The 45,673-nt window shown below is 65.3% G+C and carries 48 protein-coding genes and 2 tRNA genes; 23 read left to right on the top strand and 27 right to left on the bottom strand.

The features are described from left to right. From lepB to rpoZ, 5 genes are all read right to left on the bottom strand, one after another. Positions 1–574, bottom strand: a 574-nt coding sequence (lepB, locus tag IOC69_RS06080; protein WP_290542647.1) for a signal peptidase I, incomplete at its 3' end; no start/stop codon positions are given. 447 nt (positions 575–1,021) lie between these two features. Next, positions 1,022–1,420 carry a holo-ACP synthase gene (acpS, locus tag IOC69_RS06075; RefSeq protein ID WP_290542646.1) on the bottom strand — a complete coding sequence of 133 codons (399 nt, stop codon included), beginning with the start codon at positions 1,418–1,420 and terminating at the stop codon, positions 1,022–1,024. Then, positions 1,417–2,001 carry an orotate phosphoribosyltransferase gene (pyrE, locus tag IOC69_RS06070; RefSeq protein ID WP_290542645.1) on the bottom strand — a complete coding sequence of 195 codons (585 nt, stop codon included), beginning with the start codon at positions 1,999–2,001 and terminating at the stop codon, positions 1,417–1,419. The genes acpS and pyrE overlap by 4 nt, the downstream gene beginning before the upstream one ends. A 6-nt stretch (positions 2,002–2,007) precedes the next feature. Continuing rightward, positions 2,008–4,176, bottom strand: coding sequence for a bifunctional (p)ppGpp synthetase/guanosine-3',5'-bis(diphosphate) 3'-pyrophosphohydrolase (locus IOC69_RS06065; RefSeq protein WP_290542644.1), 2,169 nt, complete (start codon positions 4,174–4,176; stop codon positions 2,008–2,010). A 132-nt stretch (positions 4,177–4,308) separates the two neighbouring features. Continuing rightward, on the bottom strand, positions 4,309–4,719 hold the full coding sequence (rpoZ, locus tag IOC69_RS06060; RefSeq protein ID WP_290542643.1) for a DNA-directed RNA polymerase subunit omega: 411 nt from the start codon (positions 4,717–4,719) through the stop codon (positions 4,309–4,311). A gap of 244 nt (positions 4,720–4,963) precedes the next feature. Here rpoZ and IOC69_RS06055 point away from each other — a divergent pair. Both IOC69_RS06055 and IOC69_RS06050 read left to right on the top strand, forming a co-directional pair. Continuing rightward, positions 4,964–5,049: transfer RNA gene (locus IOC69_RS06055), tRNA-Leu, on the top strand. Between the two features lie 196 nt (positions 5,050–5,245). After that, positions 5,246–5,833 (top strand): hypothetical protein, encoded by a 588-nt coding sequence (locus IOC69_RS06050; RefSeq protein ID WP_290542642.1) that lies wholly within the window; start codon positions 5,246–5,248, stop codon positions 5,831–5,833. Positions 5,834–5,886: 53 nt separating this feature from the next. Here IOC69_RS06050 and IOC69_RS06045 read toward each other — a convergent pair. Beyond that, positions 5,887–5,971: transfer RNA gene (locus tag IOC69_RS06045), tRNA-Leu, on the bottom strand. A gap of 203 nt (positions 5,972–6,174) precedes the next feature. Between IOC69_RS06045 and IOC69_RS06040 the strand changes: the two genes are divergently transcribed. After that, positions 6,175–6,807, top strand: coding sequence for a transglutaminase-like cysteine peptidase (locus IOC69_RS06040; protein ID WP_290542641.1), 633 nt, complete (start codon positions 6,175–6,177; stop codon positions 6,805–6,807). A 251-nt stretch (positions 6,808–7,058) separates the two neighbouring features. Here the strand turns inward: IOC69_RS06040 and IOC69_RS06035 are convergent, their stop codons facing one another. From IOC69_RS06035 to cysE, 3 genes are read right to left on the bottom strand one after another with little or no spacing between them, the layout of a single operon-like run. Continuing rightward, positions 7,059–7,586, bottom strand: coding sequence for a gamma carbonic anhydrase family protein (locus IOC69_RS06035; protein WP_290542640.1), 528 nt, complete (start codon positions 7,584–7,586; stop codon positions 7,059–7,061). Between the two features lie 2 nt (positions 7,587–7,588). Continuing rightward, the gene (locus IOC69_RS06030; protein WP_290542639.1) at positions 7,589–7,801 is read right to left on the bottom strand and encodes a DUF3126 family protein; all 213 of its coding nucleotides are present in this window, start codon (positions 7,799–7,801) and stop codon (positions 7,589–7,591) included. A 39-nt stretch (positions 7,802–7,840) separates the two neighbouring features. Beyond that, positions 7,841–8,668, bottom strand: coding sequence for a serine O-acetyltransferase (gene cysE, locus IOC69_RS06025; protein ID WP_290542638.1), 828 nt, complete (start codon positions 8,666–8,668; stop codon positions 7,841–7,843). Between the two features lie 273 nt (positions 8,669–8,941). Between cysE and mgtA the strand changes: the two genes are divergently transcribed. Next, positions 8,942–11,509 (top strand): magnesium-translocating P-type ATPase, encoded by a 2,568-nt coding sequence (gene mgtA / locus IOC69_RS06020; RefSeq protein ID WP_290542637.1) that lies wholly within the window; start codon positions 8,942–8,944, stop codon positions 11,507–11,509. Positions 11,510–11,619: 110 nt separating this feature from the next. Here mgtA and IOC69_RS06015 read toward each other — a convergent pair whose 3' ends face one another. Then, positions 11,620–12,363, bottom strand: coding sequence for an alpha/beta fold hydrolase (locus IOC69_RS06015; protein ID WP_290542636.1), 744 nt, complete (start codon positions 12,361–12,363; stop codon positions 11,620–11,622). A 52-nt stretch (positions 12,364–12,415) separates the two neighbouring features. Here IOC69_RS06015 and IOC69_RS06010 point away from each other — a divergent pair, with 52 nt between their 5' ends. From IOC69_RS06010 to IOC69_RS06000, 3 genes are read left to right on the top strand one after another with little or no spacing between them, the layout of a single operon-like run. Further along, positions 12,416–12,661, top strand: a complete 246-nt coding sequence (locus IOC69_RS06010; protein ID WP_290542648.1) for a zinc-finger domain-containing protein — start codon at positions 12,416–12,418, stop codon at positions 12,659–12,661. Then, positions 12,633–13,139 (top strand): GNAT family N-acetyltransferase, encoded by a 507-nt coding sequence (locus tag IOC69_RS06005; protein ID WP_290542635.1) that lies wholly within the window; start codon positions 12,633–12,635, stop codon positions 13,137–13,139. The genes IOC69_RS06010 and IOC69_RS06005 overlap by 29 nt, the downstream gene beginning before the upstream one ends. Then, a complete protein-coding gene (locus IOC69_RS06000) occupies positions 13,139–14,347 on the top strand; it encodes a crosslink repair DNA glycosylase YcaQ family protein (protein ID WP_290542634.1) in 1,209 nt (402 codons plus the stop codon). Before IOC69_RS06005 ends, IOC69_RS06000 begins: the two co-directional genes overlap by 1 nt. A 175-nt stretch (positions 14,348–14,522) precedes the next feature. Here the strand turns inward: IOC69_RS06000 and IOC69_RS05995 are convergent, their stop codons facing one another. Genes IOC69_RS05995 through IOC69_RS05985 form a run of 3 tightly spaced genes read right to left on the bottom strand, consistent with a single transcriptional unit; the run spans position 14,523 to position 16,983 of the window. Further along, complete coding sequence (locus tag IOC69_RS05995; RefSeq protein ID WP_290542633.1) at positions 14,523–15,812, bottom strand: aminotransferase class III-fold pyridoxal phosphate-dependent enzyme; 1,290 nt, start codon at positions 15,810–15,812, stop codon at positions 14,523–14,525. A gap of 1 nt (position 15,813) precedes the next feature. Beyond that, positions 15,814–16,326: a xanthine phosphoribosyltransferase gene (gene gpt, locus IOC69_RS05990; protein WP_290542632.1), complete on the bottom strand. Its 513-nt coding sequence runs from the start codon at positions 16,324–16,326 to the stop codon at positions 15,814–15,816. A 45-nt stretch (positions 16,327–16,371) separates the two neighbouring features. Further along, a complete protein-coding gene (locus tag IOC69_RS05985) occupies positions 16,372–16,983 on the bottom strand; it encodes a molybdopterin-binding protein (RefSeq protein ID WP_290542631.1) in 612 nt (203 codons plus the stop codon). A gap of 195 nt (positions 16,984–17,178) precedes the next feature. On the opposite strand from IOC69_RS05985, the gene map reads away from it, so the two are divergent. Continuing rightward, positions 17,179–17,997, top strand: a complete 819-nt coding sequence (gene map / locus IOC69_RS05980; protein ID WP_290542630.1) for a type I methionyl aminopeptidase — start codon at positions 17,179–17,181, stop codon at positions 17,995–17,997. Positions 17,998–18,002: 5 nt separating this feature from the next. Next, on the top strand, positions 18,003–18,707 hold the full coding sequence (gene radC / locus IOC69_RS05975; protein WP_290542629.1) for a DNA repair protein RadC: 705 nt from the start codon (positions 18,003–18,005) through the stop codon (positions 18,705–18,707). A gap of 44 nt (positions 18,708–18,751) precedes the next feature. Here the strand turns inward: radC and IOC69_RS05970 are convergent, their stop codons facing one another. The 8 genes from IOC69_RS05970 to IOC69_RS05935 all read right to left on the bottom strand — a co-directional run bounded on the left by IOC69_RS05970 (position 18,752) and on the right by IOC69_RS05935 (position 27,379). Further along, positions 18,752–20,356 carry a molybdopterin-binding/glycosyltransferase family 2 protein gene (locus tag IOC69_RS05970; protein WP_290542628.1) on the bottom strand — a complete coding sequence of 535 codons (1,605 nt, stop codon included), beginning with the start codon at positions 20,354–20,356 and terminating at the stop codon, positions 18,752–18,754. A gap of 3 nt (positions 20,357–20,359) precedes the next feature. Next, positions 20,360–21,028, bottom strand: coding sequence for an XdhC family protein (locus tag IOC69_RS05965; RefSeq protein ID WP_290542627.1), 669 nt, complete (start codon positions 21,026–21,028; stop codon positions 20,360–20,362). Continuing rightward, positions 21,025–21,348 carry an XdhC family protein gene (locus IOC69_RS05960; RefSeq protein ID WP_290542626.1) on the bottom strand — a complete coding sequence of 108 codons (324 nt, stop codon included), beginning with the start codon at positions 21,346–21,348 and terminating at the stop codon, positions 21,025–21,027. Before IOC69_RS05960 ends, IOC69_RS05965 begins: the two co-directional genes overlap by 4 nt. Continuing rightward, positions 21,300–22,658 carry a VWA domain-containing protein gene (locus IOC69_RS05955; protein WP_290542625.1) on the bottom strand — a complete coding sequence of 453 codons (1,359 nt, stop codon included), beginning with the start codon at positions 22,656–22,658 and terminating at the stop codon, positions 21,300–21,302. Before IOC69_RS05955 ends, IOC69_RS05960 begins: the two co-directional genes overlap by 49 nt. Before the next feature lie 5 nt (positions 22,659–22,663). After that, positions 22,664–23,587: a MoxR family ATPase gene (locus IOC69_RS05950; protein WP_290542624.1), complete on the bottom strand. Its 924-nt coding sequence runs from the start codon at positions 23,585–23,587 to the stop codon at positions 22,664–22,666. Positions 23,588–23,721: 134 nt separating this feature from the next. Next, positions 23,722–24,510 (bottom strand): xanthine dehydrogenase family protein subunit M, encoded by a 789-nt coding sequence (locus IOC69_RS05945; RefSeq protein ID WP_290542623.1) that lies wholly within the window; start codon positions 24,508–24,510, stop codon positions 23,722–23,724. A gap of 18 nt (positions 24,511–24,528) precedes the next feature. After that, the gene (locus IOC69_RS05940; protein ID WP_290542622.1) at positions 24,529–26,895 is read right to left on the bottom strand and encodes a xanthine dehydrogenase family protein molybdopterin-binding subunit; all 2,367 of its coding nucleotides are present in this window, start codon (positions 26,893–26,895) and stop codon (positions 24,529–24,531) included. 19 nt (positions 26,896–26,914) lie between these two features. Beyond that, positions 26,915–27,379, bottom strand: a complete 465-nt coding sequence (locus IOC69_RS05935) for a (2Fe-2S)-binding protein (RefSeq protein WP_290542621.1) — start codon at positions 27,377–27,379, stop codon at positions 26,915–26,917. 256 nt (positions 27,380–27,635) lie between these two features. Here IOC69_RS05935 and IOC69_RS05930 point away from each other — a divergent pair, with 256 nt between their 5' ends. Beyond that, positions 27,636–28,061 (top strand): DUF4864 domain-containing protein, encoded by a 426-nt coding sequence (locus IOC69_RS05930; protein WP_290542620.1) that lies wholly within the window; start codon positions 27,636–27,638, stop codon positions 28,059–28,061. A 191-nt stretch (positions 28,062–28,252) separates the two neighbouring features. Here the strand turns inward: IOC69_RS05930 and IOC69_RS05925 are convergent, their stop codons facing one another. The 3 genes from IOC69_RS05925 to hmgA form a co-directional block, all read right to left on the bottom strand. After that, positions 28,253–28,468, bottom strand: a complete 216-nt coding sequence (locus IOC69_RS05925; RefSeq protein WP_290542619.1) for a hypothetical protein — start codon at positions 28,466–28,468, stop codon at positions 28,253–28,255. Positions 28,469–28,542: 74 nt separating this feature from the next. Further along, positions 28,543–29,574, bottom strand: coding sequence for a fumarylacetoacetate hydrolase family protein (locus IOC69_RS05920; protein ID WP_290542618.1), 1,032 nt, complete (start codon positions 29,572–29,574; stop codon positions 28,543–28,545). Then, entirely contained in the window at positions 29,571–30,881 is a 1,311-nt protein-coding gene (gene hmgA / locus IOC69_RS05915) for a homogentisate 1,2-dioxygenase (protein ID WP_290542617.1), read from the bottom strand. The genes IOC69_RS05920 and hmgA overlap by 4 nt, the downstream gene beginning before the upstream one ends. Positions 30,882–30,987: 106 nt before the next feature. Between hmgA and IOC69_RS05910 the strand changes: the two genes are divergently transcribed. Further along, positions 30,988–31,413: a MarR family transcriptional regulator gene (locus IOC69_RS05910; RefSeq protein ID WP_290542616.1), complete on the top strand. Its 426-nt coding sequence runs from the start codon at positions 30,988–30,990 to the stop codon at positions 31,411–31,413. 78 nt (positions 31,414–31,491) lie between these two features. Here the strand turns inward: IOC69_RS05910 and hppD are convergent, their stop codons facing one another. Further along, complete coding sequence (hppD, locus tag IOC69_RS05905; protein WP_290542615.1) at positions 31,492–32,589, bottom strand: 4-hydroxyphenylpyruvate dioxygenase; 1,098 nt, start codon at positions 32,587–32,589, stop codon at positions 31,492–31,494. 134 nt (positions 32,590–32,723) lie between these two features. On the opposite strand from hppD, the gene IOC69_RS05900 reads away from it, so the two are divergent. Continuing rightward, positions 32,724–33,182 (top strand): Lrp/AsnC family transcriptional regulator, encoded by a 459-nt coding sequence (locus IOC69_RS05900; protein ID WP_290542614.1) that lies wholly within the window; start codon positions 32,724–32,726, stop codon positions 33,180–33,182. A gap of 52 nt (positions 33,183–33,234) precedes the next feature. Here the strand turns inward: IOC69_RS05900 and IOC69_RS05895 are convergent, their stop codons facing one another. Together IOC69_RS05895 and IOC69_RS05890 are read right to left on the bottom strand one after the other, a co-directional pair. After that, positions 33,235–33,978 carry an SDR family NAD(P)-dependent oxidoreductase gene (locus tag IOC69_RS05895; RefSeq protein ID WP_290542613.1) on the bottom strand — a complete coding sequence of 248 codons (744 nt, stop codon included), beginning with the start codon at positions 33,976–33,978 and terminating at the stop codon, positions 33,235–33,237. After that, the gene (locus tag IOC69_RS05890) at positions 33,975–34,736 is read right to left on the bottom strand and encodes a GntR family transcriptional regulator (protein WP_290542612.1); all 762 of its coding nucleotides are present in this window, start codon (positions 34,734–34,736) and stop codon (positions 33,975–33,977) included. The genes IOC69_RS05895 and IOC69_RS05890 overlap by 4 nt, the downstream gene beginning before the upstream one ends. A 138-nt stretch (positions 34,737–34,874) precedes the next feature. On the opposite strand from IOC69_RS05890, the gene IOC69_RS05885 reads away from it, so the two are divergent. The 11 genes from IOC69_RS05885 to IOC69_RS05835 all read left to right on the top strand — a co-directional run bounded on the left by IOC69_RS05885 (position 34,875) and on the right by IOC69_RS05835 (position 45,432). Beyond that, on the top strand, positions 34,875–35,237 hold the full coding sequence (locus IOC69_RS05885) for an EthD domain-containing protein (RefSeq protein ID WP_290542611.1): 363 nt from the start codon (positions 34,875–34,877) through the stop codon (positions 35,235–35,237). Then, positions 35,234–37,012, top strand: coding sequence for an FAD-binding protein (locus tag IOC69_RS05880; RefSeq protein ID WP_290542610.1), 1,779 nt, complete (start codon positions 35,234–35,236; stop codon positions 37,010–37,012). The genes IOC69_RS05885 and IOC69_RS05880 overlap by 4 nt, the downstream gene beginning before the upstream one ends. A gap of 55 nt (positions 37,013–37,067) precedes the next feature. Further along, a complete protein-coding gene (locus IOC69_RS05875) occupies positions 37,068–37,886 on the top strand; it encodes an ABC transporter substrate-binding protein (RefSeq protein ID WP_290542609.1) in 819 nt (272 codons plus the stop codon). Between the two features lie 73 nt (positions 37,887–37,959). Next, positions 37,960–39,057: an amino acid ABC transporter permease gene (locus tag IOC69_RS05870; RefSeq protein WP_290542608.1), complete on the top strand. Its 1,098-nt coding sequence runs from the start codon at positions 37,960–37,962 to the stop codon at positions 39,055–39,057. Between the two features lies 1 nt (position 39,058). Then, entirely contained in the window at positions 39,059–39,793 is a 735-nt protein-coding gene (locus tag IOC69_RS05865; protein WP_290542607.1) for an amino acid ABC transporter ATP-binding protein, read from the top strand. 8 nt (positions 39,794–39,801) lie between these two features. Next, a complete protein-coding gene (locus IOC69_RS05860; protein ID WP_290542606.1) occupies positions 39,802–41,493 on the top strand; it encodes an FAD-dependent oxidoreductase in 1,692 nt (563 codons plus the stop codon). Beyond that, the gene (locus IOC69_RS05855) at positions 41,490–42,200 is read left to right on the top strand and encodes an SDR family NAD(P)-dependent oxidoreductase (RefSeq protein WP_290542605.1); all 711 of its coding nucleotides are present in this window, start codon (positions 41,490–41,492) and stop codon (positions 42,198–42,200) included. Before IOC69_RS05860 ends, IOC69_RS05855 begins: the two co-directional genes overlap by 4 nt. A gap of 12 nt (positions 42,201–42,212) precedes the next feature. Next, positions 42,213–42,569, top strand: coding sequence for an EthD domain-containing protein (locus IOC69_RS05850; RefSeq protein ID WP_290542604.1), 357 nt, complete (start codon positions 42,213–42,215; stop codon positions 42,567–42,569). Next, positions 42,566–43,309, top strand: a complete 744-nt coding sequence (locus IOC69_RS05845; RefSeq protein ID WP_290542603.1) for an SDR family oxidoreductase — start codon at positions 42,566–42,568, stop codon at positions 43,307–43,309. The genes IOC69_RS05850 and IOC69_RS05845 overlap by 4 nt, the downstream gene beginning before the upstream one ends. Before the next feature lie 181 nt (positions 43,310–43,490). Further along, positions 43,491–44,498, top strand: a complete 1,008-nt coding sequence (moaA, locus tag IOC69_RS05840) for a GTP 3',8-cyclase MoaA (protein ID WP_290542602.1) — start codon at positions 43,491–43,493, stop codon at positions 44,496–44,498. A gap of 400 nt (positions 44,499–44,898) precedes the next feature. Next, positions 44,899–45,432, top strand: a complete 534-nt coding sequence (locus tag IOC69_RS05835) for an isoprenylcysteine carboxylmethyltransferase family protein (protein WP_290542601.1) — start codon at positions 44,899–44,901, stop codon at positions 45,430–45,432. The last annotated feature ends 241 nt before the right edge of the window (positions 45,433–45,673 follow it).

The following is a 45,673-nucleotide window of genomic DNA, read 5'->3' as shown; positions in this document are numbered from 1 at the left end:
TCTTCCGATCTTCCGCGTCGAGCACGCGGTACTGGACGCCGTTCGGCAGGGTTTCAAGGAACTGCGGCACGGCGGTTCGGAGACCCCGCTCCGAGAAATCCGCGAAATCCTCTATGCGCTCTTTCTTGACCGCCTGGCCGTTGATAAAGAGCACGCCATCGCGCATCTGGATACGGTCGCCCGGCAGGCCGATCACCCGCTTGATATAGTCGATGCTGATGTCGGACGGCAGCTTGAATACGGCGACGTCGCCGCGCTTCGGGGTATCCGGCCACACGATGCGGCCGGGGAAGTCCAGGTTGCAGCACGACACGATCTCGTTGCCGAAGATGCCGAGGGAGAAATTGAAGGAATATCTCCCGTAACCGTAGGAAAGCTTCGACACAAACAGATAATCCCCCACTTTCAGCGTTGGGTACATGGACGCCGAGGGGATGTTGAAGGGCTGAAAGAGGAAGGTCCGGACCACGAAGGCGATGAGCAGCGCCTGGATGATGACCTTGACGGTTTCCCACAAACCGTCCTCTGACTTGCGCCGCGTGTCCTGTGCCGCCGCCATCTGGGGGTCTTTCATATGCAATTTGCCTGGAGCAGGTTTCGGTTCAGTGGAAACGAAACCTGCTCTATCTGTTTATTTAGCCGCATTTTCGACAGTCAACCGGTGTCCACTTGACCTGAAAATGCTTTGTCTGGCCGCATTTTCGACGGTCAACCGGTGTCCACTTGACCTGAAAATGCTTTAACCATCGAATGCCAAGCCTTCCAGACCCCGGCTATAAACCGTTTCCCGGAGAAGATGCAACGCAGCCGCACTCAAGCAGGTCTACTGTTGCCAAATAGTGACAGTAAGAGGGGGGTGAGCTTCAACTCCAGCCCGATCCAGCCCGCTCCAGCGCACTCCCGCCGCCGGGCGGGCGAAGGACAATGTCACGGTTTGGGCGCCGGATCCTGTTGAAAGCGGGTTCCGGCGGATTGCCGGGATCACGGGCGCATGGGTTGGGACGGCGGTCCTTCGGCGCTGTTAACCCGGCAGCGCCTCGATCATCACGAAGGCATGGGCATAGGGGAAGTCGTCGGTGATCGTGAGGTGGATGCGCACCGTGTGGCCGGGCGGCGTCAGCGAATCGAGCTGGGCCTTCGCCCCGCCCGTCAACACCATGGTGGGCTTGCCGGAGGGCTCGTTCACCACGCCCATGTCCTTCCAGAACACGCCCTTCCGGAAGCCCGTGCCCAGCGCCTTGGAGCAGGCCTCCTTGGCGGCGAAGCGCTTGGCGTAGGAGGCCGCGCGCTGGGCGCGTTTTTCGGATTTCCGGATTTCGACTTCCGTGAAGATGCGGTCGATGAAGCGCGGGCCGAAACGGGCGAGCGTTTCCTCGATCCGGCGGATATCGATCACGTCATTGCCGAGACCCAAGATCATTTGAGGCCGCGGCTCCCGGGCTTGACGGCGGGGATGGCGGCGAGTTCGGCGGGCAGCCGGTCCGCCGGATAGGCCGGTATGTCGAGCCGGGTCAGCGCCGCCAGCGGCACGCCGATGGCGGCCTTGCCGCCGGAGCGGTCGATGAGGCAGGCGGCGGCCACCGTGATGCCGCCCTCTTGCGTGATGCCCGCGATGCACTCGCGCGACGAGAGGCCGGTGGTGACGATGTCCTCCACCATGACGACGCGCGCCCCCTTCGCGATGCTGAAGCCGCGGCGCAGCATGAGCTTGCCGTCCACACGCTCGAAGAAGACCGCCGGCGCGCCGAGCTGGCGGCCCATCTCGTAACCCACCACGACGCCGCCCATGGCGGGCGAGGCGACAAGGTCGATGTGGCCCGGCGCCATGGCGCGCAGCTGTTCGGCCAGCGCCGCACAGAGCCTTGCGGCGCGCCGCGCGTCCATCAGCACGCGGGCGCATTGCAGGTAGCGGCCGGAGTGGAGGCCGGAGGAGAGGATGAAGTGCCCCTCCAGCAGCGCGCCGGCCGCGCGGAATTCGTCCAGAACCTCGTCCTGCGTCATTCGCCCCTATCCCGTCTTGCGGCTCACGTCGCTCACCGCGGGCTTGCCGCGCAATGACGTCATGATTTCGTTCAAATGCCTGAGGTCATGCACCTCAATCGTGATGTCGACGTCGTAGAAATCCCTGGCGCCCTCGCGCGCCACCATCTGAAGGGCATCGATGTTGCCGCCGAGGTCGCTGATCGACTGCGTCATCTGGGCGAGCGAGCCGACCTCGTTGAGGATGGTGACGGTGAGACGCGCCGGGAAACGCTGTTCCTCCGCGCCCGTGTCCCAGGCGAGGTCGACCCAGCGCTCCGGCTGGTTGTCGAACTGCTCCAGCGCCCTGGCGAAGATCGGGTAAATGGTGATGCCCTCGCCCGGCATGAGGATGCCGACGATGCGTTCGCCCGGCACCGCGCCCGTCTCGGGCGAAATCCTGAGCGCCGTGGTGCGGGCAACACCGCGCACCGGAACGGAGAGGTCGGGATCGGTCTTTTTCGCGGGCGGCCTGCGGCGCAGCTCCCTGAGCTTCGTGTCGTCGATGGTGTGGCCCATGGCCTTCAGCATGTCGATGGCGGAGAGCTCGCCGCGGCCGATGGCGGCCAACGCATCGTCGACATTCCTGAGGCCCACGCGGGCGATGGCGGCGGCCATCTCCTTCGGCACATAGGTCTTGCCGATTTTGGCCAGCATCTTCTGCACGATCTCATGGCCCAGCCCCGCGAACTGCTTGCGCGCCGCGGCGCGCGTGGCCCGCCGGATGGCGGCGCGCGCCTTGCCGGTGACGGCGAGACCCTCCCAGGCGGCGGGCGGCGTCTGGGCCTCCGAGCGGATGATCTCCACCTCGTCGCCGTTCCGCAGTTCGGTGACGAGCGGGGCGTGGCTGCCGTTCACCTTGGCGCCCACACAGCTGTCGCCGACCGACGTGTGAACGGCATAGGCGAAGTCGATGGGGGTCGCCCCCCTGGGCAGCGCGATGAGCTTGCCCTTGGGGGTGAAGCAGAAGACCTGGTCGTGGAACAGCTCGAGCTTGGTGTGCTCGAGGAATTCGCGCGGGGACTCGCCCTCCTGCAGCATCTCGACCAGGTGGCGCAGCCAGCGATAGGCGTTGCTCTCGGCGGCGGGCGCGCGGAAGCCGTCGAGCGCCTCCTTGGCGTCCGGCGCGTCCTTGTAGATGGCGTGGGCCGCAACGCCGCGCTCCGCGATCTCGTGCATCAGGCGCGTGCGGATCTGCATTTCGACGCGCATGTGGTGGGGGCCGATGACGGTCGTATGGATCGAGCGGTAGTCGTTCTGCTTCGGCGTCGAGATGTAGTCCTTGAAGCGGCCGGGCACGGCCCTGTAAGTGCGGTGGATGATGCCCAGCGCGCGGTAACACTGGTCCACCGTGCCGACGATCACGCGGAATCCGAAGATGTCGGAGAGCTGGCCCAGTGACAGAAGCTTGCGCTCCATCTTGCGGAAGATCGAGTAAGGCCGCTTCTCGCGGCCATGGACCTCGGCCTTGATGCCGTTTTCCACCAGCTTCTGGGTGAGTTCCTGTTCGATCGATTTCAGGATGCCGCCGGATTCGGCGTGGAGCTTGGCGAGGCGGTCGATGACGATCTTGCAGGCTTCGGGGTTCAGCACCTTGAAGGCGATGTCCTCAAGCTCGTCGCGCACCGCCTGCATGCCCATGCGGCCGGCGAGCGGGGCATAGATGTCCATCGTCTCCTGGGCGATCCGCAGGCGCTTCTCGGGTTTCACATGCTCCAGCGTGCGCATGTTGTGCAGCCGGTCGGCGAGTTTCACCAGCAGCACGCGCACGTCGCGCGACATGGCGAGCAGGAGCTTCCGCAGGTTCTCCGCCTGGGCGGCTTCCCTGGTGACGAGGTCAAGCTTGGCGATCTTGGTCAGGCCATCGACCAGCGAGGCAATCTCGGGGCCGAATTTTTCCTCGATTTCCGCTTGCGTCGCCTCGGTGTCCTCCACCGTATCGTGCAGCAGCGCCGCGGCGATGGTGGCCGAGTCGAGCTTCATCTCGGTGAGGATGGCCGCCACTTCCAGCGGGTGGTTGAAATAGGCTTCCCCCGAGGCCCGCGTCTGGTTGCCGTGGGCTCTCATCGCATAGACATAGGCGCGGTTGAGGAGGTCCTCGTCCGCATCCGGGTCATACCTGGTGACCCGCTCCACAAGCTCGTACTGGCGCATCATGATGGCGTGATCATAACGCGGTTTGACCGTTTGGCGAGTGCGGTATGGCGGCCATGCCGCTTTCGCGCACCGCGCATGAAGAAGGCCGGACCCCGGGGCCCGGCCTCTCAAATCCCGAAAATGCAAGAAATCTCAGTAGCCGTTGCGCTGGCTGCCGGGGCTTTCGGCCGGGGGCATGCCCTCAAGGCCGCGCAGCAGGTCTTCCTCGGTCATGCGCTCCATTTCGGGCGCATCCTCGTCGGCGGCGTCGTTGACCATGCTCATGTCGCCCGACTGCTGGATGAGCGGCACCTCGGTCTCTTCCGGCTCGTCCACTTCCACATGCTTCTGCATGGAGTGGATGTATTCCTCGCGCAGGTCCTCCGGCACGATGGTCTCATCCGCGATCTCGCGCAGGGCCACAACGGGGTTCTTGTCGTTGTCACGGTCAACGGTGATGGGGGAGCCCTGCGAAATCAGGCGGGCGCGATGGGCGGCCAGCAACACGAGTTCGAAGCGGTTGGAGAGCTTGTCGATGCAGTCTTCAACGGTGACGCGCGCCATGGGGCTCGTGCACTCCTTGTGAATGAACGGGGATTCGGGCCTCATAAGCGGGTTTTGCGGCCAAATCAAGCCCGCGCCTGACAGTGTGGAAGGAACCGCACCAATCGCGCTTGGGTTGCAGGCACGTGCCCCATTCCGTGGCCTTGAGGCGCCAGAGCTGCCGGATGAAAATCAGCGGCAGTTCAGTCTCCACCCGCGCCGGTGGCGCACTGAGGCCGTCCGGTGTAGACACCGGGCCCAACAGGCGGGCGTGGCGGAACGGTAGACGCAGCGGACTTAAAATCCGCTTTCCGTATGGAAGTGTGGGTTCGACTCCCACCGCCCGCACCAGGCTTCGCCCTTACGGGCTGCGCCTGGCGCGGCCAGGAGCGGGGCGCCGGGTCCGCCCTCTTCCTGGCGTTGCCAAAATGTGGCGGCGGCTGACAGATTCTCTCCTTATCGGGACCATGCTGGAGCCCTTTTTCCGGTGTTCCTTCATCTGCAATCGAGCAGGGAGCTGGAGCGGATGAGACTTGTGGATATTGTGATGCTCATGGGCGCTCATTGCGTGAGCCCGGTTGAGCAGGGCGCGATGATGACGCAAGCCACCAAGGTGCAGTGCGCCGTGATGATCGAGAAGGATACCGACCGCGGCACGCTGGTGGTGACGCCGCCGGACGCGGCGAGCGAGCCGCAGGTGGCGGCCGCCATGACGCGCTTCGCCCCCGCCGCCGGCCCTGCCGGCCCGCAGGACAGCGGCCCCACCAGGATCGTTCCGGCCTCGGCACCGGCCGGCGCGCCGGCGAGCGAAATCAAGCTGCCGCCGGCCGGGGCCCGGCCGGCGGCGCTGACGGCGCTTCCGGCCGACCAGCCGGATGGCGCAATGTCGCCACCCCCGGACACAAAGGCTGCGCCGGTTGCGGACACGACGGTTGCGACACTTGTGCCACCGCCGCCGAAGCGGCCGGCGGCGGCGGCCGGCACGCCGAAGCGGAACGTGCAGCCCGCCGCGGCCCGCAAGCCGGTTCAGTGCAAGAGCGGCACGGTTTCCAGATGGACCAGAACGGCTGACGGAAAGAGACTGTACCGCTGCGTGACGCCCGGCGGCGACAGCGCGTTGAGCCAGATTTACTGATCGCCGCAACATTGGGCGGAAGCAGTTCGGCCGTCGTTTCTGATGGGGAACGATGGTGCGGCCAAGAGGACTCGAACCTCCACGGTGTTACCCGCTAGCACCTCAAGCTAGTGCGTCTACCAATTCCGCCATGGCCGCACGCCACATCGTTTATGGCGCGCTGTCTAACAGGGCGGTCCCCATTAATCAACCCCTTTCGGGGCGCCTGCGCACAGCCCCGCATGGTGAATGCTTTGCTACTCCGGAGCGCTGCATTTGCGTGCCCGCCTGAACGCGATGTCAAAGGCTTGGCGTCTAGTTTCGCCATCATGAGCAGAGCGATGGGGAGCATGATGAGGAGGATGACCGGAGCGGTGCCGTTTGCCCTGCTGCTGGCCCTCACGGCGCCAGCCGGTGCGGCCACGGACAGCCCCGCAACGCGCGGCGACAGCGCCCAGGGCGCGGCGCCGACCTTTGGCCATACCCTGCCGCCCGTGGGCTTCGTGCGCTTCTGCGGCCGCCGGCCCGAAGCCTGCGCGGCGCGGCCGGCGGGCGCGGTGCGCCCCGTTCTCACCGCCCGGCAGTGGGAACTGGTGACCCGCGTCAACGACAATGTGAATGCCGTCGTGACGCCCGCCAGCGACGAGCAGATCTATGGCGAGCCCGAGCACTGGGACTATCCGGTCCGGCACGGCGACTGCGAGGACTATGCCCTGCTCAAGCAGCGCTACCTCGAGGCGCTGGGCCTGCCACGCTCGGCCCTGTTGCTGACCGTGGTGCTCGACGACAAGCAGGAGGGCCACGCCGTCCTGACCCTCGCCACCTCCGAAGGCGATTTCATCCTCGATAACCGGCGCGACGGCGTGCGGCGCTGGCAGGACAGCGACTACACGCTTCTGAAGCGCCAGTCGCAGGCCGACCCGCGCGAATGGGTGGCGCTGGCGCCAGACCCGTCGATGCGCGGCGGCACGGTGGCGGTGCGCGCCGCCCGGTAGAACACCAATCGAATACGCGCCCGGTCTTCGTCCCCACCCATTCCCAGACCGGGGCCGCGGGAGCCGGCACAGCCACACCCTGTGCCGGCTCCACCCATTTCCATCCTGCCCGACCGGCGGAGCAGCATGGATGAGACGCCGTGGGCGGAGCCCAGAGCAGAGTCCGGTTCAGTGGAACCGAAACCTGCTCTGTCGCTTTGTTTGATCACATTTCCGAGGGTCAACCGGTGGACACTTGACCTGAAAATGCTTTAACCGGCCTTGAGCTCCTTTGCGAAGCGCTGCCAGTTGTTCACATAGGTCTCGGCCGAGCGCCTGAGCCTGGCGATGGCGTCCTCGTTGAGTTGGCCCGCGATCTTGCCGGGCTGGCCCATGACAAGCGAATTGTCGGGGATATCCTTGCCCTCGGTGATCAGGGCATTGGCGCCGATGAGACAGTTGCGGCCGATCCTGGCGCGGTTGAGGATAACGGCGCCCATGCCGACAAGCGTGTTGTCGCCGATGGAGCAGCCATGCAGGATCGCCTTGTGGCCGATGGTGCAGCCCTTGCCAACCACCAGCGGCAGGCCGGGGTCGGTGTGCATCACCGCGCCATCCTGAACGTTGGAGTTCTCGCCGATTGCGATGAGCTCATTGTCGCCGCGGATCACCGCGCCGAACCATACGGAGGCGAAGCGCTCCAGCTTCACCTTGCCGATGACGGAGGCCGAGGGCGCAATCCAGTAGCTGCCCTCTTCCGGCAGGATCGGCGCGATGGCGCCCAGCGCATAGGCCGTCACGGTCAGTCCTCGAGATCGAAGTCGAGGATCGCCATGGAGAAATTATAGGAGAGCTCGCCATCCTCCTCGTCGCGGAAGATGACGCCGACGAACTCATCGCCGATGTAAACCTCCGCCGAATCGTCCTTCTGCGGGCGCTTCCTGACGCTGATCGCCGGCAGTTGGAACTTGGCGCGCAGGAATTTCGTCAGCTTGGCAATTTCATCGGGTTTCAAGGGCGGCCTCACAGCAAAGGAGAAGCCGCCCGAATAGCCCTATTCCGGCTGTGCCGCAACCTGCTCCACATTATGGTTCATGGCGCGGGCGGGCTCGGTGCAGCCGGCATAGCCGACGACCCTGGCGGGCACCCCCGCCACCGTGGTGTTGGCCGGCACGTCATGCAGCACCACCGAGCAGGCCGCGACGCGCGAGCAATGCCCGATCTCGATGTTGCCGAGGATTTTGGCGCCGGCGCCGACGAGAACGCCGTAGCGGATCTTGGGGTGGCGGTCGCCCGCCTCCTTGCCGGTGCCGCCCAGCGTGACGCCCTGCATGATCGAGACATTGTCCTCGATGAGGCAGGTTTCGCCGATGACGATGTCGTGGCCGTGATCGACCATGATGCCCTTGCCGATGCGCGCCGCGGGGTGAATGTCGATGGAGGTCAACACCGACAGGCGGCTTTGCAGGTAATAGGCGAAGTCCTTGCGGCCGAGGCTCCACAGCGCATGCGCCATGCGGTGCGTCTGCACGGCCTGGCAGCCCTTGAAGTAGAGCAAGGGATCGATATAGCGGTGGCAGGCCGGATCGCGGTCGAAGGTGGCGATGATGTCGGCGCGCGCCGCATGGCCGATTTCGGGCTGGGCCCCGATGGCGTCACGGAACGCGTGGACGATCAGGTCCGCTCCGATATCGGCATTGCCAAGCCGCTGGGCAAGGCGGTGGGCCAGCGCCTCCTCGAATGTATCGTGGTTGAGCACCAGCGAGAAGATGAAGCCGCCGAGGGCCGGTTCCTTGCGGGCGATCTCCTCGGCCTCGTCACGGATGCGGCTCCAGACGGGGTCGAACTTCTCCACGGACTGGGTCTTGGCGGCCTGACGCATCTTCCGAACTCCTCAACTCAAGGAATGACCATAGCGCAGCGGCAGGCATATGGGTATCCTTTGAACGCAGTGTGAAGGGGCGGGCGTTTGAAGGGGCGGGTCTTGCTCAACCGCCTCGGGCGGCGCACCAGAGCATGATCCGCAAAAGTGGAACAGCTTTTGCGACAAGACCATGCTCAAGCTTTTGATCTGGCGCATGTTCCGTCCAGGCGAATCCGCCTAAACGGAACATGCGCCACGAATGAAAGGCCACGCCGTCGGCGTGAACTGCCAATGAGCGACAGCCCCACCCTTATCCAGCAGGCCTATCTGCCTGCCGCAGCGCTGCTTGAGCAGTTGGGATGCTCGCCAGACGGCCTCAGCGCGGCTGAGGCCGCCGGACGGCTCGCCGCATATGGCCCCAACCGCATTGCCCAGCAAGCGCAGTCCGGCATGCTACAGGAACTCTATGGGCGGCTGAAGAACCCGCTCAACGGCCTGCTGCTGGTGCTGGCCGGGGTGTCCTGGGCGAGCGGTGACCGGCGCGCCGCCATCGTCATATTCGTCATGGTCGTGCTCAGCGTTGGGCTCGCCTTCCTGCAGGAGCACCGGTCCGGCAAGGCTGCGGAAAAGCTGCGCGCCATGTTCCGCACCCGCGCGGCGGTGCTGCGCCGTGGCGGCGGCTGGACGGAGACCGGCATCGAAGACCTCGTTCCGGGCGATATCGTGAAGCTGGCGGCAGGCGACCTGATCCCCGCCGACCTGCGCATCCTCAGCGCCAGGACCTTGCATGTGAACCAGTCGGCGCTGACGGGCGAATCCTTGCCCGTCGACAAGTCCGACGCCGTGCCGGACAGCGCCGCGCGGGAGCCCCTGGCGCTCTCCAACATCTGCTTCATGGGATCGAGCGTGATCAGCGGGGCTGCCACCGGCCTGGTTCTGCGCACGGGACGGAACACATTCTTCGGCGGCATTGCCGACCGGACCACCGCCAACCCGCCGCAGCAGACGAGCTTTGACCGCGGCATTGCGGGCTTCACCCGCCTGATGATCGCCTTCATCGCGGTGATGGTGCCGCTGGTCTTCCTCATCAACGGCCTCACCAAGGGCAGTTGGATCGAGGCGCTGCTCTTCGCGCTGGCCGTGGCGGTGGGGCTGACGCCGGAGATGCTGCCGATGATCGTGACGGTGAACCTCGCCAAGGGCGCCATGGCCATGGCGCAAAAGCGCGCCATCGTAAAGCGCCTGAGTTCAATCCAGAATTTTGGCGCCATGGATGTGCTGTGCACCGACAAGACCGGCACCCTCACCCAGAACAAGGTGATCCTGCAGTATCACCTCGACTTCGAGGGCGAGGAGAACGACCGCGTTCTCGAATATGCTTATCTCAACAGCTACCACCAGTCGGGCCTGCAGAATCTGATGGACGAGGCGATCCTTTCGCACGCGCGCAGGCCTGAGCATGTGGGCCATATCGCCGCCTTCACCAAGGTGGACGAAATCCCCTTCGACTTCGAACGCCGCCGCATGTCCGTCATCCTCAGCACGCCTGAAGGGGGGCTGCTGATGATCACCAAGGGCGCGGTGGAGGAAGTGCTGGCGGTGTGCGACAGCTACCGCATCGGTGAGGAGACGGGAAAGCTCGACCCGCGCCACCTTGCGGACGCCCGGCGCGAAATGGCGAAGCTCAACAGCGAGGGTTTCCGCGTGCTGGCCATCGCCTGCAGGCAACTGACCGCTCCGCTGCCCGTCTATGACGAGACGGCGGAAACCGGCCTGACCCTGCTGGGCTATGCCGCCTTCCTCGATCCGCCGAAGGACACCGCGGCCGATGCCATCGCGCAGCTCAAGGCTTCGGGTGTCGCGGTCAAGATCCTCACCGGCGACAATGACCTCGTCACCCGTGCGGTGTGCAAGCAGGTGGGGGTTGATGCCGACGACATCCTGCTGGGGCGCGACATTGCAGCTCTGTCACCGGAAGCGCTCGGCGCAGCGGTGGAGAAATGCGCGGTCTTCGCCAAGCTGGCCCCCGAGCAGAAATCCGCCGTCATCGACGCTCTGCGCAGCCGCGGGCATGTGGTGGGCTTCCTCGGCGACGGCATCAATGACGGCCCGGCGCTCAAGTCAGCGGACGTCGGCATCTCGGTCGACACCGCCGTCGACATCGCCAAGGAGTCGGCCGACATCATTCTGCTGGAGAAGAGCCTCACCGTGCTGTGCGACGGCGCGATTGAGGGCCGCAAGGTGTTCGGCAACATCGTCAAATATATCAAGATGGGGGCCAGTTCGAACTTCGGCAACATGTTCAGCGTGCTCGGCGCAAGCCTGTTCCTGCCCTTCCTGCCCATGCTGCCGATTCAGGTTCTGGCCAATAACCTGCTCTATGATATCTCGCAGACGGCGATCCCCAGCGACAACATCGACCCCGAATACCTGAAGGCGCCGCGGCGCTGGGACCTGAGCAACCTAACGCGCTTCGTGCTGATGATCGGGCCGATCAGCTCGATCTTCGACTATGCCACGTTCTTCGTCATGCTGTGGGTGTTCAACGCGTGGAACGCGCCGGGGCTTTTCCAGGCGGGCTGGTTCGTCGAATCGATCGTCACCCAGACGCTGATCATCCACATCATCCGCACCGCGAAGATCCCCTTTTTCGAGAGCCGGGCCAGCGCGCAGCTGAGCCTCGCCACTTTGGCCATCACCTGCACCGGCGCGGCGATCCCCTATACAGCACTCGGCCGCACGCTGGGCTTCCTGCCGCTGCCGGCGCTTTACTGGCCGATCCTGATCGGGCTTGGACTGGGCTATGCGGTGCTGACCCAGTTGGTGAAGAGCTGGTTCGTGCGCCGCTACGGGATGTAGGCCTGGCGCATGATCCGCAAAAGTGGAACCGCCTTTGCGACACGATCATGCTCAAGCTTTTGATCTGGCGCATGCTGCGGCCAGGCGGTTCCGCCGGAACGGACCATGCGCTACGCCAGAAAGGCCAGCACCGCTTCCTTGAAGCCGCGGTCGCCCACCGCGTTCATGTGGTTGCGGTTGGGGAGTGTCACACCCTTCGCGCCGGGGATGGCCCTGACCAGCGTCCCGACGTCGCCTGCCACATCGTCATCAGCGCCGGCCACAACCAGCACGGGCACGCGGATTACCGCCAGTTCCTCGATTGCGATCTTGTCGCGCGCGGAGCGGATGCAGGCGGCGAGCGCCCTGAGGTCGCTCCCCGTCTGCTCGGCAAAGATGCGGAAGGCCCTCGCGCGGGTGTCCGAAACGCTGTTGCGCGAGGGGGCTTCCAGCGCCAGCGCAATGGCCTCCGCCCCGCCCACCCCGGTGATCATGCGGGACGCGAGCCCGGCGAAGACGGCGCGCCGCACGCGCTGTGGGTGGGCGATGGTGAGGAAGGCCGAGACGCGCGCGCCCATCGAATAGCCCATCACGTCCGCCTGCGCGATGCCCAGATGGTCGAGCAGGCGGCGCGCGTCTTCCGCCATCTGCGCGGCGGTATAGAGCGCGCTGTCGTAGAGCTTCCCGCTCTCCCCATGGCCGCGGTGATCGAAGCTGATGACGCGGCGGCCGGCCTCGGTGAGCGTCCGCACCCAGGAGGTGTCCCGCCAGTTGACGCGGGCATTGGAGGCAAAGCCGTGGACGAGGAGGATGGGCGGGCCTGCGCCGGCCTCATCGTAGACGATCTCCACACCGCCCGAATTGAATTTGTGCATCCCCGCGAACATATGCTAACCGGCCCTCGAAACAAGCATGTCGAGGATCATGATGGCTGCGGGCGCCACCCCACATTTCCAGAACGAGCAGGGCCTCGCCGTCATCGAGATCGGGGCCAGGGAATTCATGTGCATCGGGGCGCTGCCGCCCTTCGACCATCCGCATGTGTTCATCGACATGGGCGCTGAGTCCGAGGCCATCTGCCCCTATTGCTCAACCCTCTACAGGCACAACCCGCGGCTCGCGCCAACCGGGTCGCTTCCCCCCAATGCCCACTGGCGCGACCAGGCTGCGTGAGCGGCTGACCATCCGCGATTACCGCGACGGGGACGAAGCGGCCGTCCTCGCCGTGTTGCGTGATCTGCAGGCCCACGAACTCCAGATTTACGACCGCGCCCGCCCGCCGGAAACGATGGGAAACTGGTACATCGACCTTCTGAAGCAGGCGGCGGCGGATGGTCGGGGCCGCATCCTCGTGGCCGAGGGGGAGGACGGCGTGCTGGGTTATGCCGCGATGCTCACCCGCGTCTCCGCCGAGCATGAACGCGACGAGATCCCCTATACCTATGCCTATGTCGACGATCTGGGGGTGCGGGCCGCCGCCCGCAGCCGTGGAGTGGGTGCCGCCCTGCTCGACGCCTGCGAGACAATTGCGCGCGAGGCCGGGCAGGGCTGGATCAGGCTCGGCGTATTGGCCGGCAATCAACGCGCCCGCAGCTTCTACGGGCGGCAGGGTTATGGCGAAATGCTGCTGACGCTGGAAAAGAAACTCTGATGCCGCAGAGCCTTTCGCTTGCGCAGGCCCGCCGCGTGGCGCTCGCCGCGCAGGGCTTTTCCGTCCCCGACCGCACGAAAAAGGTGACATGGGCCCTTATGGCCCCGATGATCAGGCGGCTGAACCTGCTACAGATCGACAGCGTCAACGTCGTTGCCCGCTCGCATTACCTGCCGCTCTATTCCCGCCTCGGCGCCTATGCGCGGGCGACCCTTGACGAGCGCGCCTTCGGTCAGAAGAAGCGCGCCCTGTTCGAATGCTGGGCGCATGAGGCGAGCCTGCTGCCCATGGAGCTTCACCCCCTCATGCGCTGGCGCATGGCGAGGGCCCGGGCAGGCCAGGGCGCCTACAAATCGATGGACCAGTTCGGGCGGGAAGAACGCAGCTACCTGAAACAGGTGCTGGACTTCGTCACCCGCCATGGCCCCACCTCCGCCAGCGAGGTACCGGGCGGCGGCAAGGCGGAGGGCGGCTGGTGGGGCTGGTCGAAGGGCAAGCTGGCGCTCGAGACGCTGTTCGACCAGGGCCTCGTCACCACCGCAACGCGCGACGGCTTCGAGCGGCTCTATGACATCCCTGAGCGGGTGATCCCGCCTGGCGTGCTGGCTCTGCCTTCTCCCCCCGAGGCGGATGCGATCCGCCAGCTTGTCGACCTTTCCGCCCAGGCGCTGGGTGTGGCCACCGTGACCGACCTCCGCGACTATTTCCGCCTGCCCATTCCGGAAACCAGGCGGGCCATCGCCGAACTGGTGGAAGACGGCGGGCTGCTGCCCGTGACGGTCGAAGGCTGGAAGCCTCAAGCCTACCTCCACCGCGCTGCCAGACTGCCGCGCAAGGCCGGCGGCACCGCCCTGCTCTCGCCCTTCGACCCCGTGGTCTGGGAACGCTCACGGGCCGAACGGCTCTTCAAGTTCCGCTATAGGATAGAGATCTATACGCCCGCACAGAAAAGACAATTCGGATATTATGTCCTGCCCTTCCTGCACCGGGACCGGATCGTTGGGCGGGTCTGCCTCAAGGCCGACCGGCAGGCTGGCGTGCTCCGCGCCAATGCCAGCCACCATGAGGCCGATGCCGACCCGGCGGAGACGGCGGCGGCACTGGCGGGGGAACTGCGGCTGATGGCGGGCTGGCTGGGGCTTGGCGATGTTGCGGCAGGCGCCAGCGGAAACCTTGCCCGCGCATTGCGCCGGGACCTGAAGCTCTGAACCTCACCCCCGGGCGTCCTTTCCGAACGCGGCGAAAAGGATGCGCGGATCACGTCCGCGCAAGGTGAAATCAAGTTCAGAGAAGTTTCGGTTCAGTGGAATCGAAACCTGCTCTGTCTCTTTGTCTGGCCTCATTTTCGACGGTCAACCGGCGTCCACCTGACCGGAAAACGCTCTAAACCAACAGGTCCCGCCGCCGGTTCACGTAATCCTCCACCGCCCCCACGAGGCGGGCGCAATCGGCATCCGTCACCATCAGCGACAGGGCCATGAAACCGCGCTCGGCGATGTAGAAGCCTTGTTCGAGCAGGTCGAGGAAGAGGAGCTGGCGCAGCCGCTTGTCGGTATGCTCGATGTCATGCGGGGACCGGATGTCGCCCGCCGCCGGGTGAATGGCGATCATCGAGCCCTGCCCCGTGGCCTTCATCTTCACCTGATAGGACAGGAAGAGGTCGTTGAGCATCTCCCGCAGCCGGTCGCCGCGGGCATTGAGCTCTTCGCAGGCCTCGGGCGTGTAGACATCCGCCATCGCCACGTGGCCGACATTCATGGTGAGCGTGTTGTTGTTGAAGGTGCCGGCATGGGGCAGCGCGGCGGGACTTGCGGGATCGAACAGCGCCATGATGTCCGCCCTGCCCCCAAACGCGCCGAAGCTCATGCCGCCGCCCACATATTTGCCGAGCGTCTTGAGGTCCGGCTCGATGCCGAGTTTGGCGGAGAGGCCGCCGGGGTGGAGGCGCGAGGTCATCACCTCGTCGAAGATCAGCACAATGCCGCGCATGTGCGTTTCCCCGCGCAGCATGGCGAGGAAGTCCCTGCCGGCCGGGATGCAGCCACCGCCGCCAAGCATGGGTTCGAGGATCACGGCGGCAAGGTCACCGGCGTTCCCGGCGATACGCCCAAGCGTCGTCCCGGCGTCGTTGAATTCGCCCATCACGCAGTCGAAGGGCGCATTCACCGGCGATGCGCCGTGAGAGAAATAGAGCGTGCCGCCGTGATAGCCGCCGGACATGGGCATGATCTTGCTCCTGCCCGTGAAGCAGCGCGCCGCGGCGAGCGCCATCATGTTGGCCTCCGTGCCGGAATTGGTGAAGCGCACGAGGTCCATGTTGAAACGCCGCGTCACCAGCTGGGCGAGCTTCACCTCCCCCTCGTGATGCGCGCCATAGTTCAGGCCCTTGTCAAGGGCCGCGCGCGCCGCGTCCAGAATGCGCGGATGCGAGTGGCCATAGATGCCGGCCGAATACTCGCCGAGGAGGTCGAGATAGCTGTGGCCGTCGATGTCGGTGATGGTGGACCCCGAAGCCCGCTCCACCCGCAGCGGAAAGGGCGCGGTGAACAGCACGGTGCGGGTGTTGCCGCCGGGCATCACCTGCGCCGCGCGCTCATGCATCGCCCTGGTCTTCGGGCGTTTGGCCGCAAAGGCCGCCTTTGCCTCCTCCAGCGCGGCTTCGACCTCCGCCATGTCAAGCCGTCGCCTTGTCGCCAATGGGGGGAGCGAAGGTGAGGTGCATGTCCCAGGGCAGATAGATCCAGGTATCCTGACTCACTTCGGTGATGAAGGTGTCGACCAGCGGCCGGCCCGCGGGTTTGGCATAGACGGTGGCGAAATGCGCGTTGGGCAGCATCCCGCGGACGACGCGCGCGGTGGCCCCGGTGTCGGCGAGGTCGTCGACGATCAGCACGCCCTTGCCGCCGTCCTTCCCGGCGATCGCATCCGAGATCGGCTTCAGCACCTGGATCTCGCCCTGCCTGTCATATTCATAGGAGGCGACAGAGACCGACTCGATCGCCCTTATGCCAAGCTCCCGCGCCACCACCGCCGCGGGCACGAGGCCGCCGCGCGTCACGGCCACCACGGCATGGAAGGGGCCAGCCGCCGACAGCCGCCACGCCAGCGCCCGCGCATCGCGGTGGAACTGGTCCCACGACACGGGGAAACTCTTCTGCCACTTCTCGTCCATCGGCCCTGCCCTCATGCGTTGTTCCGGTTTATGCGCCTTGCAGCCGGGCGGCGCAACGCCTCACGCCCAGCCGCGCGCCTTGCCTTCCGCCGTCAGCGCCTGGGCCATGCGGCAGACCGCCTGATAGGCCTCCTCAAGGGCCTGCAAATCGCGCGAGCGCAGCACCAGATTGGTGGCGAAACCGTCAGGCGCCTGGAACGGGTAGGAGCCGATCACCACATTGGGGTAGAGCCGCTGGATCTGGCCCAGAGGCTGCGCCGCATCGCCCTCGCCGCCGCGGAACTCGACATTGCGCGACTGCATGGGAATGCCGCGGGTCAGCCGGGTGGCCACATCCTCCATCATGGCATTCATGATCTTCGGGACACCGGCCATCACGAAGACGTTCCCCATCTGGAAGCCGGGGGCCCTGGCCACGGCGTCCGCCGTGATGTCGTCATGGGTGGGGCCGATCCCCCCGGTTGTGAACACATAGCTGTAGCGGGTCCGCAGCGCATTCAGCGCCGCCACGATCTCCTCCTCAACGTCCGGGACGAGGCGGGCCTCCTTGAGGTCAATGCCCAGTGCCGTCATATAATCCGCGATGAAGCCGAGGTTCTTGTCCTTGGTGCGGCCGGAGAGGATTTCGTCGCCGATCAGGAGGACGGCGGCAGTGGGTGGTGCGCTGGTCATTCATTGCCCCTGTTCAGTCCTGCAGTGCCAGCGGGAGGCACGGCCTGTCAATCGGGCAGGCTTCAGCCTGGCGGAAGGTCCGCAAGCTGATTATGTCACGTCCGTTGGCGAAATGCGGCTGTTGCGGCGGCCCCCGATCCTGTAAACTGCCTAAAAAATGACTGTTCATGCCCGCCGGGGCCGGATTTATCGCGAATGACCCACGCCGCAGACGAAGCCCCCTCCCACCCCACCAGCATCAAGCTCCACGGCCCCGCGGATTTCGAGGCCATGCGCAAGGCCGGGCGGCTGACGGCGGAGGCGCTTGACCTGCTGGCGCCGCTGGTGAAGCCCGGCGTCACCACCGAAGAGCTGGACCGGGTGATCGTGGAATTCGCGAGGGACCATAATGCCATTCCCGCCCCCTACAATTACCGGGGCTATCCCAAATCGATCTGCACCTCGATCAACCATGTGGTCTGCCACGGCATCCCCAATGACAAGCCGCTGCGCGAGGGCGATATCGTCAACATCGACGTGACCCTGATCGTCGACGGCTGGCATGGCGATTCCTCGCGCATGTACACGGTGGGCGAGGTGAACCGCAAGGCCGAGCGCCTGGTCGAGGTCACCTATGAGAGCCTGATGCGCGGCATCGCCATGGTGAAGCCCGGCGCCCATCTGGGCGACATCGGCCATGCCATCCAGAGCTATGCCGAGGCTGAGCGCTGCTCGGTGGTGCGCGATTTCTGCGGCCATGGCCTGGGCCGCAGCTTCCACGACCACCCCAACGTTCTGCATTATGGCCGCATGGGCGAAGGCGTGGAGCTGAAGCCCGGCATGTTCTTCACGATCGAGCCGATGATCAATCTGGGCCGCCCGCATGTAAAGATCCTCGGCGACGGCTGGACGGCGGTGACGCGGGACCGCTCGCTGTCCGCTCAGTTCGAGCACACGGTGGCCGTCACCGGGACGGGGGTGGAGATATTCACCCTCTCGCCCAAGGGCCTCGACCACCCGCCCTATAAGGTCTGAGCCCCGTGTCCGGCTTCGAGGACGCCGGCAACAAACCGCCGCCTCACTTCCTGGGGCATCGCGAGCGGCTGAAGGAACGCTTCCGCGAATCCGGGCCGGACGCCCTGCCCGATTACGAGCTGCTCGAGATGGTGCTGTTCCGCGCCATCAAGCGCGGCGACACGAAGCCCATCGCCAAGCAGCTGCTGGCGCGCTTCGGCACCTTCGCTGAGGTGCTGAGTGCCGGGCCCGAACGGCTGATGGAGGTGCGCGGCGTGGGCGAGGCGGTGGCGACCGAGATCAAGATCGTCCATGCCGCCGCCATGCGGCTCCTGCGCGGGGAAGTGCTGAACCGCCCGGTGCTCAACACCTGGAACGCCATTCTCGACTATGTGCGCGCCGCCATGGCCTTCAGCGACAACGAACAGTTCCGCATTCTCTTCCTCGACAAGAAGAACCAGCTGGTGGCCGATGAAGTGCAGCAGGAGGGCACGGTGGACCATACGCCCGTCTATACCCGCGAGGTGATCAAACGCGCGCTGGAGCTTGCCGCATCGGCCATCGTGCTGGTGCACAACCACCCCTCGGGCGACCCGGCGCCGTCACTGGCCGATATCGAGATGACGAAGAAGATCGTGGACGCCGGGCAGAGACTGGGGCTCGTGGTGCATGACCATGTGATCGTCGGGCGGAAGGGGCATTTCAGTTTCCGGTCGAACGGGTTGATCTGAGCCCCCGGTTCTCTGCCCGCGGAGGGGGAGAAGGCGAAAACCGCCTATCTTTCCCGCAGCCGTTCCAGCGCCTCCGGCGTATCGGCATCCAGCAGCACGGCATCGTCCGGCATCGCAACGTCCACGATCTCGTCGCCCAGCTGACCGAACAGCGCCCGCGCGCCGCTGTCGCCCGTCATCCCCGTCAGCGCCCCGAAGTGCTGCCGTCCCCACAGCACCGGATTTCCGCGCTCGCCCCTGAACACCGGAACGCAGACCGAGCGGTGTTCCACCGGGTTATAGGCCGCGATCAGCCGCCGCACCGCTTCGGGAGAAACCAGCGGCATGTCGCCCAGCGCAATAACCGCAACATCCGTATCCGGCGGCAGGGCCCCGACACCGGCGCGAAGCGAGGTGGACATGCCCTGGGCGAAATGCGGATTATGGACGAGGCTCACCGGCAGGCCCTCCAAAGCCTTGCCGATCTCAGCCGCGTCGCGGCCCGTCACCACCACCGTCACATCCGCCGCCTGCCGCATCGCGGCAACAGTGCGGCGGATCATCGGCTGGCCGTTGAGGTTGGCAAGCAGCTTGTTCGACCCCATGCGGGAGGACTGCCCCGCGGCCAGCACCACGGCGGCGACAAGCGGGGCGCGCTGCGGCTTCGGCTTGCCCTCGCGCGGGCTGGGGCGCGTGGAGATTTCGGCCAGAAGGCCCCCTGCCCCCATGTCCATGATGTCTTCCGGCGTGACCTTCACACCGGCCATGACGCGGGCCAGCACCCAGTCGAAGCCGTTGAGCTTGGGCGAGCGCGCGCAGGAGGGAACGCCGATCACCGGCACATCGCCCAGCGCGCCGAACATCATCAGGTTGCCGGGGTCCACCGGCATGCCGAGATGCAGAACCCGGCCCCCTGCCCTGGTCACGGCAACCGGGATCACGTCGCCACGGTCGGTGATGGCGGAGGCGCCGAAGACGAGGATGGGGTCGCAAGCCATGGCCTGCATCCCGGCGATCGCCGCCGTCACGGGGGCGATCTCATGCGCCACCACCTGCACCGCGGCCAGCGTGCCCCCCAGGGCGGCAATGCGCTCCCGCATCGCCTCCTCGGACTTCGCGACGATCGAAGGCTTGGTCTGCGGCAGCCGGGTGATGACCAGCCCCGCCCGCCTGTCGCGGAAGGCCGCCACCCGCACCAGCGGCGCCGACCCGATGATGGCCAGCGCCTTGTCCAGCACATCGCGCGGCACGGCGAAGGGGATGACCTTCACGGTCGCCACCATCTCGCGCTCCCCGACGATGGCGAAGGGCGGCACGGTGGCCAGCGTCAGGCTCTCATGCAGGCGGTTCAGCGCCCGCACGCGGCCCTCGTCGATAAGGGCGAGGCCGTGGACCGTGGCATGGAGATTGGCGCGGCCGGTGAAGGGAGCCTGCGCTTTCGTGCCCTCCGCGCCGATGCGCTGCGCCACCGCGGCGGCGGCCTCATCCTCCGGCACGTCATCGGCGTCGAGCTTCGCGGCAAAGACCGCCGGGACACCGGAGGCCCTCAGCAGCGCGATGTCGTCCGCCGTCAGCGTGCGGCCCTTCTTGAACATGCCGCCGTCATGCTTCACCGAATGCGCCAGGATGGCGCCCCCGGCCTCGTCAAGCGGCAGTTCGCCGAACTGCATGGATCAGCCGCCCAGCCGCAGGCAACGGGTGACCTCGCCCATGATCGACACGGCGATCTCCGGCGCGCCCCTGGCCCCGATGCTGAGGCCGATGGGCCCATGGATGCGCGCGATCTGACCGTCGCCGAAGCCCGCATCCTTCAGCCGCTGGGCGCGCGAGGCCTGCGTCTTCCTGGAGCCCAGCGCGCCAATATAGAACACCTCCGACTCAAGCGCCGCGTGGAGCGCCGGGTCGTCGATCTTCGGATCATGGGTGAGCGCGATCAGGGCGGTGCGCGGGTCAAGGCCCAACCGCGGGATCACCTCGTCCGGCCATTCGGCATGAAGTGCGATGCCGGGGAAGCGCGCGCCGGTTGCGAAGGCCCCGCGCGGGTCGATGACCGTCACGTCGTAACCCAGCTGCCGGGCGATCGGGATGACGCTCTGCGCGATGTGGACCGCGCCGATGATGACGAGCCTGAGCGGCGGATTGTGAATGTTGATGAAATGCCCCTCATGGCTGCCCGGCTGGTCGAAGCGGAAGGCCTCATCCAGCTTCTGCGCCAACGGGTCGGCCGCCGCTGCGCCGCGCGGCACGATGCGCTGCTCGCCCGTGCCGAGGTTGGTGATCAGCGCCACTGCCTGGCGGTTGGCGCGGGCGGCCAGCAGCTGTTCGAGGAGGTCGCGCTTCAAGCGATGGGCTCCACATAGACGCCGATGCGGCCGCCGCAGGCGAGGCCCACCTTCCAGGCCGTCTCGTCCGCCACGCCGAACTGCAGCAGACTGGGCTTGCCGGACGCGATGATGTCGATGGCCTCGGTCACCACCGCGCCCTCCACGCAGCCGCCGGAGACGGAGCCGAAGAAATTGCCCTCCGCGTCGATCACCAGCTGGCTGCCGATGGGCTGCGGAGCCGAGCCCCAGGTCTCGACGACGGTTGCGAGCGCCACCCTGCGGCCCTGTTTCAGCCAGTCAGCGGCCTGTTCGAGGATGGTGTGATCGGATGCGGCCATGACCGGGCTCCTTCGGTTTGTGCCGTCATCCCGGCGAAAGCCGGCGTGACGGAAGGTGGGGGTGAGACCTGCTGAAGCCACTTCTTCGGATCATGCTCCGGCCCCGGCGCCCCGGCAAGGGCGGCTGACAGGTCGCGCAGGCTGTCCAGCGAATGCACCGGGCGGAACTCATCGACATAGGGCATCATGGCGCGCACCCCGCCGGCCAGGGCCTGGAAACCGTCGAAGCGCAGCAGCGGATTGAGCCAGGTGATGCGCCTGGACTGCCGCCTGAGGCGCTGCATCTCATGCTCCAGCACATGCACATCCTCGCGGTCGAGGCCATCGGTCATGATCAGAACATGCGCCCCTTGCGTCAGCACGCGGCGGGCCCAGTGATAGTTGAAGTCCCTGAGCGTGGCGCCGATGCGCGTGCCGCCGGACCAGTCCCTCACGGCGCCGGAGACCCTGGCCATCGCCTCGTCGACGTCGCGCCGCTTCAGCGCGCGCGTGACGTTGGTGAGCCTTGTGCCGAAGAGGAAGACATGCACCCGGTCCCGGTCATTGCCGAGCGCGTGGAGGAAGTGGAGGAACATGCGCGAATAGTTGGAGCATGAGCCGGAAATGTCGCACAGCACGACAAGCGGCGGCTCATGCCACTGCTTCTCGCGCCGTGCGAGGCCGATGAATTGGCCACCCGCCCGCATCGAAGCCCTGAGCGTGCGGCGCATGTCGATGGCAGCACCCCCTGGCGCGCGCTGCCACCGCCTTGTCATGATCAAGGTGCGGTGCATGCGCAGCCTGGCGATGGCCTGCTTCGCCTGCGCCTGCTCCGCCACCGTCATCTGCTCGAAGTCCTTGCGGCGCAGAAATTCATCGGCCGAGGCCGTGAAGCTGGCGTCGAGCTCCAGCTCGTCCTTCCTCTGGCGCTGCTGGCCCTGGGTTTGCTGCTGGTCGAACATCGCCTCGGCGAGGCGGCGGAAACCGGCTTTCTTCGCCTCCTCCGGCGTGTTGCGGGCGATTTGGTGGAAGAACAGCTGCATCAGCTGCTCCAGCATCTTGGGCTTCTTCCAGAACACGTGGAAGGCCTGGTCGAACACCTCGTTCTGATCGCGCCGCTTCACGAAGACGGCATGCAGCGTCCAGTAGAAGTCATCGCGCGTGCGCAGCGAGCCCGACATTGCGGCATCGAGCGCATCGATCACCGCACCCGGCCCGGCGGGGATACCCGCCTCGCGCAGCACCCGGGCGAAATGCATGATGTTCTCCGCCAGGCGGCCCGACAGCGGGCGCCGGTTCTGGTTGGCGGGGGTTGAGAACGGGTTCTGCATGGCCCTTATGTATGCGACATGGTCCGGATTTCATCCTTGATCTGGTCGAGGATGCGCTTGGCCTCGCTGCCCTGCATGCGGCTGATGTCGTCCTGGTACTTCAAGAGCACGCCCAGCGTGTCGTTCACCATCTGCGGGTCGAGCGAAAGCGAGTCGAGTTCGTGCAGGGCCGTCACCCAGTCCAGCGTCTCGGCCACCCCTGGTGCCTTGTAAAGATCGCCGCCGCGCAGCGACTGGACGAAGAGCACGACCTCCCGGGCCAGCGCGTCCGGCGCCCTGGGGCGGCGGGCCTTGACGATCTCAAGCTCGCGCCCCGCATCCGGGTAGCCCACCCAGTGATAGAGGCAGCGCCGCTTCAGCGCGTCATGGACTTCGCGGGTGCGGTTGGAGGTGATGATGACGATGGGCGGTTCTTCCGCCTTGATGGTGCCGAGCTCGGGGATCGTCACCTGGAAATCCGAGAGCACTTCGAGCAGGAAGGCCTCGAAGGCCTCATCCGTGCGGTCCAGCTCGTCGATGAGCAGCACCGGGGCCTGGCCCGCGGGCGCTTCGAGCGCCTGCAACAGCGCGCGCCTGATGAGGAACTTGTCCGCGAAGATATCGTTGCCCAATCGCTCCCGGTCGAGCTCGCCCGCCGCTTCGGCCAGGCGGATCTCGATCATCTGGGCGGAATAGTTCCATTCATAGACGGCCGAGTTGACGTCGAGGCCCTCATAGCACTGCAGGCGGATGAGCTTGCGGCCCAGCGCTTCGGCCAGCACCTTGGCGATCTCGGTCTTGCCGACGCCCGCCTCGCCCTCAAGAAACAAGGGCCGGCCCATCCTGAGGGAGAGGAAAACGACCGTCGCGAGGCCGCGCCCCGCGATGTAGCCCGTCGAACCGAGGAGCTTCACGGTCTCGTCGATGCTGGTGGGCACTGTTTTTGTCATGCTTCACTTTCCTCTCGGGGTCCTACCCCCTGACCGTCATCCCGGCTTTCGCCGGGATGACGGCATTGGGGGTGGCGCGAAACTGAAAAAGGCCCGCGACCAATGCGCGGGCCTTTTTCACGCAATCGTCAGGCCTACTTCGCCGCGTCGACGGCGCGCTTCGCCATGACCGTGATCAGGTGCGCGCGGTATTCGGCGGAGGCGTGCAGGTCGTTGTTGAGGTCCTTGGCGGGCACCGGGGTGCCGGTCAGCGAGGCGGAATCGAAGCCCTTGCCAAGTGCGGCTTCCAGCGCGGAGGCGCGGAACACGCCCGCACCCGCGCCAGTCACCGCCACGCGCGGGCCGTCAGCGGTGTCCGCCACGAAGACGCCGACCATGGCATAGCGCGAGGCCGGGTTGGGGAACTTGGCATAACCCGCCTTCCTCGGGATCGGGAACTCAACCGCCGTGATCACCTCACCGTCTTCCAGCGCGGTCGAGAACATGCCGGTGAAGAAGTCCTCGGCCCTGATCTTGCGGGCATTGGTGTGGATCGTGGCGCCGAGACCGAGGCAGGCGGAGGGATAGTCCGCCGCCGGATCATTGTTGGTGACCGAACCGCCGATCGTGCCCTTGTTGCGCACATGCGGGTCGCCGATGCCGCCGGCAAGCGCCGCCAGCGCCGGGATCGCCTTCCTGACCTCGGCGCTGTGGGCCACCTCGGCGTGCGTGGTACCCGCCTTGATGACCACGGTGGCGCCGACCGATATGCCGCTGTTCTTCAGCGCACCGAGGTCGATGATGTCGGAGGGCGACGCGAGGCCCTGCTTCATCGTGGGGATCAGCGTCATGCCGCCCGACATATATTTGGCGTCGGGCCTGGCCGTGGCTGCCTTGACCGCATCGTCAACCGAGGCGGGGCGATGGTAATTGAAGTTTTCCATGTGTCTGGTCCTCCCGCCTTATTCCGCGGCCTTCTTGAGGTGCCGCATCTGCTTCCACACCACGTGCGGCGTTGCCGGCATAGGCACGTCCACCACGCCCAGCGCGTCCGTCACCGCGTTCATCACGGCCGCCGGAGAGGCGATGGCGCCGGCCTCGCCGCAACCCTTCATGCCGAGCGGGTTCGACGGGCACGGCGTGCAGGTGAAGCCCAGCTTGTAGGACGGAACGTCCGCCGCGCGCGGCATCTGGTAATCCATGTAGGAGCCGGTCAGCAGCTGGCCCGACTCCTTGTCATAGACAGCCCCTTCGGCCAGCGCCTGGCCGATGCCCTGGGTAATTCCGCCATGCACCTGGCCTTCGACGATCATCGGGTTGATGACATTGCCGAAGTCGTCGACCGCGGTATAGTTCACGACCGTGGTCACTCCGGTGTCGCCGTCGATCTCGATTTCGGCGATGTGCACGCCGGCCGGGAAGACGAAGTTCGACGGGTCATGGAAGGCGGACTCCTTCAGGCCCGGCTCGATCTGGGCCGAGTTGAACTTGTGCGCCACATAGGCCGACAGCGCCACTTCGCCGAAGGCCATCTTCTTGTCCGTGCCCTTCACCGTGAAGGCGCCGTTCCTGAACTCGACGTCGTCGGGCGAAGACTCCATCACGGCCGCGGCGATGCGCTTGGCCTTGGCCTCGATCTTGTCGAGGGCCTTGGCCACCGCCGTCATGCCGACAGCACCCGAGCGCGAGCCATAGGTGCCCATGCCGAACTGCACCTTGTCGGTGTCGCCATGGACGATCGACACATTGTTGATGTCGATGCCGAGGCGGTCCGACACGAGCTGCGCGAAGGTCGTCTCGTGGCCCTGGCCATGGCTGTGGGAACCGGTGAGGATCTCCACCGTGCCGACCGGGTTGACGCGCACTTCCGCAGACTCCCACAGGCCCACACCGGCGCCCAGCGAACCCACCGCCGCGGACGGTGCGATGCCGCAGGCTTCGATATAGGCCGAGTAGCCCAGGCCCCGGAAGTTGCCCCTGGCGGCCGAGGCCGCCTTGCGCGCCGCGAAGCCCTTCACGTCGGCAATCTCCAGCGCCTTGTCGAGGGTGGCCGCATAATCGCCCGCGTCATAGCACATGATGACCGGCGTCTGGTGCGGGAACTGGGTGACGAAGTTCTTCCGGCGGAATTCGGCCGGGTCCATCTTCAGTTCGCGCGCCGCGGTTTCGACGATGCGCTCCACCACGTAAGTGGCTTCCGGACGGCCGGCGCCGCGATAGGCGTCAACCGGCGCGGTGTTGGTGTAAAGCGCGTCCACCTCGGCATAAATATTGGGGATGTTGTACTGGCCAGACAGCAGCGTGGCGTAAAGATAGGTCGGCACGCAGGACGAGAAGGTGGAGAGATACGCTCCCATCGCCGCCTTGGTGTGGACCTTGAAGCCGATGATCTTGCCCGATGCGTCCGTCGCCATTTCGGCATGGGTGACGTGGTCGCGGCCATGCGCGTCGGCAAGGAAGCTCTCGGTGCGCTCGGCCGTCCACTTCACCGGGCGGCCGCCGACGAATTTGGAGGCCCAGACGCAGACCACCTCTTCGGCATAGATGAAGATCTTGGAGCCGAAGCCGCCGCCCACGTCCGGGGCGACCACGCGCAGCTTGTGCTCGGGCGCCAGGCCATGGAAGGCCGAGATCACGAGGCGCGCCACATGCGGGTTCTGGCTGGTGGTGTAGAGCGTGTAATGCTCCGCACCCGTGTCATAGTAGCCAATGGCCGCGCGCGGTTCCATGGCGTTGGGGATCAGGCGGTTGTTGACCAGGTCGATCCTGGTCACATGCGCGGCGCGCTTGAAGGCGGCGTCGGTGGCGGCCTCGTCGCCGATCGACCAGTTATAGACGCGGTTGTCCGGCGCCACATCATGAACCTGCGCCTTGTGGCCCATGGCCTCGGCGACGTCGACGACATGCGGCAGCACGCCGTATTCGACATCCACCGCCGCGGCGGCGGCCTTGGCCTGCTCGCGCGTTTCGGCGATGACGACGGCCACGTGGTCACCGACATAGCGCACCTTGCCGAGCGCCAGGATCGGGTGCGGCCCGGCCTTCATCGGCGAGCCGTCCTTCGAGTGGATCATCCAGCCGCAGATCAGGCCGCCCAGCTTGGTGGCCGCCACGTCCTCGCCGGTGAAGACGCCGACGACGCCCGGCATCGTCCTGGCGGTGGACGTGTCGATCTTCTTGATGGTGGCATGCGCATGCGGGCTGCGCACGAAATAGGCGTAGGTCTGCCTGGGCAGGTTGATGTCGTCGGTGTAATTGCCCTTGCCGGTGAGGAAGCGATGGTCTTCCTTGCGCTTGACGCGGGCGCCGATGCCAGTTCCGTTATCCATATCTTCGGTCCTCCCAGGATTACATGTTGGCCGCGCCGGCCTTAACGGCGGCGACGATGTTATGATAGCCGGTGCAGCGGCAGATATTGCCCTCGAGCTCGTGGCGGATGGTCTCCTCCGACAGGTCCTTGCCCAGCCGGTTCACAATGTCGATCGAGGCGATCACCATGCCGGGGGTACAGAAGCCGCACTGGAGGCCGTGGTTGTCTTTGAAGGCCTCCTGCATCGGGTGCATCTTGCCATCCCTGGCGAGGCCCTCCACCGTGGTCACCTCGGCGCCGTCATGGGCGACGGCGAGCGCTGTGCAGGATTTCACGGCCTTGCCATCGACCAGCACAACGCAGGCGCCGCACTGGCTGGTGTCGCAGCCGACATGGGTGCCGGTGAGGCCGAGCTTCTCGCGGATGAATTCGACGAGCAGCGTGCGGCCCTCGGCCTCTCCGCAAACGGACTCGCCGTTCACTGTCATGGAAATTGCAGGCATATGGGTCCTCCCGGTTTGGACTCCCCCGGCCCGGTTTCTGCACAGACGCGCCGTCCTGCGCCCCCTGCCCGGTGCCGTGGAATTCTGTGATTGCCGGAACGCATACTCAACCGCGAATTCCCAACCGTCAAGGGTGCTGCAGGCCCTGCGGCAAAGCAAAAAGTCATATGTTTCAACGATGTTGCAGTGCACATGCCAATCCGCCGCAGCTGCCGAGGCGTAAATGTCCCAAACCCTCCAGCCAACGGATGCTGCCATGCGCCTCATCATGTGCCTTTTCGCCGCCTTTCTGACATTCGCGCTCCCTGCCCGGGCAGAATCGCTCTCCGCCCAGGACGAAGCGGATTTCCGCGCCGTGATCGCCGATCAGATCGCCGCCTTCCGGGCCGATGACCAAGCCCGCGCCTACAGCCATGCGGCCCCGATGATCCGCCAGATTTTCCCGGACCCCGACCGCTTCATGGCCATGGTGAAGCAGGGCTACCGGCCGGTCTACCGCCCCCAGTCCTTCAGCTTCGGCAAGGCCGGCTTCTCCGCCTCCGGACGGCCCATCCAGCGGGTCACCATCGTGGGGCCCGACGGGATGACCTACGAGGCCATCTACACCATGGAGCGCCAGCCGGACGGAACCTGGCAGATCAACGGCTGCGCGCTGGTGCGGGCGCCGGACACCAGCGCCTGAGGGCGCCCGCGTTCCTCATAATCATCATGCCCGGGCTTGCCCCGAAGGGTAAGGCAGGTGAGTTTTCGGGGCTGTCAGGAATCCCGTGCGCGGGGCCGGTTGACATTCACCGGCCTGCGAACCGTTCGCCGAGAATAACAGCGAACTGGACTGGCGTTTCGGTCCACCCGCGCGGCGTTCCGGACCGCGGCTCACCATAGAGCCCATCGATGCCGGAGACGGCGAAGCGCATTGGCGTCCGGGTCGACAACCGCGCAGATCGCCTGGTTCTGCATCCCCTCCGCCGCCGCAAGAGCAATCCGCGCCCGGCGCGCCAGAGCATGACCCGTGCCCCGCACCCGAACCAACTGCTCCAGCGCCGCCCGCTGCGGCGGCTCCAAAACAAACACGACAGCAGGCTCGCCCATGTCATGACCCGAAGTCAAATCAGGGTTCGATCATACGGATTGACCGGTCAGCAGGCCAGCATTTCGGCATATATTCACATCCCGTCGGCATTCCGCGGACGATATCGCCCGACACTCTGCTCGATGGCCCCAAATATGGAATGTCCGTCGCTTCCCTTCATCTCGATCCGCACCATGTCGCCAAAGCGGAGGAAGGCGGTCCTGACATTACCTCCGGCGATGATTTCGGCCATCCGCATTTCGGCGATGCAGGAATATCCGCAACCTCCCCGATCGACCATCCTTCCCGGACCGCCTTCGATGCTCCTGTTCGAAACCGTGCCCGATCCCACGATGGTTCCAGCCGCGAGCGGACGGGTCTTCGCGGCATGAGCGATGAGCGTCGGAAAGTCGAAAGTCATGTCGAGGCCCGCATTTGCCCTGCCGAAAGGCTTGCCATTCAGATCGACCATCAGCACGAGATGGACCTTGCCGCCGTCCCACGCCTCGCCGAGCTCGTCCTTTGTCACTGCCACGGGAGAGAAGGCGGAGGAGGGCTTGGACTGGAGGAAACCGAAACCCTTCGCGAGTTCGGCGGGAACGAGGTTCCGGAGGCTGATGTCATTCGCCAGCATGATGAGGCGGATGTGTCTTTGGGCCGCGGCCGGCGCCACTCCCATGGGAACATCGTCCGTCACCACGGCCACTTCGCCTTCAAAGTCGATGCCCCAGGCCTCATCCGCCATCAGGACCGGGTCACGGGGTGCGAGGAAGGAATCCGATCCGCCCTGGTACATCAGAGGATCGGTCCAGAAGCTCGCTGGCATTTCGGCACCGCGGGCCCGGCGAACGAGTTCCACGTGGTTTACATAGGCGGATCCATCGATCCACTGGAAGGCGCGCGGCAGGGGCGAGGCACATGCATGCTCGTGAAAGCGGACACTGGGAACGGCGTCGCGTTCAAGCCGTTCTGCAAGGTCAGCCAGTTGCGGGGCCGCCCTCTCCCAATTGTCGAGAGCCTGCTGCAGCGTATCGGCGATGTTGTGGGCCGGGGTGGCGCGTGTGAGGTCTCGCGACACGACAACCAGCCTCCCGTCGCGGCCGGACTTCAGTGACGCGAGCTTCATGGTTTTCCGGCGAACCTGCGATCGAGCCCATCCCAGCACCGGTCATAATCGGGCTGCAGCGCCGCGAGCGAGGCCGCATAGGAGGTGAGCTGCTGGGGGTACCGGGTCTCGAACATGAAGGCGAGCGTATCCGTCAGCTTGTGCGGCCTGAGCTCTTCCGTGGAGGCTCTGGTGAAGGCGGCGAGATCCGGACCGTGCGGCAACATGCAATTGTGCAGACTCATGCCGCCGGGCAGGAAGCCGTCCGGCTTGGCGTCATAGCGGCCGTGGATCAGGCCCATGAACTCCGACATGATATTGAGGTGATACCACGGCGGGCGGAAGGAGTTCTCGGCCACCATCCAGCGCTCCGGGAAGATCACGAAGTCGACATTCGCGGTTCCCTCCTCTCCCGTCGGCGCCGTCATGACGGTGAAGATGGATGGATCGGGATGGTCGAAGAGAATTGCGCCCACGGGCGAGAAAGTGCGGAGATCATATTTGTAGGGCGCGTAATTGCCGTGCCAGCCCAGCACGTCGAGCGGCGAGTGGCCGATATCGCAGCGGTAGAACTTGCCGCACCACTTGACCCACACCCGGCAGGGCGTTTCCTTATCCTCGAATGCGGCGACGGGCGTCTTGAAGTCGCGCGGATTGGCAAGGCAGTTGGCGCCGATGGGGCCGCGGTCCGGCAGTGTGAACTTCGCGCCGTAATTCTCGCAGCAATAGCCGCGCGCCGGGCCCTCGACGAGTTCGACCTTGAACTTCATGCCGCGCGGCATGACGCAGATTTCGCCAGGCTTCACCGTGACGCGGCCAAGTTCCGTGAAGAAGCACAGGACACCCTGCTGCGGCACGACGAGGATTTCGCCATCGGCATTGTAAAAATAGTCATCCACCATCGAGGTGTTGACGAAATAAATGCCGGCCGACATGCCGGCCTGCGTGTGGACATCGCCCGCGGTCGTAATCGTGCGAAGTCCGGACAGGAAGGTCAGCTCGCCTTCGGGTTGCTCCGGCGGGCTCCAGCGCAAGGGCCCGATCGGCAGATCGTGCTGATCTATGCAGGGGGCGGTCTTCCAGTGGGGGAACTCCACCCCCGTGAAGCGCGAGGTGTGGCGCACGCTCGGCCGCATCCGGTAGAGCCAGGAGCGCTCATTGGTACCGCGCGGCGCCGTGAAGGGAGAGCCCGAAAGCTGCTCGGCATAGAGGCCGTAGGCGCATTTCTGCGGCGAGTTCCGGCCATAAGGCAGAACCCCCGGCAAGGCTTCCGTTTCGAAGTCATTTCCGAAGCCCGGCATGTAGCCCGGCACAATGGCGCTCCGCATGCCCGCTCCCGATCGGTTGCGCTTACGACGACAACATATCGTTGCATATGCAACGACTTTCAGTCAAGCTGCAATCATGCAAGCCAGGTTCAAACTCTGTGAGTTCTTGCCCTTCAGGTTGAATGTGCTCGCCCAGACGGTGTCTGAGCGGCTCTCCGCCGTCTATGCGGGCAAGTTCAATCTGGATATTCCGCAGTGGCGAATCCTCGCCAACCTCGCCTCGCGCGGAGACATGACGGCCCAGGAGATCGCCCGTGTCACCCATGGCCACAAATCGACGATCAGCCGGGCCGTGCGGGAACTTGAGGATCGCGGACTCATCGCGCGGAAGGTTTCATCATCCGACAGGCGAAGCTTCACGCTGACGCTGACGGGCGCCGGCCGCCGCATGTTCCGGCGGTTGCTGCCGCTCGTCCTCGACTTCGAGCGGAACCTCATTGCGGCACTTTCAGATGCCGATGCCCGGTCCCTGCTGAAAGGGCTGACAGCGCTTGAAGCGGCCCTGCTGCGGCCAGGGGGCGGCGACAAGTGAAGCTCAGCCGCCGCGTCCGGTCTTCGACTTCTTGCCCGGTCCTGGGCACTTATCGGGCGCGCGGCAATGTGAGGCCGCTCACGCCGCCTTGATGACCCCGCGTTCGATCTGATCCTGCTCGATCGATTCGAACAGCGCACGGAAGTTGCCCTCGCCGAAGCCATTGTCGCCCTTGCGCTGGATGAATTCGAAGAAGATCGGGCCGATGACGGTCCTCGAGAAGATCTGCAGCAGGATCTTTGTTTCCCCGCCATCGACCACACCCTCGCCATCAATCAGGATGCCATGCTTCGCCAGTTCCCCGACCGGCTCCTCATGACCGGCGACGCGGGTCTTCGACAGCTCATAGTAAGTCTTGGGAGGCCTCGGCATGAATTTGAGGCCGCGGCTGGCGATGGCGTCGGCGGAGGCGTAGATGTCATCGGCGCCGACCGCGATGTGCTGGATGCCCTCGCCGTTATACCGCTTGAGATACTCCACGATCTGGCCTGTCTCGCCGCGGTCCTCGTTGATCGGAATGCGGATGCGGCCGCAGGGGCTGGTCAGCGCGCGGGAGAGAAGGCCCGTGTACTTGCCCTCGATGTCGAAGAAGCGGATCTGCTTGAAGGCGAAAAGATCGCCGTAGAACCTGAACCACCTGTCCATGTTGCCCTTGTGGACATTGTGCGTGAGGTGATCGAGGTAGCGGAAGCCGACGCCGGCCGGCTTGGCCTGCGCCACGAAATGAAATTCCGCGTCATATGGCGACGCGCCATCGCCGTAGCGGTCGGTGAAATAGATCAGCGAGCCACCGATCCCCACTATGGCGGGAAGGTCGATGGCCTTGCCCGGCCCGTCATAGGGCTGGGCGCCCCTGGACATGGCATGATTGTAGGCGTGAGCGGCATCGACAACGCGCCAAGCCATGGAAGGCGCACAGGGACCGTGCTCCTCGACGAAGCGGCGGGCATGGGAGCCAGGCTCGTCGTTGAGCACATAGGTAATGTCGCCCTGCTGCCAGAGCTCGACGGCCCTTGCCTTGTGGCGGGCTGTCAGCGCGAAACCCATTCGCGCGAAGAGTTCCCGCAGTTCGGCGGGGTTTGGGTGCGCGAACTCGACGAATTCGAAACCGTCAGTCCCGGCGGGGTTCCCGTCCGAGATCGTGGCGCGCGGCGCGTCATGCGGAAATGGGCCCATGCTTCGTTCCTCCCTGGCTCAGCAAGAGACAGAATCCCACGAGCGGGGCGTCAGCGGCACGCAAACCGGCGCCTGATCGGGGTTTAACTTGCGTTGCGCTTGCATGATTTCCGACTTTTGTTCACAATTCACGCATGCTTGATGCAATTGACCGAAAACTCCTCGCAGAGCTGCAGAAAGCCTCCGAGGTCACCGCTCAGGAACTGGCGGAGGTTCTTGGGCTGTCCGCAAGCCAGGTGGCGCGGCGCAGGCAGCGGCTGGCGGCGGAAGGCTACATCCTTGGCTATTCGGCGAAGCTCGCCCCGAAGAAGCTGGGGCTCGGCGTCCAGGCCTTCATCCAGGTCGAAATGGCTGCCCATAATGCGGAAGCGGCGCGCGGCTTCGCCAGCCTGGTGGCAACCATGCGCGAGGTAACCGAGTGCTGGACCCTGACGGGCGCCGCCGATTACCTGCTGCGCGTTTGGTGCACGGACTTGGGCGCCCTCAACGGGTTCATTCAGCACCGGCTGCTGCCCCACCCCGTTGTCGCCCGCGTGGAAAGCAAGATCGTCATGGAACAGCTCAAGCCCGATTCCGGACTGCCCATCCCCTGATTTTCAGGCGAGAGTGTTTGACGAAAAGGCAAGCACGCCCACGCGGCGCGGATCACATGGCAAGAAATCCGCCATCGACAGGCAGAACCGCGCCCGTAATGTAGGATGCCCCGTCCGATGCCAGGAAGCGCACGGGGCCGGCGATTTCGCGGGGATCTGCAAACCGCGCCATCGGGATACGGTCAATGAAACGCGAGAAGCGAGTGGGATCCTGCCCCGCCAAACGGATCATCGGCGTTTCCACCACGCCTGGCGCCACCGCATTCACCCTGACGCCGCGCGGCGCGTATTCAACGGCCATGGCACGGGTGAGTTGCGCGATTGCAGCCTTGCTGACGGCATATGCCGTATTTGCCGTGTGCAACACGGCGTAGGACTGTATCGATGCGATGTTCACAACGCATCCCCGCGCCTCGGCAAGGTCATCGATCAGCAGCTGGGTCAGGAACGCGGCCGCATCCAGATTGACGGCCATCACTTTCCGCCATCTCTCAAGAAAGTCAGTTGACCCCGTTTCGGCCCTCATTTCGATCCCCGCATTGTTGATCAGCACAGCGGGCCGAACCCCCTCGCTCCGCCATCCGGCCCGGAGGTGTCCGAGGCTGCGGTCATCGGTGATATCGCAGACGTATGGCCGCGCCCGGCCCCCTTGTTCTTGCAGGGTTTGCGCAGCCGCGCTGACGGCAGCCTCATCCCTGTCAAGAAGCAGCACGTCGTCACCGGCGGACGCAAAGGACGCCGCCAGGGCAGTGCCGATTCCGCCGGCGGCCCCCGTGATCAGGACAGTCCGCGTCACGCCGGCAGTTCCGCTCTTGCCGCCAGAGACAGGCTGCGGCTGCTGCCCGTCAGGAAGAAGCGGGAAAGCCCCTCCGCCATGATCTGGGCATCGAGAGCGCCCGCGCGCTCCGCATCATCCGGGTTTCCGGCCACGATCGCCTCGAGGATGCGGCGGTGGCCATCGAGCGCATTGTCGGTCACGCGGTTGTCGTACTGGCGGAGGTAGAGCCGCATCATTCTCTCGCCATGGTCCAGCAGATTGCGAACCCAGTTCACATAGATCGCATTGCCGGCAAGGTTGGCGATCGCCAGATGAAATTGCCGGTTCTGCTCCACGATCCCGTCGATGTGGCCCAGCTTGGCGGCCTCGGCATGGGCCTGGTAAGCACTGATCACATGCCCACTGCCATGCGCCCGGCTGTTTTCCGCCGCAAGGCGGCAGGTCAGCCGGTACATGAGCAACACACCGTCGAGAAAGTCGCGGATCGAAGCGATATCGAAGCTCGCAACGATGGTGGAGCGGTTCCGGTTGGCTTCGACAAGGCCTTCCGAGCTGAGCCGGATCAAGGCTTCGCGGATCGGCTGGCGGGAGACGCCCAGCCGTTTGCACAAGGCCACATCGTCGATAACCGTTCCCGGCGCGAGTTCGAGGCGGATGATCCCGCGCTTGAGGATTTCATAGACCTCCTCGGCTCCGCGGCCCCGCGCGCGCCGCGCCCCCTGTTGCAATGCGCCCGTCTGCGGTGCGTGCCTCGCGTTTATTGACTTCTTTCTCATACCCAAAACCGTGCGGATTCCGCGCACTCTAGGGTCAGACGCCCATATTGTCCACTCTTGACAAAGTTTGGATACAGATTTTATTTTATTTGCATTCACACTGTGTCAGATTACGGGCATGTCATCGGGGAGAGCGCCTTGGTCAAGGTTTTCTGGCTTCTGAAGCGCGCCGAGGGGCTGTCTCCGGAAGCCTTTGCTGACTGGTGGCTGAACCGTCATGCGCCCTACATCGCATCCCGGCAGGGCCGGTTCCTCGCTTATTACTCGGTGAACCTGCGAACAGGGGATGATGCCGCGCTGCCCGCCGGAACGGGCATCCAGTCCGAGTGGGACGGCATTGCCGAGGAAATCTTCCACTCCGAAGCCGATGCCCGCGCGGCGCTGTCGCTGCCGTCGGCGCCCGAGGGACGTGCCGACGTTCTGGCGCACGTCAGCAGGTTCGAGCGCATCATCGTGTCCGAGCACATCATCATCGGCACGCGCCCCGGAACACCGCGATGACCGCCGAAACCGCCCGCCATGACTGCGATGTGCTGATTGCCGGCAGCGGCGCCGGTGGACTGGCCGCGGCAGTGGTGGCCCGCGAGTTGGGGCTGGAGGTGCTCGTGGTCGAGAAAGCCCCTGCCATCGGCGGAACCACGGCCTGGTCGGGAGGCGAACTCTGGGTGCCGGCCAACCGCTGGCAACAGGCCGCCGGCGTCATCGACACGCCCGAGGCAGCCACGGCCTATCTTGATGATGCCGCGGGCGGCGGAGGCTGCTTCGTGCTGCGGGCAAGCTTTGCCCGGCATGCCGCACGCGCGGTCGGGAAACTCGTGGACCTTGGGGCGATGGCGGTCGAACCCATGTTCGATGCGCCGGACTATGAAATGCACTTGGCCGGCGCCTGTTCGGGAGGCCGGACCCTGCGCACGCTTCCATTCGACGGGCGAGAACTCGGAAGAGAATTTCAGAGACTGCGCGATCCGCTTGCCGCTGGCCAGATCCTCGGCGGCCTCTCGGTGGCGCGCGAGGATCTGCCCCACTTTCGGGGCATGCTCCGATCGCCCCGTTCCGCTGGCCATGTCGCACGATTGGTGGCGGCGCATGGATGGCAGCGGCTCGGCGGGCTGCATCGCGGCGCCCGCACGACCATGGGCAATGCGCTGATCGCCCGCCTCCTTGCCTGGCTCATGGCGCGCAAGGTGCCGATCTGGACCGCAGCGGCACTGAGGACGCTCGAGACCCTCGGAACGGCCATATCGGGCGGGATCGTCGAAACGCTGAAGGGGCCGGTTGTCGTCCGGGCGCGGCATGGAGTCATTCTGGCCACGGGAGGCTTCTCGCACGACCGGGACATGATGGCCCGGCACTATCCGCACGTGACGGAGGGCCAGTCCCATTTTCCATTGCCTCCACCGGAAGTGACTGGAGACGGACTGCGTCTTGCGCAGGCAATCGGCGGCGCGCTTGGCGGGCAGGTGACACAGCCCTCCGCCTGGACCGCGGTGTCGCGCTACCCTGCCACGTCGGGTGCGCCTTGCCTCGTTCCGCATTTTGGTGACCGGGCAAAGCCGGGGATCATCGCCGTTCTCGCGAACGGGTCGCGTTTCGCAAACGAGGCGGAGGACTATCACGTCTTCTGCGCGCATTTGATCAAGGCCTGCGCGGGCGAGCCGGAAGCACAGGCATGGCTCATCGCGGACGAGACAGCGCTGCGCCGCTATGGGTTGGGCCGCGTGGGCGCGTTTCCGTTTCCTTCCGGTCCGGCCCTGAGAAGCGGATATCTGATCCGGGGCCGCACGCCGGGCGAATTGGCGCAAGCCGCCGGGATCAGTCCGCAGGGCCTTGAAAGATCCCTCGCACGCTGGAACCAGATGGCGCTCGGCGGGCGGGACGCGGACTTCGCAAAAGGCGAAAACCGGTTCGACCGCAGTTCGGGCGATCCCTCACACCGGCCAAACCCATGCGTTGCACCCCTCACGCGGCCGCCCTTCTATGCGATCCGCATCCAGCCCGGAAACCTCTCGACCTTCCTGGGCCTCGCCACCGACGCATCGGGCCGGGTGCTGGACCACGCGGGCCAACCTTTGCCCGGTCTCTACGCCGTGGGAGCGGACGCCGAGTCCATTGCGGGCGGGGCCTATCCCGCCGCGGGCATCACGCTGGGGCCGGCGGTGACCTTCGGCGTCCTCGCGGCTGAAGACATCGCCAGCCGGACGCTTTCAACGAACATCGCGACGGGCGGCGCCAAAAGACGCACGCCCGGCGCCGTCGCGCTCATCAACCCCGCATAAGGCGGGAAACAGAGGGAGGAAGAAGAACATGCTAAGAAATATCCTAAGGCCGGGGATGGCAGCCGCTGTGCTGATCATGTCCGCCGTGCAGGCCTCGGCCGCGGGTTTCGGCGACTGCGTCCTGACGGGCGCCGCGGGCTCGGTCAAGATCCCGACGGTGACGGAAGGCACGCTGACGGTCGCCGCCATCCTGCCATCGCCCGACAGCTTCCGCGGCGATTCGCCCGAGACCATCGATGGCGGATTCGAATACTGCGTGGCCGCCAACATCGCGCACCGCGCCGGGCTCTCCTCCGTCGTGGTGAAGAACGTGCCATGGCCAGCCCTGATCGCCGGCCAGCTTGACGGTTTCGACGTCGCCCTCTCCAACATCTTCATCACCGAAGAGCGCAAGAAGAACGTGGATTTCACCATCCCCTACTTCCGCGCCACATCGGGTGTGATGGTGCGCAGCGAGGATCAGGGATCGATAACGCCGGAGACTATCGGCTCGAAGCGGATCGGCGTTTTCCTCGCATCGGTCCAGGACAAGTATGTCGCCGAAGTTCTGAAGCCCACGGGCGAAGTCCGCCGCTTCGAATCGGGTCCGGACATGTTCACCGCCCTGCGCGCGAACCAGATCGACGCCGTCATTTTCGATCTGTCCCTCGTCCTGCCGGCCGCACACGCATCCGACGGGGCGCTCAAGGTGATCGCGCAATATGACGTCGGCGGCGATGTCGGCGGTGTCCTTCCCAAGGGCAGCGCCGCCAGGGAAGGCCTCGACGCCGCACTCGGCAACATCCTGAAGGATGGCACTCTCGATGCACTGGTCGCAACCTGGTATGCGCCTCTCTGGGGCGTCGATCCCAACACCATACCAACGTGGAAGTGACCTCCCGACTGGTCGGCACTGCCCCCCGGGGCAGTGCCGATCATTGCTTGGCTACCGTGCTGGGGAGACTGCCTTGCCGAACACACAACTCGCCGCGAGCAGACCGGCGCGGATCGCTCCACCTGTTCGATGCCGGTCTTTCACGCTGACGGCCCTGGCTTTCGGCTTCGGCGCGGTTGGACTGACATGGGCCGGCCTCAGCCAGGCGCTGGCATATGCGGCCGACCGGCCTGAGCTTCATCGGGCATTGACGCAGGTGGCCTGGGCCGGAACGGCCATTTCGCTGGCGTTGCTGGCCTTTCCGGTCAGAGCGCTCGCATACATGACGAGAAGCTCCGCCCTGGCGGGCCAGGGAGAACTCGTCGCGGCCCGCGTGCCCGCATGGCTGAGCCGCCAGACGGCGCTTGCAGGCATGGGCTACGCCACCTTCTGGCTCGTGCTGGTGGCTGGATATGTGTTCCTCACGGCGAACGACTTTGCGGTGCAGAAGGCATTTCTCAACTTTGAATACCTCAGCCGCAGCGCCTTTCTTGTGCTGTCCGCCGCGCGCATCAACCTGTACATCACGCTGGGCGCCAGCGTGATCATTCTCATTCTCAGCCTGGCTCTTGCGCTCATGCGCCTTCTGCCGGGCTCCGCCGGCCGGCCGATCCGCCTGCTGGCAATCGCCTATGTGGATTTCTTCCGGGCAATACCGACGATCATCGTTCTTTACATGGTGGGCTTCGGCCTGCCCCTGACGAAACTTCCGTGGATCAGCCAGCTTGACGGCATCTGGTATGCCATCATCGCGCTGAGCCTGTCCTTCAGCGCCTATGTTTCGGAACTCTTCCGCGCGGCCATCGAGTCCATACATGCAAGTCAGGTGGCGGCCGCCCGCTCACTCGGACTTTCCGGTTTCAAGACCTACCGGCACATCATCGTGCCACAGGCAATCCGCCAGGTGATCCCGCCCCTGCTCGGCTTCTTCATCGCATTGCAAAAGGACTCGGCGCTGGTGCTCATCCTCGGCCTGATGGATGTATTCGGACAGGCGAGGTTCTTCTCCGCGAACTTCTTCAACTTGTCGCCCGTCTCGCTCGTCGGCGTCTTGTTCCTCATCGTGACCATTCCGCAGACGCGGCTCGTCGACTACCTGATCGAGCGCCAGCGCCGTCATGGAGGATCGTGAGATGAGCCACGGCTTTCTCTCCATCTCGGGCCTCGAAAAGTCCTATGGCAACCATCGCGTGCTGCAAGGCATTGACATGCAGGTTGACCGGCACAATGTGGTGTGTCTCATCGGCGCCTCGGGTTCGGGCAAATCGACCCTCTTGCGCTGCATCAACGCGCTGGAGCCGATCGACGCCGGCGTCATCATGCTCGATGGCGATCCTGTTTCGGGACTGGGCGTCGATGTCAATCGCCTGAGGCGGCGCGTCGGCATGGTGTTCCAGAGCTACAACCTCTTTCCCCATCTGTCCGTGATCGAAAACATCATGATCGCCCCCATGAAGGTTGCGGGCATGGGGCGTGTCGAGGCCCGTGCGAAGGCGGAAACGCTGCTGGCAAGGATCGGGCTTGCCAATCGTGCAAACTACCGGCCAGACCGGCTTTCAGGCGGCCAGCAGCAGCGCGTCGCCATCATTCGCGCGATGGCAATGGATCCGGAAGTGCTGCTTCTCGACGAGGTAACCTCCGCGCTCGACCCCGAACTCGTCGGGGAAGTGCTGGACATCCTCAAGGATCTTGCCCGCTCCGGAATGACGATGGTGCTCGCCACGCACGAGATGGGCTTCGCGCGCGAGGTTGCAAGCGAGGTTTGCTTCCTCCAGCACGGCAAGCTCGTCGAGAAAGGCCCGCCCGGACAGATCTTCACCGAACCGCGCGAGGAAGAGACCCGCCGCTTCCTGCGCCGCGCCCTGTGAGTTCCGCAATGCAGATGGAATGCGATCTTGTGGTCATCGGTTCGGGCGCGGCGGGCCTGACGGCCGCGCTCGCGGCCGCGGCGGGGGGATTGCGCGTGATCGTTGTTGAGGCCGACGCGCTCATCGGCGGGGCAACGGCACTGTCGGAAGGCATGATCTGGGCGCCCAATTCCAAAGCCGCCAGGATGCTCCCCGATGCGCCCGGCGAGGCGGAAGAGGCCTCCTCGGCGCTCGCCTACCTGGAGGCTACCGCAGGCGCCGCTTTCGATGCAGACCGGGCGCGAGCCTATATCGAGGCGGCCCCGCAGGTTCTTGCTTTCCTCGAGGCGGCTTCTGGCCTCACCTTCACACTGAATCGCTCATCCCGCGACTATTACCCGGACGAGCCGGGGGCAACACTGGGCCGCCGTGCCCTCAACCCCGATCCATTCGATGCGCGTGCGCTGGGCCGCGACCTTTTTGCCAGGATCCGGCCGCCCCTCGACACGATGATGATCTGGGGAGGCATGTCGATCGCCAGCCGTGATCTGGCGGACTTTCTGGAAGCCGGACGAAACACGCGCGCCGCTCTGCGGGTCGCAAGGCATTTCGCCCGCCACGCGCGGGACCGCCTGACAGGCTGGCCCCGGGGCGCCCGTCTGGGAAACGGAAACGCAATCGTCGCGCGCCTTGCGGCCGCCGCCGCGCGCGCAGGTGTTGACATCCGCACGGACTGGCCCGCCGCCCGCCTCAGGCTTGTTGAAGGCAGCGTCAGAGGAATATCCGGCCCCCATGGCGAAATTCTCGCGGCAAAGGGCGTCGTGCTGGCCTCGGGCGGGCTCAACGCCCATCCCACGGCGCGCAGCGCTTTCATTGGATCGACGCCACATCTCGCAATCCCCGCAAGCAGTCCCGTCGTGTCACTTAGGGAACTGGTCGAGGGCAGCGGCGCCCTGATTGAAACGAATGTCTCTCAGCCGGTGCTCTGGGCTCCGGGATCAATGGTGCCTTCCGAGGCCGGAAGGGCCGGCCCCTGGCCACACTTCGGCGATCGCGCAAAGCCCGGCGCGATCTGCGTGGGACCCGATGGAAGACGTTTCGCCAACGAAGCGACGATGTACCACGACTTTGTTCCCGCGATGATCGCCGCCACGCGCGGCCACCCTGACGGACCTCACTGCTGGCTGCTGTGTGACCATAACGCGATCCGCCGCTATGGCCTGGGGCCCGTGGGTCCCTTTCCCGTGCGCCTCGCGCCCTATGTCGCCGCGCGGTATCTGCGGTCAGGACCCACACTGGCCGATCTGGCGGGGGAGATCGGGGTTCCAGCCGGCCAGCTGGAGCAGACTGTCGCCCGCTTCAACGGCTTCGCGCTCAAGGGGGGCGACCCCGACTTCGGGCGCGGGAGCAACAGCTACGATCTGGTGAACGGCGATCCCCGGCACAGGCCCAACCCTTCACTCGGGCCGCTCGCGGCGCCGCCCTTCCATGCCATTCGGCTGATCCCTGCGGATATCGGGGCCTTCATCGGCCTGCGCGTGGACCGGCACGCGCGTGCCCTCTCGCCGGATGGCCAAGCTGTTCCAGGCCTCTGGGCCGCCGGGAACGCCGCATCTCCCCTGACATCAGGCTCCTATCCCGCAGCAGGGCTCACCATCGGGACCGCTGCAATCTTCGGATGGATTGCCGCCCGCAACGCCCTGTCAGGAGCCAACCCGTGAACGCACTCCCCGGTTTTGCTTCGAGCCTCTTCGAAGGCCGCCGTGTCATCGTCACGGGCTCTTCCGGCGGAATCGGCCGGGCGATCGCAGATGGCTTCGCAGCGGTGGGAGCCGAAGTCATTGGTCTCGACCGCACCCCTTCGCCGGGAACGATCCACTGTGACCTTTCCGATCGTGGATCGCTCGATGAGGCCGCGCATCGCCTGAAGGAAGGAGGTCCGGTCGCGGCACTCGTCAATTGCGCGGGGCGCTTCCGCAGGGTCCCGGTGACTTCGGATGACGCCGCGGACGAACTGGACGCCTGTCTCGGGCTTCATGCTGTAGCGCCTTTTCTGCTCACCCGCGCACTGATCTCCGTCCTGAACAACGGAGCAGTCGTCAATATCACATCCACCAGCGCCAGGCGCAGCAGCGCGGAGGCGCTGGCCTACTCGACGTCCAAGGCGGCATTGCAGGCCCTGACGGCTTCACTGGCGGCCGAACTCGCGCCTTTTGGCATTCGTGTGAATGCCGTCTCGCCCGGAGAGGTCGCGACGTCTCTGACACAGGGAGACGAGCATGTTGCAAGACTTGTCGAAAAAACGCCGATGCGCCGGCGCGCCCTTCCTGAAGAGGTCGCCGCCGCGGTTGTCTTTCTCGCTTCGCCGCTTGCCTCCTTCATCACGGGCGCGACGCTCGGCGTCGATGGCGGCTTCATGACAATATGAGGAGTACGACTCATGATCAAAGTGATGTGGCTGCTCAAGCGCGCGCCGCACCTTTCGCTGTCGGAATTCGGCGAATGGTGGCTGAACCGGCACGCACCGGACATAATCGCCGATCAGTCGCCTTTTCTGAAGCGATATGTGATCGACCTTCGGGTGGAGGATGACAGCGCGCTCGCCGGCAGGCCAGCGGCCGAACCCGAGTGGGACGGGGTGGCCGAGCAATGGTTCGAAACCGAAGCCGACTATAATGCCGTGTACGGAAGGCTCGACCGTCCCACGCGCGCCGATACTCTGGCCCACACGAGCGCTTTCCAGCGGATCGTCGTCCGCGAATTCGAACAGTCGCTGCCAAAGGTCCAGACATCATGAGCATCCGTGGCAAACGCGCGCTCATCGTCGGTGGCGCGTCCGGATTGGGCGCCGCCACGCTGCGCAGCTTCGCATCGGCTGGAGCGCGCTGCATTGCCGCCGACCGCGACCAGCCGGGGCTCGAACGGCTTGCATCGGAACTTGAGGGGATTGAGACACTCTGCGGCGATGCCGCCGATCCTGATTTCTCCGGCGCCATAAGCGGGCGCGAAGTCGACATCATGGTCCATACAGCGGGAATCGATCCCCTTTCGGCAACGGATGTTCCCGGCACGTCCCTGCGGGACTGGCACACAGTCATCGGGGTCAATCTCACATCGGCATTTCTTTTCGCAAGGTCTGTTCTTCCCGGCATGATCGCGCGGCGCTCAGGATGCCTTCTCTTCACGGGGTCCGTAGCGGGCATCAAGCCGACGCCGCGTGAGGCCGCCTATGCCGTATCCAAGGCCGGGGTCATTCAGCTTGCGCGCGCAATTGCTCTTGACCACGCGAAACACGGCATCCGCTCGAATGCGCTCTGCCCCGGAATGCTGGAAGCGATCATGGCGGATCGACGCAGCGCCATGAACGAGGCCGATCAAAGGGCGCGCCGGCTGGCCGCCAATGCGATGGTGCCCGCGGGACGGGAAGGAACTTACGCCGAAGTCGCGCGGTTGGCGCTTGTTCTCTGCGACGAGGAGCTGTCGGGTTATGTGACGGGTCAGGCGATCGTGGCTGATGGGGGTTTTCTTCTCGCCTGACCCCCTGACGATGGCGCGTGGCCCGGAGCATGATCCGCAAAACTGGACCCGGCTTTTGCGACAAGATCATGCTCAGGCATATGATCTGGCGCATGTTCTTGTCCGCCCGGCCAGAAGCAGCTTGCGGCCGCGCAAGGAGCGGGTTGACCTTCCCGGTGTATACGCCCAAATATCGCGCATCATGACCGCCCGGAATGCCCTCGTCGACCCATTCGGACGCCACGTCAGCTATCTGCGCGTGTCGGTGACGGACCGCTGCGATTTCCGCTGTGTCTATTGCATGGCGGAGGACATGACCTTCCTGCCCAGGCGCGACCTGCTCTCGCTGGAGGAGCTGGACCGCCTCTGCACCGCCTTCATCGACAAGGGAGTGCGGAAGATCAGGCTCACCGGCGGCGAGCCGCTGGTGCGCAAGGGCATCATGACGCTGGTCGAAAGCCTCGGCCGCCACCTGAAGACCGGCGCGCTGGAGGAGCTCACCCTCACCACCAACGGCTCGCAGCTCGCCCGCTTCGCGGATGAACTCGCCGGACATGGCGTGCGCCGCATCAACGTCTCGGTCGACACGCTGGACGAGGCGAAGTTCCGCCAGATCACCCGCTGGGGTGACCTGCCCAGGGTGAAGGAGGGCCTCAAGGCCGCGCAGAAGGCGGGCCTCCAGATCAAGATCAATGCCGTGGCGCTGAAGGGCGTCAACGACACCGAAATTCCGGAGATGCTGCGCTGGGCGCATGGGCAAGGCATGGACCTGACCCTGATCGAAACCATGCCGCTGGGCGACATCGACGGCGACCGGACAGACCAGTACCTGCCGCTCTCCGTGGTCCGCGCGGGCCTCCTCGGCCAGTTCGCGCTGGAGGACATCCCGTATAAGACCGGTGGCCCGGCGCGTTATGTGAAGGTCAAGGAAACCGGCGGCCGCCTCGGCTTCATCACGCCGATGACCCATAATTTCTGCGAGAGCTGCAATCGGGTCCGCCTCACCTGCACCGGCACGCTCTACATGTGCCTGGGCCAGGAGGACGCCGCCGACCTGCGCGCGCCCTTGCGCGCCTCGGAGGGCAACGCGCTCCTCAATGCCGCCATCGACGAGGCCATCGGCCGCAAGCCCAAGGGCCATGACTTCGTCATCGACCGACGCCACAACAAGCCGGCGGTGGCCCGCCACATGAGCGTCACCGGCGGCTGAGCCCCGCATTTCCGTCACAGGCCGCGGCGCGCGAACAACGCTCCGCATTCCCAATGCCTCGCCTGCCGCAACGACATGATCGTCAAGATCGCCGGGGCGCATCTGCCTTAAGGCATTTTCAGGTCAAATGGACACCGGTTGACCGTCGAAAATGCGACCAGACAAAGAGATGAGCAGGCTCATCGCACTGCGCCGTGTCATGGCCATCGCCATCCTCACCGCGATCCGCGGCTCTCAGGGCGCGTTGAAGGATGTTTCCCTCTCATCATGCCCGGGCTCGTGCGGGCGATGCTTTTCTTGCCCCCGCAAAAGGACGCTTGGGACGGGGCCGGGCATGATGAGTCAAGAAGGCGTCCGCCACCCCTTTCATTGCCACCCGGAATCCTCCTAAACTCGGCCCATGTGGTTCCACGTCCTGATCCTCGCCCTCGTCACCCTGCAGCGGGCGATCGAGTTCGTCATCGCGCACCGCAACACGAAGAAGATCGAGGCGCGCGGCGGCTTCGAGGTGGGGTCGAACCGCCATGGCTTCGTGGTGGCGCTGCAGGTCCTTTGGCTGGCGGGGCTGTGGTACCTCGTTCTCACCGCCCTGCCGCCGATCGGCCAGCCGTGGATCTATGCCTATGTGGTGCTGGAGGCGACACGCGGCTGGATCGTCGCAGCGCTCGGCAGCAGCTGGACGACGCGGCTCATGGTGGTGCCCGGCGAAGACCTGCCGGACCAGGGCTTCCGCAGCTGGATCCGCCACGCGAATGACTTCGTCGTGGCGGCCGAGCTCGTCATCCTGCCGCTGGCATTCGGCCTCGTCTGGTATGCACTGGCCTTCGGCATCCTCAATGTCGTCTTGCTGTTCTGGCGCATGCGCTCGGAGGACAAGGCGCTGAGGCCGCTGCGCGGGGAACCAGCGCCCGCGGAAGAACCGCCCAGGGCCTGAAGCATGATCCGCAAACGTAGTATTTTTTGCGATAAAATCATGCTCCAGAGTCTGATCTGGCGAATGTTCCGACAAGGCGATTCCGCCTGAACGAAACCTGTTCTAATACTACAGTTGCGTCTGCGTGGTGAGTCTTGCGCGGTAGTGGGCCTCGGCGGCATGGGCTTGGTGAACGCGCCGCCAGAGTGACCAACTGAACACGAAGGCGCGTTTGACAGGTGGCGGAAAGACAAGCCGCGCC

This window comes from Aestuariivirga sp. (assembly GCF_020252405.1).
Taxonomy (GTDB): Bacteria; Pseudomonadota; Alphaproteobacteria; order Rhizobiales; family Aestuariivirgaceae; genus Aestuariivirga.
The sequence above is the reverse complement of the archived record's forward strand: the minus strand, read 5'-3'. Positions and strand labels throughout refer to the sequence as shown.

What these genes read in the sequence shown, in the direction of transcription:
- acpS (WP_290542646.1), bottom strand. Translation starts at nt 1,420, where the DNA reads ATGATCTTGGGTCTCGGCAATGACGTGATCGATATCCGCCGGATCGAG.
- pyrE (WP_290542645.1), bottom strand. Translation starts at nt 2,001, where the DNA reads ATGACGCAGGACGAGGTTCTGGACGAATTCCGCGCGGCCGGCGCGCTG.
- IOC69_RS06065 (WP_290542644.1), bottom strand. Translation starts at nt 4,176, where the DNA reads ATGATGCGCCAGTACGAGCTTGTGGAGCGGGTCACCAGGTATGACCCG.
- rpoZ (WP_290542643.1), bottom strand. Translation starts at nt 4,719, where the DNA reads ATGGCGCGCGTCACCGTTGAAGACTGCATCGACAAGCTCTCCAACCGC.
- IOC69_RS06050 (WP_290542642.1), top strand. Translation starts at nt 5,246, where the DNA reads ATGCTCATGGGCGCTCATTGCGTGAGCCCGGTTGAGCAGGGCGCGATG.
- IOC69_RS06040 (WP_290542641.1), top strand. Translation starts at nt 6,175, where the DNA reads ATGACCGGAGCGGTGCCGTTTGCCCTGCTGCTGGCCCTCACGGCGCCA.
- cysE (WP_290542638.1), bottom strand. Translation starts at nt 8,668, where the DNA reads ATGCGTCAGGCCGCCAAGACCCAGTCCGTGGAGAAGTTCGACCCCGTC.
- mgtA (WP_290542637.1), top strand. Translation starts at nt 8,942, where the DNA reads ATGAGCGACAGCCCCACCCTTATCCAGCAGGCCTATCTGCCTGCCGCA.
- IOC69_RS06015 (WP_290542636.1), bottom strand. Translation starts at nt 12,363, where the DNA reads ATGCACAAATTCAATTCGGGCGGTGTGGAGATCGTCTACGATGAGGCC.
- IOC69_RS06010 (WP_290542648.1), top strand. Translation starts at nt 12,416, where the DNA reads ATGGCTGCGGGCGCCACCCCACATTTCCAGAACGAGCAGGGCCTCGCC.
- IOC69_RS06005 (WP_290542635.1), top strand. Translation starts at nt 12,633, where the DNA reads ATGCCCACTGGCGCGACCAGGCTGCGTGAGCGGCTGACCATCCGCGAT.
- IOC69_RS06000 (WP_290542634.1), top strand. Translation starts at nt 13,139, where the DNA reads ATGCCGCAGAGCCTTTCGCTTGCGCAGGCCCGCCGCGTGGCGCTCGCC.
- IOC69_RS05995 (WP_290542633.1), bottom strand. Translation starts at nt 15,812, where the DNA reads ATGGCGGAGGTCGAAGCCGCGCTGGAGGAGGCAAAGGCGGCCTTTGCG.
- gpt (WP_290542632.1), bottom strand. Translation starts at nt 16,326, where the DNA reads ATGAGGGCAGGGCCGATGGACGAGAAGTGGCAGAAGAGTTTCCCCGTG.
- IOC69_RS05985 (WP_290542631.1), bottom strand. Translation starts at nt 16,983, where the DNA reads ATGACCAGCGCACCACCCACTGCCGCCGTCCTCCTGATCGGCGACGAA.
- map (WP_290542630.1), top strand. Translation starts at nt 17,179, where the DNA reads ATGACCCACGCCGCAGACGAAGCCCCCTCCCACCCCACCAGCATCAAG.
- IOC69_RS05970 (WP_290542628.1), bottom strand. Translation starts at nt 20,356, where the DNA reads ATGCAGTTCGGCGAACTGCCGCTTGACGAGGCCGGGGGCGCCATCCTG.
- IOC69_RS05960 (WP_290542626.1), bottom strand. Translation starts at nt 21,348, where the DNA reads ATGGCCGCATCCGATCACACCATCCTCGAACAGGCCGCTGACTGGCTG.
- IOC69_RS05955 (WP_290542625.1), bottom strand. Translation starts at nt 22,658, where the DNA reads ATGCAGAACCCGTTCTCAACCCCCGCCAACCAGAACCGGCGCCCGCTG.
- IOC69_RS05950 (WP_290542624.1), bottom strand. Translation starts at nt 23,587, where the DNA reads ATGACAAAAACAGTGCCCACCAGCATCGACGAGACCGTGAAGCTCCTC.
- IOC69_RS05945 (WP_290542623.1), bottom strand. Translation starts at nt 24,510, where the DNA reads ATGGAAAACTTCAATTACCATCGCCCCGCCTCGGTTGACGATGCGGTC.
- IOC69_RS05940 (WP_290542622.1), bottom strand. Translation starts at nt 26,895, where the DNA reads ATGGATAACGGAACTGGCATCGGCGCCCGCGTCAAGCGCAAGGAAGAC.
- IOC69_RS05935 (WP_290542621.1), bottom strand. Translation starts at nt 27,379, where the DNA reads ATGCCTGCAATTTCCATGACAGTGAACGGCGAGTCCGTTTGCGGAGAG.
- IOC69_RS05930 (WP_290542620.1), top strand. Translation starts at nt 27,636, where the DNA reads ATGCGCCTCATCATGTGCCTTTTCGCCGCCTTTCTGACATTCGCGCTC.
- IOC69_RS05925 (WP_290542619.1), bottom strand. Translation starts at nt 28,468, where the DNA reads ATGGGCGAGCCTGCTGTCGTGTTTGTTTTGGAGCCGCCGCAGCGGGCG.
- IOC69_RS05920 (WP_290542618.1), bottom strand. Translation starts at nt 29,574, where the DNA reads ATGAAGCTCGCGTCACTGAAGTCCGGCCGCGACGGGAGGCTGGTTGTC.
- hmgA (WP_290542617.1), bottom strand. Translation starts at nt 30,881, where the DNA reads ATGCGGAGCGCCATTGTGCCGGGCTACATGCCGGGCTTCGGAAATGAC.
- hppD (WP_290542615.1), bottom strand. Translation starts at nt 32,589, where the DNA reads ATGGGCCCATTTCCGCATGACGCGCCGCGCGCCACGATCTCGGACGGG.
- IOC69_RS05900 (WP_290542614.1), top strand. Translation starts at nt 32,724, where the DNA reads ATGCTTGATGCAATTGACCGAAAACTCCTCGCAGAGCTGCAGAAAGCC.
- IOC69_RS05890 (WP_290542612.1), bottom strand. Translation starts at nt 34,736, where the DNA reads ATGAGAAAGAAGTCAATAAACGCGAGGCACGCACCGCAGACGGGCGCA.
- IOC69_RS05880 (WP_290542610.1), top strand. Translation starts at nt 35,234, where the DNA reads ATGACCGCCGAAACCGCCCGCCATGACTGCGATGTGCTGATTGCCGGC.
- IOC69_RS05875 (WP_290542609.1), top strand. Translation starts at nt 37,068, where the DNA reads ATGGCAGCCGCTGTGCTGATCATGTCCGCCGTGCAGGCCTCGGCCGCG.
- IOC69_RS05865 (WP_290542607.1), top strand. Translation starts at nt 39,059, where the DNA reads ATGAGCCACGGCTTTCTCTCCATCTCGGGCCTCGAAAAGTCCTATGGC.
- IOC69_RS05860 (WP_290542606.1), top strand. Translation starts at nt 39,802, where the DNA reads ATGCAGATGGAATGCGATCTTGTGGTCATCGGTTCGGGCGCGGCGGGC.
- IOC69_RS05850 (WP_290542604.1), top strand. Translation starts at nt 42,213, where the DNA reads ATGATCAAAGTGATGTGGCTGCTCAAGCGCGCGCCGCACCTTTCGCTG.
- IOC69_RS05845 (WP_290542603.1), top strand. Translation starts at nt 42,566, where the DNA reads ATGAGCATCCGTGGCAAACGCGCGCTCATCGTCGGTGGCGCGTCCGGA.
- moaA (WP_290542602.1), top strand. Translation starts at nt 43,491, where the DNA reads ATGACCGCCCGGAATGCCCTCGTCGACCCATTCGGACGCCACGTCAGC.
- IOC69_RS05835 (WP_290542601.1), top strand. Translation starts at nt 44,899, where the DNA reads ATGTGGTTCCACGTCCTGATCCTCGCCCTCGTCACCCTGCAGCGGGCG.